Here is a 44310-nt window from a genome sequence, read left to right on the forward strand (position 1 = left end):
CCGACTGTATAGGCGCTCACTCCGACAAGCGGAGCGATTTCATAACGCTTCAGCCCTTTTTCGAACAGCAAAACTGCTTGCTTTCGACGGTCATACAATTCTTTAGAATTGATTTTTCTTGCATCTCGAAGTTCCATACTGATAGTATAGCACGTTTGAAGAGATTCTACAAGTATTTTTGTTTCTTATCTATAATATTTTACGCCTGTCCACCCTCCTCCTGCTGAACCAGAAAGAAGTCTGTCATGTGCAGGAATAAAATAGTTTTGTTTGCAGTAAAAAAACAGTTGACACTTTCTTCAGGTTAATAAATTGATGGTCCATAAGAGTAAGATAGCATGGGAAATTCTGATTGCAAATCAGAGTCTCTGCGTCATAAATCAAACTGATTGGCGCAGGATGTTGGCTTCAGGGATGAGAGAGAGCCACGGTGTCGGAACTGTTCCCGGGAATGAAAAAAACACGGCCAGAAAAGTGATTTCTCGTCGAATCCGGATCGTCAGCAGTTTTCCGGATGGATCATCCCCATACGGCAAAGCAGGCAGGGTCAAGTCGCATTTGTCATCTGTAACCGCTCAGAACAAATGTGTGCGAAATTTCGGATACGACCTTTACATAATTGACTGGCTGTGTTCAAGTCAACCCAGTCAACAGCTTTCCCGGACATGCAGCTTCAGCGGACAGTTGATTTTGCGGAACGGCAGATCCTTTTCCAGCTGCTCGACAAAAAGTTGGAATGCGGTTTTGCCGTTTTCCATATTGTTGATTTCGATCGTGGTGATTGCAGGCAACGCCTGTGATGCGATCGGAGCATCATTCACCCCGATCACCGCAACATCTCCCGGAACATTCACCCCGGCCCGCGTCAGATGACGGATCACTTTCCAGGCAAGGTCGTCGGTGAAACAATCGAGCACATCGCACCGCCGGGCCAGAAGCTCCACCCCATCGAGATGTTCCGGGTAATGGTAGCACTCAAATCGATCTTCAGGCCTGAGTTCAAGTCCGTAAGTCGGGCCGATTTCCAGCAATCTGTCCGATCGATAATCCGCCGTCGGCATATTGAGCACCCGACCAACCCGGATAAGATCCCGCGAGGCCAGATAGTGCGCGGTCATGCGGGCGATCTCATCCTCATTGTGAAACAAACATGAGAACCCATCACGATATGCCTCTTTCACATTGCGTCCGTAATAAAAGATGGGAATCCCCGCTGCTGCGAATGTATCCAGAAGCGGCTCAAGCCGTTGAAACTCACGCATGAAGATGATTCCACCCAGCCTCGGATAAATCAGTCGCAGATCCGGAAGTTGCGCGATGAGTTCCTCCCTGCCGATGATCTCGGGCTGATACGCCAGATTCCCGCTGTTCGCCGCTTCGAGCGCCCCGAGAAAAAATTCCGCAAATTCCGTGCGGATAACCAGACTGCTGTTATCGTCCGCCGGGGGGACCAGCAGAATCGGGCTGCGGTTGCGGCGGGGCGCGACGAAAGTTCCCGCCCCCTGTTTCCGGTAGATGACGCCATCCCGGATGAGCTCATCCAGCGCCCGAAGAACCGTCATCGGGGTGACGCCGAATTCACGCGCAAGCTCGTTCTGGGATGGAAGCAGCGTGTGTTTGGGAAGTTTCCCGGATTCAATCCGGATACGCAGCATTTTGCTGATCTGCCGGTAACGCGGTTCGGCGGGTGATTTCATGGGCAACTGACCTTTTTCCTGCTACTATACACGGCTTTCCCTCTTTTGCAAATCCCGGGCGGGGAAAAAGGAAAACGAGTGTTGAGATTTTACGGTCTGGTGCCGGCTTCCGCCTCAGGAAGTCGCACGTAGGTCGTTTCCAGCATGAACTTCTCCCCCGCTTTCGCCGGGAACTGGACGAAAAATGCCTTGTCGTGCCAGACCGTGACCGGCTCTTTGAGGTGCTCCACTCCGTTGATTTTCACGGACGTGTAGCGGATGTTCACGGGAATTCGTTTTCCTCCGGTCCGGTAATCCGGGCCGAGCAGTTTTACGAGCACTCCCGAATCAGCCGAAACTTCAAACGAGCAGTTCCCCTTTTCCTCCACGCCCTCCGCAGCGGGGAACATCATGAGGTTGCCGTTACCGCCCTTGAGCCACTGCGGCTGCTGCAGAATCGCGACGTTGCCCGGTTCTGTGACGGTCACCTTTCCGGCGTGGGAAAAGAGGTCGATGCGTGCGAATTCGTTCCCTTTGGTCCGGGTCGCGGGGGAGGGGGGCGCCGGGCGGTTCGGCCGCGCCGGCTCCGCTTTGACGACAGGAAACTCCGGATGCAGCGGAGCCTGGACCAGCTCTTTCCCGTCCTGATGAATCGTGATCGTTCCTCCGATCATGCCGTCCCGCCGGAACAGCACCCGGCAGGCGAGACCCTCCCGCGTCGTGAACGAGACACCGTCGAACTCCCCGTCGCGGATGGTTTCGACCGGGACCATCTCCTCCGCGTCGGCGTCCGCAGCCTGAAGAACCGTGAGAAAACGGGTTTTCCGGGCAGGGGCTGACGGTGCGATCTCCAGCCGATACCGGCCGAGCCAGGTCGGCGAACTCTGCACCCACTGCGGCGTGCCGGGCGGATTGGTCGGCCAGTTCCGGCCGTTGCTTTTGAACTCGCTGTCCCGGCCGCCGATGACCTGAATGCTGCCGTTTTCCGGAAGCAGGCTCTTCAGAAAGAGCGCTCCATTTCCGACGCTTCCGCGCCAGATGCCCCGTCGGTACTCCGGCTCATTCTGCAGGTGCAGCAGGAAGAATTTTCCCTGTTCGGGCTGCGCCGAGGTGACCCGGTCGTAAATCACGAAATAGTCGGGACGGATGTAGACGAACTGGCGGACCGCTTCGCTGCATTTCTCCGCTCCATATGCGTTTGTGGCGTCTCCTCCGGTTGCCGCATGCCACGCGCTGCGGGTCATCCCGAAACTTCTGGTCACACACATCCGGGTCTGGCCGCCGTCGTTCCACACCTCTTCCGTGATGCGCGGAGCGTTGGCCGGGTACCAGCTCTGCCCGAGCGGCTCGCGTTCAAGTCCGCGAATCAGCAGTGTGTTATGCGCGATCGTCTGCGGATAGTAAACCAGTTTGTGCGGCATCTGACAGCGGGTTCCGGAGTCGAGCGCCTGAAATCCGCGTTTGTAGATGATGAAACTCAGTTCGTCGTAGTGCTGATGGGTCATGAATTTCGCCCCCGCTTTGATCGAGGCATAGGTGTCGTTCGGCGTGACCCCCGAGCGCATGTTTGTGAGTCCGAAACTGGGGAAATGTTCCGCCAGAACCGGATTCCCGGCCGTTTCCGTCGGCAGCGGCTCCGGTGCCGGCTGCGTGAGCAGATAGGGAATAAACGGATAGCGGGTGATGTTCAATCCGCGCAATGGTTCCGGAAGCCGCCCGATCAGTTGCCGGATCTGTTTCTCCTGTTCCGGATAGAAGTGGAGCGCCTGCGCGAGATGCGTATACATCATCCAGCAGGGCAGGATGTTTTCGCGATGGTCGCCGTCCCCCCACCCGAAATCGCGGAATCCGTCCGGAATGGTCGGATCAGGGATCGCCATCCAGTCGAAGTAGTTCGTGAAGTGGTCCATATGATTCCAGATTCCCGTGGCGTCGATTCCCGCGGCGCTGCGCAGCGAATGCAGAAACAGAAAACTCGCCCATGGATAGAACCCGAAACTGTATGCCGTGCAGATGGAGGTCAGTACGCCGCTGCCCTCGGCGGTCAGATCGCGGTGATCCATCATCTTCGCGTAAAGTTCGTAGCCGAGTTTCGCCATCCGCTCGGCCCGTTCGTCGTCGACGCCTTCGCCCCGTGCCGCCACGCCGACAAACCAGAAGAGACCCGCATTGCAGTAGTTGCCGGTGTCGGCATTGAGCATGAAGTATTTCATCTTTTTGCGTTCGAGCTCCTCGACCGTCCGCAGCATCGTACCGAATACCGCCGCGCGTTCCTCCGCCGGAATCTCGTCATAGAGCCAGTCCACCGTCAACAACGCATTGAGCCGTGTGTTGTTGTACCATTCCGGCAGCATCTGCTGCTGCTCCGAAAAACGCATGAACTCCACTGCCACTCCCAGAAAGCGGCGCGCCTTTTCCAGATATTTCTGTTCCCCCGTCGCCAGATAGACGATTGCACACTCGAGCGCCTCGCTGCCGCCGGCTGAGCGGACCGCGTAGATTGCGCTGTCCTGGTCGGCTTTTTCGCCTTTGAAGAAGAGTTTCCCGTTTTCATCGATTCCCCCTTTGGCGGGATCGATCCCGAATTGAGGAGCCTCGGGATAGGCATCGACTTTCTTCTTCAGCGCCTCGAAATAGGTGCGGGCGGAACCGGCGGCGCGTTCGCGTATCTGAGAACGTGTCTCCGGCGTCAGAAAGAGACGGGGATGGTCGTCACGCAATTTCGCTTTGATCTCATCGTAAGTCGGTGCCGGTGCCGCTGACGCGACAATGCTCAATCCAAGTGCGCACAGCAGCAGAAGTACAGTTCTCATCATAATTTCAATCCCGGGGTTTGGTGTAGTAGTCGAATACGGTTTGCGTGCCGATGATGGCATCCGGCGCAATCATTCCGAAGTTTTCAACGTGCCCGTCGAAAAACGTCACGTTGCAGCGATTTCCGTTCCCGTGTCTCCCCCACGCCACCGCATAGCTTCCGTTGTTGTTCCAGTGACTCTGGCTCTGCAATGTTTCGTAATAACCCTCCTGAAATGCGAACTTGATCGACGGTTTGCTCACGTGGCTCAGTTTCAGAAAACGCTGGATCGGCGTCGCACTGTATCCCTGGCCGGTGAACCACCAGCGGGAATATCCTCCCATCGATCCCTGCACCCAGCCCGGTTCTCCCCAGAGGTGAAACGCGGTATTGGCCTGCGCGATCGGCGTCAGACCGACTTCCGATTCGTTGGCCGGACAGAGCGGAATCGCCGCATAAGTTTTCCCATCCTGACGCGAGACCCGCGAGAAAATCCCCGTCGCGTACACATTCAGCAGCTGCCACCAGCGTGAATTCGAGTCGTAAAGATTGGCCGGCGTGATAAACTCCGCATTGTCATGTGAATACATGAGTTCGCAATTCCCCAGCGTTTTCATGGTATTGACACACGACGTTCCCTGCGCTCTCGTACGAGCCTTGTTCAGCGCCGGCAGAAGCATGCTTGCCAGAATCGCGATGATCGCAATCACCACGAGGAGCTCTATGAGCGTAAATGCCGCCTTTCTCGTTACCAGGTCGTGGGCGGCAGGGGGCGTGTCCGCCGCCCCCCGCACCCCCTGCGTCCGGCAAGGTGCTTCGTCGGTGAGCGTTGCGTGGTCGTGGGCGGCAGGGGGCGTGTCCGCCGCCCCCCGCACCCCCTGCGTCCGGCAAGGTGCCGGTGCCGCGTACGGGTCGGAGCCGGACTCGGCTGCGGTCGGCCGGTGCGGGGAGAAAGAGCCGCAAAAACACGAAGCAATCTTCCCGCTTTTCTGCGGAAAGATTGCTTTGCGTTTTTGCTCCACTTCGCCGCTTGCCGAGCGGAGACTCTGTTGCGCGGCGATGATCGACCGATTGGTTGTTTGATGGTTGGTTGGTACGGGGAGAGACGCGCTCTTGCGAGCCGCTTTCTCTCCCCCGAACCCCTCTCTTGTAATGCCGGGCGCGGAACTCTGTTGCGGGGCGATGCCTGGCCGAGAGTGGAGCTGATGGTTGAGTTCTCCCCCGAACCCCTCTCTTGTGGTGCCGGGCGCTGGAATGCGTTGCGGGGCTTGGAAATGGATTCGGATGGCTGGCACGGCAACGTTCGATCGACACAACGGATCTCTCATGGTTCCCTCCGATTGATTTAGGCGCTCCGCTGAAGTTCGCCACTTATATAGATAAGTTCTGATTCCAATGTAATACGGAATTCGTCTATGTCAAGGAGATCGCCGATTTTTTTTGAGTTTTTTTGTTTGTTACCGTGTTTTACTGAGGCGGAAGTTGCGATGCAACTCTTTGTCTCTGTAAGGGTCCGGCGCATCCGGAATGAGCTCCTCATCGGTGTAGCCGGAAGTTATGGCGATTACCTGAACGGCATCATCGCCGGTCGTTTGAAATTCGATCCTCCACGTACGGAATGCGAGCAGATGATGATCGGGGTCCGGAAGATCGGTGAGCCGCTGGCGTCTGGCATCAGGTCGGCGCGTCCCCAGCTGAACCCGGGCGGTGTTTTCAAGGTCGGGGCCGCCGTGGGCGCGGATCCAGGCCGCGTCTGCTGCCGCCTCCGGCGAGAATGCGACGGGACGGCAGGTCTGATCGTTCTCGTCCCGCCAGCCCGCCCGCGCGTTCGGGAATGCGTCCGCCGCCGGGATATACGGTTTGATGTCGAGAATCGGCGTCCCGTCAAGAAGATCGAAGTTGCGGATGAAAAGTTTTCTCCCCTCGATCCGGTCGAGCTCCACCGCCGATATCCCGAGCGGATTCGGTCGATGCGGCGAACGAGTCGCAAAGACGCCCCGCTTGTGAACGCTGCCGTCCGGCGGCCGGACTTTGGGTTTCCAACCTCCGCCGTTTCGGTCGAAAAGGAAGATCAGCCAGATCCGTTCAAAGCCGCCGAGGTCTTCGAGCGCCTGCTCATATCCGTGCCCGGGCAGAAGTTCGATGACGCCGGAATTCCGGGCAAAAACCGCCTGGCGGGGCGCCTCCTGCGGATAATTGCCACCTCCGGATTTCACAAAGCCGATCGGTTCAAGCTTCTGAAGTGACATCGCTTCACGACTCCTGACGGAGTGTGGACGTAATCGCGAGGATCTGCGGCAGAAGCTGCTTCTTACGCGAGAGAACACCGGGCAGCGAGAAGAGCTCCGGCCCTACCGGTTCATAGGGCAGATTGCGGATGATGTCGTCATTGCCGATGGCGAGCAGTTCGGAGGTCTCACGCACTGCATCGGTCACGAGCAATCCGAAGAAATCGAGTTTTTCCTCTTTGATCCGGCGACGGATCTCCGCCGCAAGTTCGTCGCGCCTCCTGTGAAGCAGTTCGAGATTGGTCTCCTCAACCTGCGAGAGCGCAAATCGGATCTCGCCGTCCGTATAAGTTTTACAGTCTCCGCCTACGACTTCGGCAGCCGGTTTGACCGCAAGCGGAGAGTCGATCTGCATGAGCTCGGTCATAAGCTCCTCCCCGGAAACTCCCGAGAGTTTTTCAAGCCATTCGCACATGCGCCGGTCGAGCGGCGCCGTGGTCGGGGACTTCAGCAGCAGCGTGTCGGAGACGATTCCCCCCAGGAGGATACCGGCCAATTCCGGCGTGAGACTCTCGCCGCTGCTGCGGTACATCATTGCGATCAAGGTACAGCTGCTGCCGACGACATCGGCTGTAAACCGGATCGGTGTGACCGTCGGCATCATCCCGATCCGGTGGTGATCGACGACCTCAATGATCGGAATCTCCTCGATTCCCGGAAGACTCTGCTCCGGTTCGTTGTGATCAACGAGAATCATCCGGTAGGGCGGCGGCTCCGAGAGCTGCTTCTTGAGCACAACCCCCGCAAAACTTCCGGCTGCGTCAAGTACGGGGACGATATCGGCGGCGGAAGCGAGAATGCGGCTTTTCTGATCGCGCAGCCGGGCGTCCGGTGAGAGCGTGAGCTCTCCCTGCGGGAATTTCGTGAATTCGACCGGCGTACTGAACTTCAGCCGCCGGATGACAGTCGCCGAATCGAGCCCGGTTTGCAGAATCGAAACGCGGTGGGTGGGGGCTTCTTTCAGAATCAGCGGGTCAACGGGACGATTGCCGGTCACGATCAACAGTCGCAGTTCGCGATGAAGAGCCCGCAGATGAATTTCCGGACGGTCGCCGACGATGAGCGCAAGATCGCGGTTGTCGGCCGGGATGTGTTCTTCAAATCCCTCAATTCCCATCGCCGCGACATAGACGTCGAAATCCTGTTCCTCCGCGGTGTCGACACCGGTCAGGAGTTCGGCTTCAAGCACGCCGCGGATCAGGTCGATCGAACTGTGGATGCGTCGTCCCGCCAGATCGCTGCCGTCGGAACTGCCGATGTTGAGCAGCTGGGAAAGCAGCGCGAGCGAACTGAGCATCCCGAGAAATTTTCCGTCCGGCCCGACCACCGGCAGCCGCAGCATGCCGGATTCGCGCAGCAGATTGACCGCGTCGAAGAGCGTGGTTCCCGCTTTGATGACGGTACTCGGCTCGAGAATGTCACGGATTTTCAGATGGATGTCATTGCGGCTGACGGGCGGCTTGAGCCCGAATCGGCGGAAGAGGTAAGCCGCCCGGTCCGGCAGGATGCCGGGGCAGAGCGCCGTCACCGGTACGCGGTTCTGGCGGCGGCGCAGTTCCGCAAGCGCAAATGCTCCGGCGATGCTGTCGATGTCCGGATTCCGGTGTCCGGAGACAAAAATGTGTTTCGGTTCTTCGTTGGATTTCATCTTCATTCTCCTGTGGTTCTAATATACGATTCCCCCGATCGGAATGCAAATGAGAAAATTGTAAGTTCACGGCTTGATTTTTATTTCATATGAGTTTACTTTTAAGAAACATCATGAAAAAAAAGGATGATTCCGATGAAACTGAAATTTCTGGGAACGGCGGCGGCGGAGGCGATTCCGGCACTGTGGTGTGAGTGTGAAGTTTGCCGGAAGGCGAAAATCCGCGGCGGAAAAGAGATCCGGCGTCGGTGCAGTTATCTGCTGGATGACGATACGTTGATCGATTTCGGACCGGATGCCTACTGGCAGAGCATCGAATTCGGTATCGATCTGCCGTCGATCGATCGAATCGTGTTCACACATTCGCACGAAGATCATCTGAATCCGGTGGACCTCTTTTGGCGGAACTCCCCCTGTTTTTCGCGGGTGACGAAACCGCTTACCGTGATCGGCAGCCGGCGGATTTTCGGAACGATCATGGTGCACGCGGGGGCGGCGGGCGTCAGTGATTTCGCCACGCTGCATCTCCGGCCGGTTCCGGCACTTCCCGGCGAACGGATGCGGGACGGAGATCTGGAACTTCTGCCGTTGCGGGCGAACCATGATCCGCATTCCGATCCGTTGATCTATGTTTTTACGCGCGGGGGGAAAAGCGTTCTCGTGGCGAACGACACCGGGTGGCTCTCGGAGGAGTCGTGGAAACTTCTGGACGGGGTGAAACTCGATGCCGCCGTGATCGAATGCACCGGTGCGATCCAGGGGGCGCAGTGGCGTGACGGGCACATGGGTGCGGAGACGAGCGTCGCATTCCGGAAACGGCTTGTCGAGAGCGGTTCTCTTGCGCCGGATGCACCGGTGGCGGTGAATCATTTTTCGCACAACGGCGGCGCGAACCACGATGACCTCGTGAAATATTTTGCCCCGCACGGAATTGAGGTTGCCTGGGACGGATTCACTCTTGAGGTTTGAGTTTTTCCCGGAGGAGTTCGATCCCGTCGAAACTGCGCGGTCCGAGGCGGTAGAGCAGATCGGCGTCGATATCGGTGAGTATTCTCTGATTTCGGACGGCCGGGAGTGAGGACCAGCCCGGACTCTGTTCGAGGGTTCGGACCTGGGTTGACGGCAGGCCGGGGGCGAGGATCACCTCCGGCTGCCAGAGTTGAATCTGTTCAAACGAGCAGCGAAAATAATTCCGGTCGACTTCTGCGGCGCAGTTGCGTCCACCGGCGAGTTCGATCATTCGGGTGAGGAAGCTCTGCTTCCCGGCGGTGACGACGGGAGAGACGCCGATGATGACAAGGACGCGCGGTCGTTTGTCCGGGGGAGTGGAGCGATTGGCCTGTTCCCAGCGGATGATACGGGCGCATCCGGCGGTGATTTCGCGGTGGGCTTCCGATTCTTTTCCCAGGAGTTTTCCCAATCGCTCGAGAGTGGAGAAATACTCTTCAAAGGTTCTGGCGGGGAAGAGTTCGCAGTGGATGTTGAGTTCCCGGAGTCGTTCTGCGGCGGCGGGATCGCGCAGAGTTTCGGAGACGACCAGGGTCGGGCGTGCGGCGAGCAGCGGTTCGAGCGAGGGGACACCGAACCGTCCGACGACCGGAATTTGTTTTACGTCCGGGGGATAGTCACAAGACTCCGAGCGTCCGACGAGCTGCTTCTCCGCGCCGAGCCGGACGATGGTTTCCGTGAGATTCGGGCTGAGAGAAGCCACCCTCTCTTCCGCTGCGGAAAAGAGCGCCGCAGCCATAACGACAATCCAGAGCAACCGTTTCATGATCCGCCTCCCTCAGACAATATAACGGTTTTCAGGGAAAAAGTCAACCACGATGAAATGTTGCCACCAAGATGATTGTTTGAAAATTTTTTCAGTTGCAATATAGCCGAATCTGGCTTATATTAAAATATCGAATTGAGTTTTTATGAATGGATTGCTCGGATGAATATACGGAGATTTTACTATAACACAGATCGGTTCGCTGAACGTTGTTGGACCAAAATTGTTTCGTATGCACATGCCAACAGCACATTTCTATTGTTTGCGCTGGGAGTGATTCTTTGCTCGTATTCTTACGAACTGTTCAATCAGACGTTGTCGATTGATGATGAGATTTTGATCTGGTCTGCTGGGCCCGATCAAGAGTGGATTCGGCAGGGGCGCTGGGGGATGTATTTGATCTATTGCATCTTCACCAATCCAGGAATTCCTTTTAGCGGTTTATTTTTAACGTTAATTTTAAACACGCTTGCATTTTTGGTAATCTTCAGTGCGTTGAAACAGAATTCTTCATGCCGTTTTTTGCTGTTTCCGCTTTTTATAACAGCCCCGATCATGTATTTCGTTTACACATTTAATTCCTTGATGCCTGGAGTCGGAATAGGAATTTTCTGTGCGGCCCTTGCTGTAAGGTTAGCTCAGGCAGCAAATTCACGGTGGTATCTGATTTTCCCTGCTATGTGTTTAGGGGCTTTTGCTGTTGGGTGTTATCAGGCCATCTTAAATGTTTTAATGCTCTTAGTCTGCTTTTTTTTAATTGATGACTTAATTTTTAAGCAGATGAGTTTGGGGGAATTTGCAAAGAAAATATTACTCGCTTTTTTGCTCGGTGTCGGGGTTCTTGTTCTTTATTATGGCGGTGATCAACTTGCGATGGCCTTTGTAGAAAATTCAACGCGGCTATATCTCAGCCAATTTTCTGTTTCAAACAATATACCCAGTTTGTTTGAACGATTCTTTTATTTTATATGGGCTGTGTACAAAGGGGCCCCTGGAGTTTACGGGGTTAATCTTTTTTCTCAATGTGTTTTATTCGTTGGATGCATAGGGATTATCGTTTGGCGCATTTTGTTTCTGCAAATCTCGTGGTGGAGAAAAGGGATCGTCTTTGTATTAACGGGATTAGTGATTTTTATCCCGTTCTGTCTATGTCTGATCTTAAATTTCTGGGAGACAAGAGGTTTATTCAGCCTGATTTGGGTGATCCCTTTCCTTTTTCTTCTTGCATGGAATTTCTCCTCATATGTTTTGCGTTTTCTTTTAGCAGGTATTGCAATTGCATGTATATTCCAAAATCTTTTTGTGAATAATAAGTTGGCATATTCAAATGAACTTAATTTTGAACGCGATAAGACATTGGCTGTTCGAGTTTTGTCTCGAATTGATCATTTGCCAGTCAAGTCAAACATCCCTCACGATATTCCGTTGATGATTCTAGGGGAGCCTTCTGTTCAGAGCTTTCCTCAAGCGACTCCCTTTGTGAATGTAGGAATGATTGGAAGATCGTTTTTCAATCACAAGGGGGGAGCTGTTCATCGAATTGAAAAATTGTTTTCTTTCCTCGGTAATAATTGGTTTCGTCCGGCGAGCGTTGCAGAAAAAAATCGGGTCATTAAACAGGCTGTTTCGTTACCATATTTTCCTGCATCCGATTCAATTACCGTAATCGATGGAGTTGTTGTAGTGGCGTTTTCTCCCCCGACTTTAGATCAACTTGTCGGGACGAATTTTACGACGAACATTATTTCTCAAAGGCCAAATACCGTCAAGGAGTATTATGGAACTGTGGAAAACTGTAATTTGATTTATCAGTTAACCACAGAAAATGCTGATTTTTCCCATGCGCATTTATCATTAGAGAAAGGTAATACGGATACAATTCGTTTGCGTATCGCCGGTGATGATCCCCGGTTTGTGTTATCGAAGATTCCGGTTGACGCAGCCAAAGAATATTTGATGGAATTCGTTTTTGACTCTGATCATGATGATGAACTTCACATGTTTTTCAAGGAGTCTGAAAAAGATCCCTATTCCGGAACTCATCTGATTAAGCTGAAAATGAATCAGGGAGAAAATCGATTTGTTTTGCGCGTGCCCGGAAGAATATTGTGTTTCCCGGTCCGGCTTGATCCCGGATATGGAAAAGCAAAACATGTTATTATTAAAAGAATTGCGGTTCTGGAGCAGAAGCACGAGAGATGAAAGGCTCAATAATGTTGGATACAGCAACTGATAAAAAAGACAGAACGCTTTCCGTGATTTTGCTCTCGTATTACAGCAAAGAGCGGATTCGGAAAGCGTATTTGACGCTGAAAGAGCTTTTTGCACGGGAGAAAATTCCGTTTGAATTCATCGTGATGGACGATGGATCGAAAGACGACTCCTACCGGATGGCGCTGGAGCTGGAAAAGGAGTTCCCGAATGTCCGCGCTTACCAGCTGAGCCGGAATTATACGAGCCACTATTCGATCTTCGCCGGATTGTCACAGGCGGCAGGAAGTTGTGCAATCTCTATTGCGGATGATGAACAGTTGCCATATGACAATGTTGTTGCAATGTATCGTATTTGGGAACAAGGCGAGAAGATTGTAATTCCGCATCGAGTCAGCCGTGATGATTCCTGGCGCAGTCGGATCTTCTCGGAATGTTTCTATCGGATCATGAATACTCTTTCGGACGTTCAGTATCCCCCCGGGGGAGCGGACCAGTTCCTGATAGATCGGGAAGTCATTGACATTATAAATTCCCGCATCCATCCGATCAATACAACTTCCATCTCTGAAGTTCTGCGGCTTGGTTTCTCTCCTTATTTCTACGGATATGACCGACCGGTTGGGCTGAACAAGAATAAGTCCCGATGGTCTTTTCGCAAAAAACTGCGATTGGCGAAAGATACCTTTTTCTCCTCTTCCTCTTTCCCGATTCTGCTGATCAACCGTATCGGATTTCTCTCCGCTTCCCTCGCGGGAGTATTGATCGTTTTTTATCTGTACATCGCTCTTTTCGGGAATCACAAGTTCTGGGGAATCGATGTTCCCGGGTGGATTTCGATCATCCTTTTCATCATGCTGTTCGGTGGGATGATCATGCTTTCGCTAGGCGTGATTGCTGAATATATCTGGCGAATTTACGAAGAAGTTAAGGCGCGTCCAGGTTATATCATTCGGAAAAAGGAATGATGTCTGATGAAAATCTTGATTTTGAAATTCATCGGCTTTTGCGGTGTCGGCGGCGCTATGACTTTGTTATCCATGTTGATGATTGCGCTGATGAACGAAGTATTTCATTGGAATCCGCTTTTTTCTTACATTTTTACTTATGTAGCGACTTTGGTTCTCTCCTACTATTTGAATTCCAAATTAGTATTTCACTCTTCACTGTCCTGGAAAAATATGGGAGGTTATTTCGGGACTTATTTAAGTGGCATGATATTGGGAACATTGCTGCTGAGGTGGCTTTGTGTCTGGTTCCCTGCGTGCAATCATACCTTATTGAGTTATGCGATTATTCCTGTGACGACGGTTTGGAATTTTATTTTTGTCCATCTGTTTTTAAGAAACCGCCAGATCAAGAAAGTGCCCATCCCTGAAGAAAGTCCCGATGAACCATATTGAGTTTTCTCATGGAGCAATGTTATATTGAAAGCTCAAATATTTTCGAATCGCGATAATATCCATCTCATCCAGGAGCAGTAAAATGATAGAATTGGAACGGTATACTCCGGCAGCGAAAGCCGATTGGGATCGTGCGGTAATACAAAGTCGGAATGGTGATTTTCTGTTTATGAGAGATTACATGGATTACCATCAGGCGCGCTTCCGGGATTATTCTTTTTTAATTCGCCGCAATGGGCGCATGGAAGGAGTTCTGCCCGGAAATGTCGATGGAAAGGTCTGGTATTCACATCAGGGACTTAGTTTTGGTGGTATCCTGATTTCTCCAAAGGTTCATTCAGCAGATGTACTTGAGCTGTTTGAATGTCTTGAGAAAGCATTATGTGCCGACGGAATTGAAAAAGTTGTTTACAAACCAATTCCCTGGATTTACCCGGGAATGCCGGCACAGGAAGATCTATATGCGCTGTTTCTGCGCTCTTCCCGGTTGAAAGAGCGCAGACTCTCTTCCACCATTGATTACTCTAATAGACTGGCATTCAGTGAATCGCGCAAGGGCGGAGTAAGAAAGGCAAAGAGGTGTGATATTCAGATTGTGGAATCAAATGAATATCTCCCGGCGTTCTGGGAGGTTCTTGAGGAAAATTTGCGGCAGAAATATCAGTCGGTCCCGGTGCATTCCCTGGATGAAATCAGTTTGCTGGCAGAACGTTTCCCGGAAAATATACGGCTTTTTACGGCCCATGAGGGAGAGGAAGTTGTGGGTGGCTGTCTTTTTTATCTTTTCCGGAATGTGGTACACTGCCAGTACATTTCTGCAAGCGTGAAAGGGAAAGCTGATGGAGCGCTGGATCTGCTTTTTCAACAGGCGGTAGAACGCTATCAACGTTTTCGCTTTTTTGATTTCGGGACTTCCACTGAAAACGGTGGACGGGTTTTGAATGAAGCTCTGATTTTCCAAAAGGAGGGATTTGGAGGGCGTGGAATCGCTTACGATGTTTACGAATTTGATATTGCGGTTCCTGAAAAATTGATTTTTTCAGATTTTACGGAAGATTTTCTTGCTCTGTCATCAACATGGTTGAGAGATCCGGAAATCGCCCGATTGACTGCCACTCCGTCGTTTTCTGCGGAAGAACAGCAGACCTGGTTCAAATCTCTGGCTGCTCGGAACGATTACCGAATCTGGGGAATTCATTGCGGGTCACGTAAAATTGGTGCGTGCGGACTCAAGAATATCTCTGGTAAATCTGCGGAATATTGGGGATATATCGGAGAAAAAGAGTATTGGGGCAGAGGATTGGGGAAACGGCTGGTGTCATATTGTATTGAACAAGCCGGAAAGTTGGGGCTGTCGTCTTTGTATCTGAAAGTTATTCCTGAAAATACCAGAGCCCGGAGACTGTATCTCGCTTCAGGATTTCAAGAATCAGGGCAGGAAGCCAATATGTTGATTATGACGCTTTCTTTATAACATCAGGTGAAAAATGATGACTCAGAATATCCGAATCGGGAAGAACTGTCAGATCAGTTCTGATTGTCACATGGAAACGGGGGTTTGCATTGGTGATGAGTGCAAAATTTCTGAACAGGTTTCCATTGGAGCAAACTCAGTGATTGCAGATGGAGTGCAAATCGGAAAAGGCGCTCGGATTCTTCCATGTTCTTACGTTGCGTCCAATGTCCCGCCTTTTGCCATTGTCGGATGTGGGGATGCTCAGATACTTGGTTATGCAGACGCAGAAATGGTCGACTCTGCTCAACAGGTAAAGCCTGGGAGTGGCTGTGGGAAAACCGGGGCTCGGTTTTATGATATTCCCTATTTCAGTGATTTGCGCGGCGCCTTGGGCGTAATCGAATGGGAGCGTCTTCTTCCTTTTGATGTTAAGCGAATTTTTTTTACATTCCATGTTCCGGGTTCCGAGGTGCGCGGCGAACATGCGCACAAGGTTTGCGAGCAGTTTCTGATCGCTCTTCACGGTTCGTTGCATGTGATTGTCGACGATGGGACGAAACGTGAGGAGTACGTCCTTGATACGCCGACGCGCGGTTTGCATCTTCCCGCGGGCTGCTGGGGTATCCAGTACAAGCATTCGCCGGATTGCGTGCTGCTGGTTCTGGCGTCACGCGGATATGAGCCCGAAGATTATATCCGCGATTACAACGAGTTTCTAAAGTACAAGCGGGAGGGAAAATGATTCAGTTTCTCGATATGAAAGCTCCGTATCTGGAGCTGAAAGATGAGTTGGATGAGGCTTATTTCCGGTTCATGAATTCGGGCTGGTATGTGCTCGGGCCGGAAACCGAGGCGTTTGAAAAGGCGTTTGCCGAATATTGCGGTACGAAATTCTGTGTCGGCGTCTCCAACGGACTTGACGCGCTCTGTCTCGGACTCGAGGCCGGCGGCGTGAAGAAAGGTGATGATGTTATCGTTCCGGCCAACACCTACATCGCCACCTGGCTCGCGATTTCTCAGGTCGGGGCGACGCCGGTTCCGGTCGAACCCGCGCCCGGCACTTTCAACATCGATCCCGCCCGGATTGAGGAGGCAATCACACCGCGCACAACTGCGATCGCGGCCGTGCATCTCTTCGGGGTTTCCGCCGACATGGCTCCGATCATGGAAATCGCGAAGAAGCACAATCTGTTCGTGCTCGAGGACAATGCGCAGTCCCAGGGCGCCATTTACCGCGGGAAGCGTACCGGCGCACTCGGTCATGCGGGGGCTTTGAGTTTCTACCCCGGCAAGAATATCGGCGCATTCGGCGAGGCGGGAGCCGTCACCACCGATGACCCGGAGATCGCCGACAAAGTGCGCATGCTCCGCAACTACGGGTCGAAAGTGAAGTATCACAACGAGGTGAAAGGCTACAACCGGCGAATCGACTCCATGCAGGCCGCGTTTCTTGCCGTGAAACTCAAGTATCTTGACGAGTGGAACGAGCGGCGCCGGAAAATCGCGGCCCGTTACCTGGAGAAACTGAGCGGAATTCCGGAACTTGAGCTCCCTCACGCCGCGCTGGAGGCGAGTGTCTGGCATCAGTTCATCGTCCGATGCGATCAGCGGGACGAGCTGCAGAAATTTCTTGCGGATCATGAGATCCAGACGATGATTCACTATCCGATTCCGCCGCATCTCTCGAAAGCCTATGCGGATATGAATTTCAAGCGTGGAGACTTCCCGCTCTCGGAGCGGATGGCGGACACGGTTTTGAGTCTGCCGATCGGGCCGCACCTGAAGCCGGAGGAGGCCGACTGCGTGGCCGCGGCGATCCGCGAGTTTTTTCTCGGGAAAACGCTCCGTTGAGAGGCGTTCCCGATTCGCCCTGCGGTTCAGAGGGCGAGACGCCTGATGGAAGTCTCGTGCAACGGTGAGGGGAGGGGATTGGGGAGTTCGGTCTGCAATCGCTCCGAAAACCATGTGACAAGCCATCGGACGCAGTTCCGAAAAAAACGGCCGGGCGCTGTTTTGTCGCGGCCCGGCCGGAATCGGAAGTGGTTACTTCTTGTGCGGTTTCACTGTGGCGATGCGCGCGTTGATGTTGATGTTGGAACTTTCCAGCCCCGGCGTCTGCCCATTCAGGTCGAATTCGATATCCACCTCCGGCCGGAAGATCAGACAGTGCGTCGATCCTCCGAAATGGAACATGCCGGTCTCCTGGCCTTTCTTAATGTGCTGCCCCTCATAGACGGTGATTTCGCAGGTGGAGACCTCCGCCATCCCGATGGCGACGAAGCACATGAGGCCGATGTCCGGATTGTCCGCCTCAATGTAGATGACCGCGCGCGTGGCGATTTCAGAGATGTACCCCTGCGAATCGTTCGGTGCGAGCGGATCATAACCGACGCTGCGGGTTTCCGAGTAATAGGTGCCGGGAATGACACAGGTTTTGACCACGCGCCCTGAGACCGGCGCATGCCAGCGGTGGTAGGTCAGAGCGCTCAGAAACGCCTGATAAACCGTTCCGCCGACAAACCGCCTGGCCCACGGATCGTCGTTGAGCATGAATCTCAGCGCGTAAGGCTGTGCTTTGATCCAGAAACGGTCGAGAAGCTGGACATTGCGGGCGATGGCGAACGGTGCTGATTCGCACGCATTGACGATCACTGCGTCATCGTCCGGTTCGGCGACGGGGCGGATTCCCTCCCGGAATTCGCGCACGAAGAAATCATCCCACGAACGGAAGCCGTAATGAGGCTTGGAGGGGTCGCAGACAAACTCTTCCGCAAAGTTCGGCAGCATTTTTTGCGCGTCCTCTCCGAACCAGCCGTTTTTCGGGTCGTCGTTCAGAACGTAAGTGCTTTCCGGAGAACGCAGGAAAGTCCCCCAGGCGTCGAGGATTGCCTTGATGTGGACGTTGACCTTATCGTCGATGAATCCGGCCCAGCCGCCGGAAGTCGCCATCGACCAGTTCAGGATCGCATTGAACGGAAAACCCACAAAGCCCGTTTCGTCGAAACTCGGCGCATGCGTCAGAATGACGTTGAAGAGACGCAGCATGTGCTGGTAGTCGCGCACCTGCGGCAGATCCGGCAGCGCCTTGCTCTTGTCCGCCGGAACTTCATCGAACATCTGGTTGAAGAACATGTAGGCTTTGGCATCGTTTTCGATGAAGTTCTTGAGGTTTTCCACGACCGGGAGCAGTGGTCCGGTGTCTTTCTCCGCCTTGGCCATGATTTTCTTCATCCAGGCCACGAGAGTTTCCCGGTCGCGCGGCATCCATTTCCCGGCGGCAAACGTCTTGTTGATGGGTTTGACTGCGCTGCTCATGATACAACTCCTCCCTTGTTTTTCGGGCGGCACAAACCACAGGAACATGCCGAACTGCAGCCGCGCCGTCCAGGTTTCCTTCTGCGAATCCGAGAGTTCGGATTCTTTCCTCTCCTTCTTCTTAAACGGACTATAGCACCGGGAAATGAAAATACAAGATCGGATTGAAAAAAAATGCATCCGGGTGTATATTTATCAACTGATTTGATCGATTGCACAACTGAAACAGAAACATTGGACTTCAGCTGGGATATTGAGCGTTCCCCGGGTGGGACGATGAAACGGAGAAATTTGGAATTTATGAAAAAATATTACCCGTTTCTGGTGGTGTTCTGCCTGGTGCTGCTCTATCTCGCGGCGATCTGGCTGCGTCCGCCGTTTCACCCGGGGGAGACGCGCGAACTTGAGATCGCGCGCGAAATCGCTTCCGGCAATGATTGGATTCCGCGCCTGAACGGATTCCCCTGCCATGAAACGCCGCTTCTCGGAGTTCTGGTCAACGGCTTGTTCATGAAATGGTTCGGCGAGACGCCCGGGGCGGCCCGTCTGCCGGGGGCGCTGGTGACGCTCGCTTCGGCCGGACTGCTCTACTGGCTCTGCCGCCGTTCCGGAGAGGAACGGGGCGGTCGGGTCGCCGCGGTGATTTTTCTGCTCTCCGGGCTGGTGTTCCTGGGGGGAACATGGGGGATGGCCGGTGCGCTGTTCCGTTTTTCCTTTCTGCTGACGATGACGATGTTCTTTTTCGCCTGCCGGGAGAAGTTGCTCCTGAGGCGGTTCGGTCTGCTCACTTTTGCCGGGTTCGGCATGGGGATGGCGATTCTCTCCGGAGGATTTCCCGGGGTTGTTCTTCCTTTGGCGACACTGGTGCTGTTCCTCCTCTGGCAGAACGAGTGGAAACGGATCTTCACACTGCCGTGGATTCCGTTGATTTGGGCTTTCGTGATTGCCGGACCGACCGGGGTTGCGGCTTCTCTCCAGAATTCCGGGGAGCCGCTGGGGTTTCTGCTGATGAATGCCCCCGTTGCAGAGGCGTCATTCTGGCTGGCGCTGCCGATCGTGATCGCCGGTGCGCTGCCGTGGATTCTGTTCCTGCCGGGGGTGATCGCCGGATACCGGGGACATTGCGGGGAGGCGTTCCGCACGCCGCTGCTGCGGTACGCAGTCTGCATGGGGGGAGCGGGGGGCGTTCTGCTTGCTTTCTCCGTGACGGGGTGGAGCTCGGCTCCGGTGCTGCTGCCGTGCTTCCCCGCGTTCGCGATTCTGTTCGCATGGGGGCTGGTGCGCTATGCGCAGAGCGGAAAACTTTTCCGGGAAACCGACCGGGTGCTGCGGCTGATTCTCTTCTGCGGGATTCCTGCACTTGTCGTCTTGTTTGCGATTCAGGTATTCAACCGCTGGCTGCCGGGGCGGGTTCCGGCGGAACTGCTGCTCTACCGTTCGGGGGAGAATTTCTATTTTCCGGTTTTCGCCGCGATGGTGTTCCTGATCTGGGTCGGAATGGCGCTGGGAACGCGGGAGGCGTGGGCGAAGTTCGCCTGTTTCTGCGTTGCGGTCGGGTTTATTTTCCTCGCCCATCCGGCTCTGCTGCCGCCGCATCTGATTGTCGACAGGACGCCGGTGGATTTCATCGTTCGCGAGTCGCGGAGAGCTTTGACGCCGGAGACGCTGGTTCTGGCGGACAGCGGTATGGCTTCCGCCACAGCCTGGGCATTGCGGAGGGCCGACATCGGCATTTACGGGAACCCGGGCGAGTTTGCCGCCGGGATGGAGTCGGCGGGCCCGGGGCGGTTCTATTCGCAGGACCGGCTTGCCGCCATCATCCAAAGCGGTGTACAGCCGGTTCTCATCGTCACGGACTCGGAGAAACTCGTGCGGGAAATGCCCGCCGCACTTGAGAAGTCTTATCGCCGTCGCGGCGGATTGTTCATCGTCCATTACCGGAAACAGGGAGAAGCAAATCTGTGAAATATTATGCTCTGGTCGCGTTGTTTTTTGTTGTCGCCTATCTGATTCCGCTCGGAGGGCGTCCGCTGGTGTCGCCGGATGAATTCCGTTACGCGGAGATCCCGCGTGAAATGATCGATTCCGGGGACTATGTGCTGCCGCATCTGATGAACATGCGCTATTTTGAGAAACCGGTGATGGGGTATTGGCTGACTGCGGCGAGTTTCGAGGTATTCGGGCAGAACGCTTTCGCGTTACGGTTGCCGTCCGCGCTCGGGGCGGGACTGGCGGCGCTGCTCATCGCACTGCTGATCCGGCAGACGTTGCGGGATGACAAGACCGCGGCACTCGGCGCGCTGCTGTTTCTCACTTGCGGACTCGTCTACGGAATCGGCACGTTTGCGGTGCTGGACAGCCAGTTGACCGGGTTGGTGACCGGAGTTTCCTGCGCAGCGTTTCTGGCGGCGATGGAGCCGAAATTCACCCGCCGCAAGGTGGCGCTTCTGGTGATCTGCGGAGCGTTTGCCGCGTTTGCATTCATGACAAAAGGGTTTCTCGCATTTGTCGTGCCGGGGCTGGCGATGTTCGGCTTTCTGCTGTGGGAGAGGCGCTGGAAAGAGTTCCTCATTCTGCCGTGGATCCCGCTTGTGACTGCGCTGATTCTGATCGCGCCGTGGGCGCTCGCCGTGCATCGGGCGGACGGGGATTACTGGAGATATTTCGTTGTGGTGGAACACCTTCAGCGTTTCTTGTCCGACAGCGGCGAGCAGCATCCGGAACCGTTCTGGTTTCTGATTCCGTTTCTGGTCGGGGGAGCGTTTCCGGCGGCGTTTCTGCTTTCCGCCGCGATTCCGGGAATCCGGGCGGAGCGCAAGACTTTTTTCCGGCAGCCGCTCTACCGGTTCGCGCTTTGCGCGGTGGTGCTGCCGTTCGTATTTTTTTCGATTTCCAGCGGAAAACTTGCGACGTACATTCTGCCGTGTTTCCCGTTTCTGGCGGTGCTTGGTGCCGGTGGGGTTGCGGCCTATTTTCGGACAGGCGGTCCCTATCGCGCGTTCCATCTGGTGATGTCGATCTGGGGAGCGCTGCTGGCGATCGCCGGAATCGGTGTCCTGGTGATTGCGGTCGGAAACCTGATTCCGCAGTTTTCATCAGTCCGGATCATCGTCGGACTGCTCGGAATCTGCGGCGCAATTTCCGGCGGACTGCTGCTGTTCAGTTGGAAATATATCTGGCGGACCCGGTTTTATCTGTTTTTTGCGGGGATCGGGCTGGTTCTCATGATCGGCGGCTGGGCGATCACCCCGGAACTGCTCGACAGCAAGACCCCGGAATCCGCGCTCAGGGAGCTGCCCGGAAAGCTCAATTATGATCCGTCACAGGCTGTTCTGCTCACGCATCCGAGCATGATTCATGCGATCGGGTGGGTCTATCACCGGCCCGATGCACGGCTGTACAGCTCCGAAGGGGAGTTCTGGTATGGCATCGACCGCGCGATTGAAGCTGGAGAAACCCCGATCCGGATGGATCGCGAGGAGTTGGTCGAGTTGCTGAATCGATCGGATCGACCGGATGTAGTCATGATCTATCGCGGGGAAAAGGATCGGCAATTCCCCGTCGAGCTGGAGTATCGTTCCGCAGTGGTTAACGATGTTCGTGCATTTGTATTCCCGCCTGCTCCGGCGGAGTGAGAATTGATAGAAGGATCGCAAATGAGCAAGAATGTTTTATTCAGGCGGTTTTTGAGAAATCCGGTGCAGGTGGGGGCGCTGTGTCCCTCTTCGCGGGGACTCTGCCGCATGATGGTGTCGCACGTGGGGATGGAGTCGGCCGGCGTGATTGTCGAACTCGGACCCGGCACCGGCGTCATCACCCGGGAGATCGTCCGGAAAATGCCGGAGAACGCCAGATTGATCGCCATCGAACTCGACGAGGCGTTGTGCGGTCTGCTCCGGCAGCAGTTTCCGGAAATTACCGTCTGCAATGATTCCGCCGCCGGAATCGGCGACATCCTCAAACGCTATTCCCTGCCGAATCCGGAGGTCGTGATCTCCGGGCTGCCGTGGGCGAATTTCACGCCGAAACTCCAGCGCAGCATCCTCTGTTCCGTCGCGGAGCATATCGCTCCGGGGGGGTATTTCGCCACGTTTGCGTATCTGCAGGGCTTGATGTTTCCGACCGGGCAGCGCTTCCGCAAGCTCCTCGGTGAAGTCTTTTCCGAGGTGCAGACCAGTCCCGTCATCTGGAAGAATCTTCCTCCCGCTTTCGTCTACCGTTGCCGGAAGTGAATCATTTGTTGATAAGTCCGGTTTTCCTGTTGATAACTTTCCGGAAAGTTCCGATCCGCAGGGGAGTTATTAACAACCTGTCAACAACATGATAACAGCCCGGCCGCGGAGGATCTCTCCGTCAGCCGGGCTGATTGCCTGAAAATCATTGTTCAGCGATAGCTTTGACCCGTGCCGAGCTGCTTTGATTTTCGATACTCGGTCTGAGCCTCGGCGAGCGCCTCGCGCAGTTGTTCGAGCCGCTTTTCTCCGTCCGGGTGAGTCGAAAGAAACTCGCCGACTACGCCGACCTGATTGAGTTTGCTGAACTTCTCCCAGAATGTCAGCGCCGCCCGGGGATCATATCCCGCCCGCGCCATCAACAGCAACCCGAGATAATCGGCTTCGAGCTCCTGCGTGCGGCTGTACGGGAGCATCGCGAGGAGATTGCTGGTCGTCTGATAGGCCGGCGTCCAATCCTGTCCGAGTGCAAGTTCCACGAGCACCCCGCCGCATGCCTGAAGAACGGACTGGCTGCTGCGTTCCATGCTGTGCCGGGCGAGGGCGTGAGCGACTTCGTGACCGACTACGGTCGCGAGCTCGGCATCGTTGTCGAAGAGCTGGAACAAACTTGAGTAGACCGCAACCTTGCCGCCGGGCAGAGCAAAAGCATTCGCTTCGCTCGACTCAAAAACAACGAACTCCCAATCGTAGGAGGGTTTGTTCGCAGCTGCGGCGATGTTGCGGCCGACCCGCTGCAATGCGGCGTTGCTGGTCGCATTCGTTGAAACTTTCTCCTGGGCCTTGACCTGCTGCCACGCCTCCGCTCCGGCGGTGATGTCGGTATTTTCATCGTAAAACATGAGCTGCGTCCGTCCCGTGTAAGGCGCCGAGACGCAGCCCGCGAGAATGAGCAGAGCTGTCGCGGAGACAAACCCCGCGCAGATCCGCCTTGCGCACGCAGGAAGATTCCGCATGGAAATTCCTCTCTTCAATCGTTGAGCTTGCGATTGTCGATCACTCGTTTCGCCTTGCCGGTGAAACGCTCGAGCGTGTTGGGCTCGACAAGTTCGATGTTGAAGTGAAGTCCCGTGATGGCGGTGACTTCACGCCCGATCCGGTCGCGCAGCTTGTGCATCGCCTCCATCTTGTCGGAGAAATCCTGCTGCCGGATTTCGACTTTGATCGAGGCTTCGTCGAGGTTGCCCGGGCGCGACAGTTCGATCATGAAGTGCGGCGCAGTTCCGTCCACGCGCAGCAGCGCCTCCTCGATCTGGGTCGGGAAGACATTCACGCCGCGGATGATCATCATATCATCCGAACGGCCGCGGATACGGCTCATGCGGCGGGTCGTACGTCCGCAGGCACACGGGCCGCTCTCAATGCGTGCAAGGTCACGGGTCCGGTAGCGGATGATCGGGCACGCCTCTTTGTTGAGGCTCGTGATGACCAGTTCGCCCTGTTCCCCCTCTGCGACCGGTTTGAGCGTCTCGGGATTGAGGCACTCCACGAGGAACTGGTCCTCCTGAATGTGCATGCCGCAGCGCGCCGCGCATTCGCCGGAGACGCCGGGCCCGATGATTTCAGAGAGTCCGTAGTTGTTGAACGCCCGGATCCCGAGTTCCTCCTCGATTCCGGCGCGCATCTCCTCGGTCCACGGTTCGCCGCCGAGGTGGGCGTAACGCAGCGCGAGCTTGTTTTTCTTGCCCATAGCGGTGATTGTTTCGGCGAGATTCAGCGCGTAGGAGGGCGTGCAGATCAGAGTGTTGATCCCCGCGTCTTCGAGCAGCAGAATCTGCCGCTGTGTGTTTCCGCTCGAGGCCGGAAGCACGGCGGCTCCCACCCGTTCGATTCCCGCATGAAGTCCGAAGCCGCCCGTGAAGAGTCCGTAACCGAACGACACCTGTACGAGCTGGTCCGGCGTGAGTCCCCCCGCCACGAGAAAACGCGCGCACAGATCCGCCCAGAGATTCAGGTCATTCCGGGTGTACCCGACGAAAGTCGGTTTGCCGGTGGTTCCGCTCGAGGCGTGAATGCGTGCGAGCTCCGCGCGCGGCACCGCGAAAAATCCGAACGGATACGCATCGCGCAGATCCTGTTTGGTCGTGAACGGCAGGCGGCGCAGGTCAGCCGCCGAACGAATCGATTCCGGCGTGATCTTCAACTCTTCAAACTTCTGGCGGTAAAACGGAATTTTCCCCGCCCGTTCCACGGTGCGGCGAAGTCCGGCGGCCTGCAGCTTCGCGCGTTCACCGCGCTCCATGCACTCCGCCGCCGGATCGAAAATCCGATTGGGTACTACGAACTCTGACATTTTCACTTCTTCTTCCAGATAAAATCGTTATCGGAACAGCTCCGACGCTTTGACCAGTTTGATCGGTTCATCTTTCAACAGCTCGATCGCATGGAGCGGGTCTTCAAAGCGGAAGACGATGACCGCCTTGTCGTCCATGCCGAACGTGAACGCATACATATACTCCACCGAGAGCTGATGGCGGTCGAGAATCGCGAGAATGTCGGCGAGCCCGCCCGGACGATCCGGAACCTCAAGCGCGAGCACATCCGTCACTTTCACGATGAAGCCGGCTTTCTCGAGCGCTTCCCGCGCCTGTTCATGCTCGGCGAGCAGCAGCCGCAGAATCCCGAACTGCTGCGTGTCGGCCAGCGAGAGCGTCCGGATCGAGAGATTGTTCTCTTTCAATACCTTGCAAACCGCGCTGAGGCTGCCCGGACGATTTTCCACGAACAATGACAACTGTTTGATCGGCATGATTTCCTCCTTGCTGGTTTATTTCTGCCGGCCGAGCCGGAACATCTCGATGTTCATCTCATGCAGTTTCTGCGGCAGGAACGCTTTCACCACTTCGATCCACAGCTCTTCCCCGATCGCGGGGAACTTCTCCGAAAGCGCTCCGAGCATCATGATGTTCAATGCCTTGGGACTCTTGAGCTTATCCATGGGAACATCGTCGGTCGTGATGAGCGTTCCGCCCTGTTTGAGTTTATGCAGATTCACCTCGATCTGTGTCGGATCGAGCACCACGAGAAAATCGCTCTCCCCCTCCGGCACCATCGGGCTGGCCACATCATCCCCGAAACGCACTTCGCTCGACACCGAGCCGCCGCGCTGACTCATCCCGTGCACTTCGCTTTTCTTCACGTCGTAACCTGCGCGGAACAGCACTTCCGCGAGGATATCGGTCACTTTAAGCACGCCCTGGCCGCCGAGGCCCGAGACGGTGATGTTCGTTACGTTCGCCATGTCACTTGTTCTCCTCATACGATTTGATCTTGACCGCGGCCAGAATGCAGGGCCGGCGGCAGATGATGACGCTCGTGTCATTCGAGGCGAGACGCTTCTTGAGCAGCTCGCGGAATCCCTCCTGGTCGAGCACCGCGTCGACGACGTCGACATTGTCCACCCCGATCCCCCGGAGCGTCTCTTCGATCGAGACCGGGTGAGGGCAGGGGGTGTGGTCGAGCAGGCGGCCGGTTCCCGGGTGCTCCTGAAGTCCCGTCATAGCCGTCGTGCTGTTGTCGAGAATCAGCACCACATGGCCCGTCGCCGGACGGTTGTAGACCATTTCAACGATGCCGTTGATTCCGGTGTGCAGGAAAGTCGAGTCGCCGATCACGCTGACCACGCGGCGCGCTTCCGCCTCGGGCAGCGCCTTGCGCAGTCCGAGTCCGACCGTGATCGAGGCCCCCATGCAGACGCAGGTGTCGACCGCTTCAAACGGCGGCAGCACGCCGAGCGTGTAGCAGCCGATGTCACCCGAGACGATGCAGTTCAGGTCGCGCAGCACCTCATACGATTTCCGGTGCGGACAGCCGACACAGAGCTGCGGCGGGCGTCCCGCAGGCGGCTGCGCCTCCGGCGTCAGATCATTTGCGAGCAGTTTGCGCACGCGATTCACATTGAGTTCTCCGAATCGGAACATCTCCGCCTTGCCCTCGACCGGAATTCCGGCGGCCTTGATCGCATCTTCGAGCACCGGATCGCCCTCTTCGACGACCACGCACCGTTTGACCGAACCCGCGAACCGGCGGATCGTCTCCAGCGGGAGCGGGTAGGTCATGCCGATCTTCAGAATCGAAGCTTCGGGCGCCGCGTCGCGCACATGCTGGAAACTGATTCCCGAAGTGATGACGCCGAGCTCGTCGGATTTGCGGATCTCTTTGGTGAATTCGCCTTTTTCGTTCAGCGCCTCAAGTTCATGGAGTGACGCGCGCAGTTTGCGGTGCGCGATCCGGGCGTAGGCCGGGATCATGACGTTGCTCTTCGGATCCTTGTCGAACCGGATTTCACGCGGCCGGCTTTTCCCGCGCCGTTCGAGAATGCACTTCGAGTGGCAGACGCGGGTCGTCACCCGGAACAGCACCGGGCGGCGGTACTCCTCGGAAATTTCAAATGCGCGGATCAGAAAATCATAACACTCCTGCGAGTCGGCCGGTTCAAACATCAACGCGCCCGAAGCGATCGCATACCGACGGTTGTCCTGTTCGTTCTGGCTCGAGGCCATGCCCGGGTCGTCCGCGCTCACGAGCACGAGTCCGCCCGGCGTCCCCGAATAGGCGATCGTGAACAGCGGATCCGCCGCCACATTCACACCGACATGTTTCATCGTCACGAGCGCCCGTCCGTTCGCGAATGCCACGCCGATACCGACTTCGAGCGCGCACTTTTCGTTCGGCGCCCACTCGGCGCGACCGCCGAGCGCGCTGAAATTTTCCAGAATTTCCGATGAGGGCGTGCCCGGGTATCCCGTCCCGAGAAGCACGCCGCAGTCGAGTGCGGCCATCGCCATCGCTTCGTTGCCGCTTGCGAGCAATCTTTGATTCATATCGTATTTTCTCCTTGAGATTGTTGCTGTCACTGCTGCTGCACGTCCTTTCCGGCGATGCCGGTCAGTTCGGAGATCAGCGTTTCATGTTCATCGGTCCGCAATTCCACTGTCTCGGCGAGGTGATCGAGCTCTGCCGCGTCGGGCGTGTAGCCCGGATCGTTCAGCATCTTCAGAATCTCGTCGAGCTGCAGGGCGATCGCCGCAAGTTTGTGCATGCTCTCGTGCGGGAGCTGGTCGACTTTTTCCCCGATCGATGCGAGGAAGTCGAAGAACTCGAGCCGGTCGTCGACCAGTTCGAGGATCGACGAACGCACCGGTCCTTTCGGCTCATCGTCGACCCGGTTGTAATTCCCGGTCAATTCCTCAAAGCGGTCCTCCACGTAGTTGTAGAACACCGCCTGCTGCCCCTCGTCGGTGAAGTGCAGCTTTTCCCTGCCGAACGCCCGCGCGAAAAACTCCTCGAAATCGAGCTCCCGCGCATAGCAGCAGTCGAGAATGTAGCTGTCCACCTCGACCGGCGTCAGAGGTGAGCCGACTTCGCGCAGCAGCGCCCCGATCTCCCCGGTCTCTCCGCGGGAAACCGAGACCCCCTCCGGCGGATTGAGCGGATATTCGTCCGGATTCTCCGCCCGCTTCGCGAGCACGGTGTGATCGGTTTCAAAATTGATTTCCACTTCATTCGTGCGCCGCACAAATTCATCCAGAGAGGCGGATCTCACCGCTTCCGGCAACGTATTTCTGCCGATGAAACAGGCGTAGGCGAGCTGTTCCGGGATCTCCGGATACGATTCAAACCGGTCGAAGACCGTTTCCAGCGCCTTTTCGTAGGAGGCGATCCAGTTTTTCAAATCTGACTCTTTGCGGGCATCTCCGGGCAGTGCCCGGAACCGGATCCGTCCGGCAACCCAGTCTTCAACCCGGCAGAGCAGGGCATCTCCCTCCCGGAAGTGGTTTTTACGATAGAACTCTTTCAGGTCGAACACGTTCAATGTGACCATCCCATCAGGATCCGGTCGGCGCGACAAGTGCGCATTGGCCGCGGATTCCGCCGTGAAGAAGTCGAAAATCTGTTCCGACCCCAGCAGCAGATGGTGATGGAACGCCTGCGAGACCGGCAACTGGATCGTCTCGAGTTCAACCGCTTTGCCGTCAGGTCCGGTCAATTTGATTTCCGATGGAAAAATCTCCGGATTTATGAAAGCGGAAAACCGATGTCCCGGAAAGAGAAACCCCTGTTCGATCTCCCAGGCGTCCGGCGTGACGAGAAACTCATAGCCGCGGAAGAAATCCGCCCGCAGCGTGTACTTCCCCTTGCCATCGTCGAAGAAACGATCGTCTCCGGAAAGCGTGCGGTCAATCCGGTCGACCAGTGCCCGCAGTTTCTTCCCCCCCAGCTGCCGGATCAGCTGCGCGGCAGTCAGTTCTTTGCCGGTTCCGGTGGCGATCCACGCATCGATCGCCTCTTCAATCTGCCGGATCGAAAACTCCGGCTCCTTTGCATCAGCCATGATTCACCCCCGCGATTTTCGAGAGTCGTTCAAACAGGAACTTGCGGATATGAATCTCCAGATCCGCCTGTTCAAAACTTTTGAGTTGATCGATTGTGACCGCGTCTGCGATGTTGAACTGTCCGCTGACGGTCCGCCGCAACGCCGCAAGCGTGCCGCCGCAGCCGAGCTTCCTGCCGACATCGGAACAGAGTGTCCGCACATAAGTCCCTTTGGAACAGTGCAGGGTGAATTCGCAGAACGGCAGCTCCAGTTTCGTCACATCGATCGAAAAAATCGTGATCGGTTTCGCCTCCCGCTCCACTTCCACCCCTTTCCGGGCGAGTTCGTAGAGCTTTCTGCCGTCTTTCTTGACCGCCGACACCATCGGCGGAGTCTGCATCTGTTCTCCGACGAATCCCGCCAGAGTTTCGCGCAGCAGTTCCGGCGTCACCGCCGACCAGTCGTGGGTGGCGGTCACTTCTCCGTCAAGATCGCAGGAGTCGGTCTCGAGTCCCAGCTGGAGTTTTGCTTCATAAACCTTGTCCTCTCCGCTGAACTTCGATGAGAGCTGCGTAAATTTGCCGAGAACCAGCACCAGCAGCCCCGTCGCCGCCGGATCGAGCGTCCCGCAATGACCGACTTTCGGTACGTTGAATCGTGCCCGGACGAAGTTCACCACGTCGAAGCTGGTCCACTCCTGCGGCTTGTCAACGAGCAGCACTCCGCTCGTCTGGAATACCGGCAGCCGGTGTCTGGATGGGTTGTATCGCATGAAAATTCAATCCTCTTCCCGTTCTCCCAGCACTGCCGCGACTTTCTCAAGCAGCAGTGCTTCGACCTGTTTCTGATCCATTCCCCGGAGCGTGATTCCGGCAGCCATATCGTGCCCGCCGCCGCCGAGACCCCGCGCGAGCGGACCGACCGGGTAACGCTGATCCTTGCTGCGCAGCGACACCTTGAAACAGTCTCCCTTGCGGTAATAGAGCGCGGCGATTTTCGTACCCGCCACCTCCCGCAGCAGATCAATGACTCCCTCGCCGTCACGCATGTCAAAATCATATTTCGCGAACAGTTCGTCCGGAATATATGCGTAAATGTACCGTCCGTCGAATGCGAGTTTCTCCTGCGTTTCGAGCAGTTCCGCCTCGAATTTCTGCTGGTTGAGCGGTTTCGAGTAGTAGGCTGCGTTCACCACGCATTCGAGATTCGCTCCGCAGTCGAGCAGGTCGGCCGTCACACGCAGCGTATTGCTGAGCGTATTGGAAAAACGAAACGCGCCCGTATCGGTTACGATTCCGAGCAGCCAGAACGTCGCGGCCCGCTCCGGAAGCGGCCGTTTCATCGCCATTGCGATTTCCGCCGCGAGCTGGCTGGCGGCCGCAATCTGCGGCATGACGACATTCCAGCGCGCGTTCACATTGTTTCCCTTATGATGGTCGACGTTCAGCATCGGCGGCCGGGAGAGCTCCGGCAGAGAAACCGGATCCACCGCCGGACCGCAGGCGATCCGCTCGCAGTTGGCGCAGTCGAGCAGAAGAATCAAATCATATTGCGCGACCTCTTCCGGAGTGAGCGTCGTCTTGTATTCGCCGATCAGTTCCTGGTAACGCTCCGGCGGCGGCGCGGGGAGAACCACCTCCGCCTCGCAGCCGCAGCATTGGCGCAGAAATTCCCGCATTCCGAAAGAAGAACCGATGGCATCCCCGTCCGGCCGTTCATGGGTCAGAATCAGAATCCGTTTCTGCTCAAGCAGCAGGGCGGCCGCCTCCGGAATGGACACTGCTTCACTCATTGCGTCTTTTCTCTTCCTCTTCGGCCTGCTGGAGCAGCTCAAGCACGCGATCCCCCTTTTCGGTCCGCGTGTCAAGCCGAAAATCCAGCACCGGCGTGTGTTTGAATGCGAGATTCCGCCCGACCCTGGCCTGGATTCCGGCCCGGTCCGCGGCAAGTTCGTGCATGATTTTTTCGCGGTCGGACGCTTTCCCTCCGAAAATGCTCACGTATACCGTCGCATTGCGGAGGTCGACGCTGACTTTCACTTCCGTCACGGAAACGAGCATACCGGACGGAACGAGCAGATCGCGTTCAAACGCTTCTGCCAGTTCGCGTTTCAACAGTGCATTAACCCGGGTCAACCGGTCCACTTTTTCCGCCATATCAGAGAGTCGCTTTCTTCAGTTCGATTTCATAGATCTCGATTTCGTCGTCGACCTGGAAGTCCATGAAGTTGTCGAGGCGGATGCCGCACTCGAGTCCCGCCTTGACCTCTTTCACATCATCCTTGAAACGGCGCAGACTCGCGACTTCACCGTTGTAGATGAGGTCGCCATTGCGCCGCACCCGCGCTTTCGCTCCGACTTTGACCACGCCGGATTCGACGATACAGCCGCAGATCTTCGGCCCCTTCGAGAGTTCGATGACCTGAAGAATTTTCGCCTTGCCGAGCGGCTTTTCCCGCTTTTCCGGCTCAAGTTTGCCGGCGAGCGCGTCGGTGATATCCTCGAGCAGCTCGTAGATGATGCTGTAAAGCCGGATCTCGACTTTCTGCTTCTTTGCCATATCGTTCACGCCCGGATTGACCCGGACGTGGAAGCCGATGACGATCGAATTTGTCGCCGCCGCCAGCGCAATGTCGTTTTCGCTGATCGGTCCCACGGCGTTGGCGATGACCTCGGCCTTGATCTTCTCATGCGGAAGTTCCGAAAGCGAATGCTCAATCGCCTCGCCGGAACCTTTCACATCCGATTTGATGATGATGTTCAGCGTATTCTGGTGTTCGCTGTTGAGCTTGCTGAAGAGATCTTCCGCCGTCGTGATCGCACTCGTGGCGAGCATGCTGCCGCGTTTGGCGGCGATGCGTTCCTGCGCTTCGTTGCGGGCGGCCTTTTCCGACTCGAAGATCTCAAGCCGGTCTCCCGCCTCCGGCACTCCGGAAAGCCCGACCACTTTCACCGGGACGCTCGGCCCCGCCGATTTCACCCGCTCACCCTTGTCGTTGATCAGCATGCGGATACGTCCGTAATGCTCGCCGCAGAGAATCGTGTCTCCAACGTGCAGCGTTCCGTCCTGCACGAGGACGCTCGCGGTCGGCCCGAGGCCGACTTCCATCTGCGCTTCGAGAACCGCTCCCGAGGCGCGCCGCTTCGGATTGGCTTTGAGTTCCAGAATTTCCGCTTCCAGAAGAATGCGGTCAAGCAGGTCCGTCAATCCTTTTCCGGTCTTGGCCGAGACCCGTACCGTTCCGACGTTGCCGCCCCAGTCCTCGCTGGTCAGCCCGTTTTGCTGCATGTTCAGCAGAACCTTGTCCGGATCCGCGTCCGGCAGGTCCATCTTGTTGATCGCCACAATGATCGGCACTTTCGCCGCTTTCGCATGATTCATCGCTTCGATCGTCTGCGGCTTGAAGCCCTCGGTCGCGCTCACGACCAGAACCACAAGGTCGGTCAGATTCGCTCCACGGGCACGCATGTTCGTGAACGCCGCGTGTCCCGGAGTATCGATGAACGTGATCGGCTTGCCGTTGTGCGTCACGGTCGAGGCACCGATGTGCTGTGTGATCGCGCCAGCCTCCGTGTCGGTCACGTGCGTGTGGCGCACCGCGTCCTGCAGCGAAGTCTTGCCGTGGTCGACGTGACCCATGAACGTCACCACCGGAGGACGCTCTTTCAAATTGGCCGGATTGTCCTCGGGATTCGGCTTCGCGGGAGCCACCGGTTTCGGCGCCGGTTTCGGCGCGGTGCCGATTTCGAGTTCGTAGCCGTAGGAGTTGCAGAGTTTTCTCGCGTTCGCCTCGCTGATCGGCTGATTGATTCCAGCAAGTTCCCCGAGTTTGATCAGGTCCGTGATGAGTTCATTCGGCTTCTTGCCGACCGCTTCCGCCAGCGCTTTGACGATGATCGGGGAGGGGAGAGTCACCTTGCCGCCCCGCGGGCCGGCTGGAGCCGCCCCCGGAGCGCGCTGTTGTCCGCGGCCGTTTTTTCCGTTCCGGCCGCGGTCATTCTCTTCCCGCCGGCCGGCCGGTTTTTTTCCAGATTTTTTCCCGGATTTTTTATCTGCGACCGGTTCGTCCTGCTCGTAGAGATCGGCAAAAAACATCTCGACGAGTTCGACCATGTCATCCGGAATCACGCTGTTTTCCGCATCGGGAGTTTCGATTCCCTGATCGGCAAGTTCTTTCATGACCGATTTGGACGAGACCCCGTACTGTTTGGCGATATCCTTTACTTTCAATATTTTACTCAATTTCTATACCTCCGATATGTCGCGGAATCTCACGCGTCGAGGCGGTCAAAGGCGCGGTTGATTTCGTCTGCGTTGATTCCGTCGAGCTCGAGCAGCGTCTCGCGTCCCGCCTCCTTGACGCCGTCCACCGTCACATACCCGTTGCTGATGAGCAGATCCGCCGTTCCCTCCGAAATTCCGAGTTCGGAGGCGAGCCGGACCGCCGCCTGGTGCAACTGGTCGCGGAAAGACCCTTTCTCGTTCCGGGGCTCCTCATTCTGAATCGTGATGTTCCAGCCGATCAGTTTTGAACAGAGACGGACGTTCTGCGCTTTTTTCCCGAACGCCAGTTTCGACTGCTCCTCCGTGACCCGGACAATGAGCTCGTGCTTCGCCTCGTTGACTTCAACGGACTGCACTTTGGCCGGAAGCAGCGCATTGGTTGCGTATTTCCGGATATCCGCATCCCAGGGGACGATGTCAATGCGCTCCATCCCGAGTTCGGCAGTGATGTTGCGCACCCGGTTGCCGCGGACTCCGACGCAGGAGCCGACCGGGTCGACGCGCGGATCCGTACTCATCACCGCCACTTTCGTGCGGTTGCCCGCTTCGCGCGCGATTCCCTTGATGATCACAACGCCGTCGTGGATCTCACTGACTTCACGCTCAAAGAGCTTCTGCACGAATTCCGGACAGGCGCGAGAAACGATCAGACTCGGTCCCGACGTGTTGATGTCGATCTTCTGCAGATAAGCGTTGATCCGTTCGCCGGGCTGATACTGTTCCCCGTGAACTTTCTCTTTCGACGGCATGATCCCTTCGGCCCGCTGAAAGTCGATGATGATGCTCCCCGCATCGAAGCGGCGCACCGTTCCGTTCAGGATCGTCCCGACCCGGTCGGCAAACTCCTCCTGCACATTCTCCTTTTCCGCCTTGCGAAGCTGCTGAATCATCGCCTGGCGTGCCGTCTGGGCGGCGATGCGGCCGAAGTTGTGCGGCGTGACCTCCCACTCGACGACGTCGCCGAGTTTCACATCAGGGAAACGCTCCCGGGCCCGGGCGATCACAAGCTGATCACAGGTCGGGTTCTCCTCCACGACTTCGAGCATCGCCCACGCCCGGATCGCTCCGGTCGCCGGATCGATCTTCACTTTCAGTTCGTTGGCCGGGTGAATGCTTTTACGGGAACCGATGAGAATTGCGTTTTCCAGCGCGCGAATCAAGCTGTCGCGGCTGATCCCCCGCTCCTGCTCGATGTAATCGAGAATCTGAAGTAATTCGTTGCCCATTTCCACCCTCCATTGCATGATCCCCCTCGCGGGGAGTGTTCTCTCTTCAAGTCGCCGTAAGTCTTGTTCCGCAAAATAAAAAAGCGGGCAGAGCTGCACCCACTTGACACTTACCGGTACCAGACTGTTAATTTACGATGGTAATATAGTTGATTTTATCGGATAATCAAGTATTTTAAACGGTTTCCTCCGCATAAAAAACACAAAATAACCGATTCCGGCACATGGATGCGCGCCGGAATCCCGCTGCCGTCCGTTACCCGTTTCAGGAGGCGATATCGTCGGCGAGTTTTTTCACGAGCTCCTCCGTGAAATACTGCATGACAACCACATGAGAGTACTCCCCGGAGCAGGCCATGCACCAGCGGTGAACGACCTCCTCTTTCGGCCTCGGAAAATAGACCGTATTTGACCATGGATTCACATGCGGCTCGACGCCCCGTTCGCGCAGCGCTTCCACGAGACACTTCGTCATCGCCAGGATATGCTTTGCCTCCGCCCGGAATCCCTCCGGCTTCGTGGTCATGATCCGCCAGAAGAGCTTCAGCACGTCGAATCCGCTGCGCGAACAGCTGATCGTCGGCATGACGATTCCCCCCAGATACGGAACCGTGAGCCGGTTCAGATGGGTGAGAATCTCTTTCCGGCAGACAAATACACCGGCCGGTTCGTTCAGCGCGAAGAACTTGTGCCCGGACACCGCCAGCGAATCGAAGCCCATCACCGCCTGATCGACCTGCTCGCGTGCCGCTGGATCGTCGAGCCACGGCAGATACCCTCCGAACAGCGCCACGTCGAGATGGCGGTAACTGGCCGGAGGATTGACTTCACGCAGCACCCGGTCGATCTCGCGCTGGTCGTCGATCGCACCCTTGAATGTGCCGCCCACTGCGATCGCCACGAGCGCCGGCCGTTCCGGATCGAGCTGGCGGCGCAGGTCCTCAGCATCCATCCGTCCCGACGGGTGAACACCGATGATCCGGGTTTCGATCCGCAGAATATCCCCGAGCTTCTGGACCGAGTAGTGCGCTTCCGAAGAGACGTAGAGGATCGGAGGTCGATCCGACTGCGCCTCGAGCGTCTTTCGCCCGAAGTAGAGGCCGTGCAGATTGCCGTCTGTCCCGCCGTTGGTCACGACCCCCCAGTGGTTGCCGTGAAACCCGAATGTTCCGGCGATGAAGTCGATGACTTCCCGTTCAAACTCATCGACATGCAGCATGTCCCACGCCTCTTTGTAGGGGCTGCCGACGCTGATGAGTGTCGTATTGCACAACCCGGTTTCAAGGAGCCACTCGTAGAAACCGGTGAGATTGGTCTCCTGGTCAAACGGATACCCGGCCTGCAGATCCCGCCGGGCGACCAGCGAGTTCGCCGCGGCCGTCAGGCGCCGGAGGACTGCTTCATCCGGCTTTTTCTGTAAAATCACATCTTTCATTTTTCTGATTCCTTAATTTCCGGAAGAAAATCTACTATACCATGCTTTGCGGGAAAGTCAATCGCGGCATAGCATCCCGCCCGGATAACAAAAAGGGGAGAATGCACTGGGCACTCTCCCGTCCGAATCGCTTTGCGGGTTACTTTTTCTGGAGCTGTCGCCGGATCTGTGAGATGGCCCGCCGGATATTTTCATCGGAACTGGCCAGTGCCGGCACCTTTTTCTCCGCATGAAGCACCGTCGCGTGGTTGCGCCGGAAAGCGGTTCCCACCTCATTCGAGGAGTTCTGCGTAAGCTCCCGCGAAAGATACATCGCGATCATTCGCGGTTCGGCGATACCGCGGCTGCGTCTTTCGCCGAGCAGATCGGATATCTGCAGCCCGAAGTGGCTGGCCACCGTCTGTTGAATCTGTTCTATCGACAGATCCCGGGCGGAGGACTCCTGCGCCAGCTGGCTCTGGAGCAGTTCCTCGGCCTGTTCGATGCTGAGCAGCCCCTTGCCGCTGAACGAGGCGTAGGAGGCGAGCCGGATGAAAGCGCCGCGCAGACGCCGGACGTTGGAAGAGATGTTCTTCGCCAGAAACTCCAGCAGCGTATCATCCATGGTGTTCTGTACGAGTGTTTCGCTGCGCATCTGCTGCAGAATCGAGAGTCGCGCTTCGTACTCCGGCGGGCAGATCTCCGCAATCATACCCTGCTCAAACCGCGACTCGAGCTGTTTGTCGAGCTTCTCGATTTCGCAGGGCTGCCGGTCCGAAGTGAGCACGATCTGCTTGTCCCGGTTGTAAAACAGATTGAAAACATTGAAAAATTCGGTCTGCATCTGCTTTTTCCCGGAGAGCATCTGGACATCGTCCACCAGCAGCACGTCGACTTTGCGCAGACGGTTGCGGAAAGAGTTCAAGTTCTTCTTCTCAAGAAGATTGTAATAGAACTCATTGAGCATCTCGTCGCACGTCATGAGACAAACTTCCGTCCGGCTCGACTTCTGACGCAATTCCGAGGCGATCGCGTGCAGCAGATGGGTCTTGCCGACACCGCTGACTCCGTACAGATACAGCGGGTTGTAACGTTTCCCGGGGGCGTCGGCCACCGCGCGCGCCGCCGAGTAGCCGCACCCGTTTTCCGTATCCACGATAAAGGTCTCGAACGTATGTTCGGAAAGGGTGTTCTGCTGATTTATGATTTTACGGATGGCGTTGTTCTTTTTCTGCGCAGTTTCCGCGGTTGCGCCTGCGGTTGCCGGAGCCGGTTCTTCCAGTACCGGTTCATGGCCGGGCTCGAGCCGGTAACCGTAGTTCTTTCCGTCGATATCCGACAGCGCTTCTGTCAGCAGGTCGGCATATTGATCTTCGATGATGCTGGCAAAAAAATCGTCCGAAACTCCGAGTGTGAGAGTTTCTCCCTCCAGCTTCAGTGGAGTGATTTTCTGAAACCACTGACGGAACAAATGCTCATTTTGTTCCTGCAGACGGTTTGCGGCTACCACCCAGATGTTTGCCGCACAACACTCTTGCGAATCCATAAGTCCTTATACCTGTGTTTGTTACTTTAAGCCCATTTCAAAAACATCCGCTTCGGCATCCCGGATGGCGACTGCCTTTCAGATGGACTCAAAACGTTTCCCGGCCGATCGGCCTGCTTTCGACGGAACGCGGCGGGCGGAGGGTGGTCCGTTTGGAGAAACCCCGCTCTTCCGCGCCGGAAAGATCCCCTCCCGACCGGATGACAATCATTGACAACTCATCAACAAGTTATTAACAACCCCCCCCGTTTCACCCGGGGGACTACAGAGGACAATGTAGCCGTGATATCCGGATAATTCAAATGATTTTTGCGATCTTTTCCATAAAAAAAGTTGAAAAAATGACTTGACAAAACCGGGAAGTGGAGCTCCCGACAGAGACGCAAAAAAGGCCGGAAAACGGCAGTTTCCGACCCATGAACGAGTTATGGAAAAGTTCATCAAAAACCGACTGAATCGATAATCATTCTTATTTTTGTCACCTCTTCCGGCCAGTCGCTGACGTTCTCGAAACGAGCCGGCGTGAAACGTTCGCCGAGTTGTGCATAAAAGGCGTTCCTCTTAAGGCGGCCCGGCAGCTCCCGCTGCGCCCAGTCGCTGAGATAGCCGCGTCCGAGTTTTGAAAAGAGCGTGTGACCGGCGAGAATCCGGGCGCCATGAGCGAAGGTCGCGGCATGTTTGCGGAGCGGTTCGGCGTTGATGTCGTCGACGAGTTTCTGTCCGGGGGCATTCATCTCCGTGCCGATGATGACCGGCAGATCGCGCTCTTCGCAGGCGGCGATGACGCGGTCGAGTTCCGCAATGCAGCGGGCGCTGCCGAGATTGCGGTCCGGAATGATGTTCAGCATGGCGGCGCCTTTCTCCTGATGCAGGTCGAGCAGGCGGTCCACGTCGGCTTCGCCGGCCGAGAGTCCATGCAGCCAGGCGATCGCCGGAATCGCGCCGCACGAGATGACGAACTCATTGAATGCCTCGAGCGTCGGAAACGAGTCCGGTGTCGGCATGATGTAGCCGGCTCCGCCGAGTTTCATCGTCACGGAACGGATCTTCGCTTCGAGCCTCACCGGATCGTCGATCAGTTTTTCGGCATCTTCGGTCGGGAGTTTGAGTTTTCCGCTCCAGAACTCCGCGCGGGCCGCCCGGGTCGGGAACATCTGCCCGGCCTTTTCGCGATAAGCCTGGCAGAGGTGACGTTCGGTCGCATTTCCTGCCGGAGTCAGGGGGAGAACGTCCGTTTCAAAGTCGAGCCGAAGCGGATCGAGTTCGGTGTTGACCAGAGCGCAAACCAATTCGACGCGCGCGCGTGCGGTCGCGCGAAGCGTGTGCGCAAACTCTTTCGCACAGGGGGGGAGGGTTCCGGACGTGAAGCCGAGTCCGAGATGATAGGCAACGCCCGGTTCCCCGGGGGAGTTGATCGCCATGTCCGCAAGTTCTTTCACGAATACGCGCGTCTCGATTCCGCAGGAGTAGTTGATGTCGAGCTGTTCGGCGCACGAGCGGAACTCATCGACTGCGTCGAGCACGTCGAAGTCGATGATCCCCGCAGCCAGCCATCCCGACTTGCGAGCGAGATAGGCGATTTCCGCCGGAGTGAAACCGTACCCGTTGTAGCTGTAACAGGTGTGGCAGTGCATATTGTGCAGCAATCCCGGCGGGTCCGACGGGAGCTGTCGATTCCGGCAGAGGGAAGCGATCTCCGCCATAGCGTTCCGGCGCACCGTGCGGTCGCGGGAGTTGAGTTCCTGTTCCAGCGGCTTGAGCTCCTCTTTGCTGATCATCGGCATCTCCTTGAATCTGTCGGATTGTGATTGAAAAACATCTCTTAATGGTAATATAATGAATCTCGCAGGGGTTTCAAATCGCAATTTCGGGTATTTTGGCAAAATATTACTTGCATCCGTCCGCGGGAGCTGTATATTATAACTTAAGGAATGATTATCAAAAATTTGTTCAGGAGGAAGATGAACAGAACGGCACAGAGAGAGGCGATTCTCAAAGAGCTGCGCTCGGTTACGACTCATCCGACCGCGGATGAGTTGTATACGATGCTGCGGGTGAAGATGCCTGCCATCAGTCTCGGGACGGTTTACCGGAATCTCGAGCAGATGTCGCAGGCGGGAATCGTCAGAAAACTGGAAACCGCCGGAAAGCAGAAGCGGTTTGACGGGGATCTGTCGGATCATCACCATGTTCGCTGTCCGATTTGCGGAGCGGTCCGGGATGTTTCTCCGGAGGCGTTTGACGGAATCAACCGTCAGATCCGTTCGGTCATGCGTGATCTGGGATGTGATTCGTTTTATCTGGAACTCAGCGGCAAGTGCCGCAAATGCAGCAGAATCAAAGAGTCAGGAGGAGAAGATGCAGAAGCGTGAAATGTACAAGTGTGCGAAGTGTGGCATGGTCATTGAGGTGCTCGATACGGGTTGTGGTATCGCTCCGCAGTGCTGTGGCGAGGAGATGAAGCTTCTGGTCGCCGGCAGTGTTGACGGCGCCCGCGAGAAGCATGTTCCCGTGATCGAGGAGCAGGGGGACGGCATCCTCGTGAAAGTCGGCGAGATTCCGCATCCGATGGAGGAGAAGCACTACATCGAGTGGATCGAGGTTGACAATGGGAACTATGTGAACCGCTATTTTCTGAAGCCGGGCGACAAGCCGCAGGCCGCGTTCTATGTGCCGAATCAGCCCGGTCTCGTTGCGCGTGAATACTGCAATCTGCACGGTCTCTGGAAGAAATAATCGGAAAAAAACGGGATCTGACGCCGGAAAGGGCTGGAAACGGCTGTTTCCGGCGTTATATTTCTATAAGCATACGATCAGAGAAGAATTATCACGCAAGCTGCGGAGAGAGTCGGAAAGATGGAAGAGTATTTCAAAGCGGTAAAGATCACCGAAAAAGTTTACTGGGTCGGAGCGATCGACTGGTCGGTCCGGAATTTTCACGGATACGAGACGGGGCGCGGTTCGACTTACAACGCATTTCTCGTGCTCGATGAGAAGATCACGCTGATCGACACGGTCAAGGCGCCGTTCGTTCCGGAGATGCTTGCGCGGATCCGTTCCGTAATCGGAGATGTGACGAAAGTCGATTATGTGGTTTCCAACCATGCAGAACCGGACCACTCCGGCGGTCTTCCGGCGACAGTGGCGGCGGTCAAGCCTGAAAAGGTGTTCGCCTCGGCGATCGGCCACAAGACGCTCATGGCTTACTATGGCGATCTCGGCGTGATTCCGGTGAAGAACGGGGAGGCAATCAACCTCGGCAGGAGCAATCTCGCTTTTGTGGAAACGAAGATGCTGCACTGGCCGGACAGCATGGTCTCGTATCTGGATACCGAAAAAGTGCTTTTCTCGCAGGATGCGTTCGGCATGCACCTTGCCGGCAGCGGGCGGTTCGGAGAGGATTATCCGCAGTTCGTGCTCGATTATGAGGCGCGGAAGTATTTTGCGAACATTCTGAATCATCTTTCGCCGAAAGTTCTCGATCTGCTCGATGCGCTTCCGGGTTTGAATCTCGATATTCAGATCGTGGCGCCGGATCATGGTCCGGTGTGGCGTCGTCCTGAGGATATCGCGTGGATCATCAATCTTTACCGCGAGTGCGCGTTGCAGGCGCCCAGGGCGCATGCGGTTGTGGCGTTCGCTTCGATGTGGCACTCGACCGAGCGCCTTGCCGAGGCGTTGTCGGACGGAATCCGTGCCGCGGGCGTCGAGGTCAAGCTCATGGATCTGCAGGTGAACGACCGCAGCGCGGTTATGACCGAAGTTGCGAACAGCGGACTTATGGCGTTCGGTGCGCCGACCATGAACAATCAGATGTTTCCGGCGATGGCGGACACGCTCTGCTATGTGAAAGGGTTGCGTCCGAAGAACAAGCTCGGCTTCGCGTTCGGCTCCTATGGCTGGAGCGGGGAGGGCGGCAAACAGATCAAGGCGGTGCTCGATGAGATCGGCGCAGAGCAGCCGCAGGAGTTGTTCCAGGTCAAGTATATGCCGACTTCGGAGGATCTGAAGAAGATCCATGAAATCGGAGAAAGCCTCGGCCGGTCTTTGCTGGACCGGGTGAAATAAGAGACTCAAGGTAGGAGAAATGCAAATGAAGAAGTATGTGTGTGATGTCTGCGGCTATGTGTATGACCCGGCAGTCGGCGATCCGGATAACGGAATCGCGGCGGGAACCGCGTTCGAGGCGCTGCCCGAGGATTGGGTCTGCCCGGAGTGCGGGGCCGGCAAGAGCGAATTCTCGCCGATGGAGTGAGCCGCTTGCGGCAGAGGGGGACAGGCATGGGTGATTTCCGCAGGATAGTTCTGTTGTTTGCCGCGGCGTTCCTGATCGGGACGGCGGTTTCCGGCTGTTCTTCGATGCCGTGGAACGAGGCGGCGCGGAATATCGAAAATTCAAAACGTCTCCGGATCGGCATGACCAAGGCTGAAGTGCTTGAGGTGATGGGGAATCCGGTTTCAGATGAGACTTTTTCGACTCCGGATGTCTGGTACTATTTTGTCCAGTCGGTCTGGATGGACGGCCTCACGACTCAGGATGAGTGCATGCCGCTCGTTTTTGAGGACGGCAGACTTGTCGGCTGGGGTAATCCGTTTTACACAAAATACCGGATCGAAAAGAAGATGGGCGGAAAGAAACTGGAGTTGTAACTCTCCCCTGTCCAGTGAAAACAGAGGCGGCTGGTGACGGCCGCCTTTTTTTATCGGCGTCGACTGGCGAGGCGGCAGGAAGCAACTCCGGCGCCGCCGGCTGCGATCAGCAGCGCTGTCGGCGCTGGAATCATCTCCGGAATGCCTTGCAGTGCGGCTGCGGTCAGAGCGAGAAGTGCGAATAAGCCGGATATACCGCTCCAGGTGAACATGAGGATAAGTTGTGCCCGTATTGACGTATGGTTCAGCAGCAGGTAGATTCCCGCGCACATGGCGGCGACCGCCCAGGAAATTCCCCAGACGATCAATGCGGGCGGGGAGAACGGCCGCCCGGACCGCCCAGAAAACAGAAAATTCCCCAGACCAAGGCCGCGCTTCCGGCCAGAAACGGGATTCCCGAGAGAATCCGGAGCGTGATTGAAATCGTTCGCGTCATCGGAATATCCTCCCTTTTCCCTTACTATACCACCCGGTTCGGAGTTTGTCAACACAAATCGGCATGTTGCTTAACTTGAGCCAATTTCAAAAAGATGATAACGTCCGGAAAAGTGACCAAACTCTAACCAACGAAAGGAAAACAGGCCATGGAAAATGTAGCGCAGGAAAACGAAATGTACTTCCCGTATGAGTACTGGAGCCGGTTGCGGACAAATAACGGTCTCGAACGCATCATGAAAGAGATTCACCGCCGTACCCGGATTGTCGGCAGCTTTCCGGATGGGAACTCGGCTATGATGCTGGTCGGAACCGGACTCAGACAAATTTCCACGACAAAATGGGGCTCTCGGCAGTACATGAATACTTGCAAACTTTACGAAAACGGTATAAGGTAAAAAACGGGAGGCTCCGCCTGCGCAACCGACCTGCTCCTCCGGAGCTCTCTGGTCGGTCGGTTGCTTCGGCTGCGCCAACTCACGTTTGTCATCTGTAATCGCTCAGAAACAAATGTGCGCAAAATTTCGGACACAACCAACTAAAGGGCTGATGCACCCCCTGTCAAATATCGTATCACATCACAAAATTTGGGACATTATCCAAGATTTAGAAAATATGAGGATATATATCCTTATAAGTATATATGTTATCTAGGCCGAGTTTCACACTCTCTCTTATATTCTCTCCATCAATTTTTTTTATTTGCACAATTACATCATAAAAACATTTTAAAATTTCAGGAGATTCACCGAATGTTTTTATTCCTCTGACGGGATCTTCATAAACGCCATAAGAAAAAATAGAGTCCCACCACATTATATCTGCTCCGCCACTTATTTTATATTTCGAAAATAAATACAAAAAAAGGTTATAAAAAGAATCTATACATTCTTTTCTTATTTTCCAGGGAATATCTTCATCGAGTAGATATAATATGTAACCATATGCACTTGGAATAAACCATAGTCCTTGATTAATTTGTTCAAAGAAATAGTCTTCAACAAGTAACTCCGGCGCATTAAAAAGTTTTGTAGAATATTCAATCATTTTACTATGATTGCCTTGATATTCCCAATCCTCTGAAAAATACCATTCTGGAGTTGTAAGAGGATGGGCAAAAGTAAATTTTAACCAATCACTAAAATTATATTGCGATATATCCAACATTGCGCACCTCCTATTTGATGATTCATTAGAAAACAGGAGCTAAAACGATTCCATTTCCAGCACCTGCAGCCGTTGTTATGGCTCCACCAGTTACATAAACGGCAACTCCAACAATAACAGCAGCTCCTGAATACACAAGAACTTTTCCTGTTCCTGAAATGATATTGCATCAATGTGGTTTCTCCAGAGAAACAACCGCCTCTTTGTATTCATATCCGTGCGATTTTTGACTGCTAATACACCGCGACAACAAGATAACCAACCAGCTCCTTCGGAGCTTTCGGTCAGTTGCTTCGGCTGCGCCAAATCACGTTTGTCATCTGTAATCGCTCAGAAACAAATGTGCGCAAAATTTCGGACACTACCATAACTTTCCGAGTTTTTTACTCTCTGGTTATTTTTGTGCCTGCTCATTCTTGCTACCCGTAAACGGGTCTATATACTCCTTGAACGTTAATTGTTCCATCGCCTGATC

The 44310-nt window shown here is 55.6% G+C and carries 39 protein-coding genes and 1 pseudogene; 16 read left to right on the forward strand and 24 right to left on the reverse strand.

Translation table 11 applies throughout. From position 1 onward, the window contains the following. Positions 1–647: 647 nt before the first annotated feature. The 5 genes from Q0J85_RS09440 to Q0J85_RS09460 all read right to left on the reverse strand — a co-directional run bounded on the left by Q0J85_RS09440 (position 648) and on the right by Q0J85_RS09460 (position 8406). Complete coding sequence (locus Q0J85_RS09440; RefSeq protein WP_294480773.1) at positions 648–1697, reverse strand: substrate-binding domain-containing protein; 1050 nt, start codon at positions 1695–1697, stop codon at positions 648–650. Between the two features lie 89 nt (positions 1698–1786). Then, entirely contained in the window at positions 1787–4492 is a 2706-nt protein-coding gene (locus Q0J85_RS09445) for a heparinase II/III family protein (protein WP_294480775.1), read from the reverse strand. A 4-nt stretch (positions 4493–4496) separates the two neighbouring features. Beyond that, on the reverse strand, positions 4497–5798 hold the full coding sequence (locus Q0J85_RS09450; protein ID WP_294480779.1) for a prepilin-type N-terminal cleavage/methylation domain-containing protein: 1302 nt from the start codon (positions 5796–5798) through the stop codon (positions 4497–4499). Positions 5799–5927: 129 nt separating this feature from the next. Next, positions 5928–6719, reverse strand: coding sequence for a tRNA (N6-threonylcarbamoyladenosine(37)-N6)-methyltransferase TrmO (gene tsaA, locus Q0J85_RS09455; RefSeq protein WP_294480780.1), 792 nt, complete (start codon positions 6717–6719; stop codon positions 5928–5930). Between the two features lie 4 nt (positions 6720–6723). Further along, positions 6724–8406 (reverse strand): putative manganese-dependent inorganic diphosphatase, encoded by a 1683-nt coding sequence (locus Q0J85_RS09460; RefSeq protein ID WP_294480782.1) that lies wholly within the window; start codon positions 8404–8406, stop codon positions 6724–6726. A gap of 135 nt (positions 8407–8541) precedes the next feature. Between Q0J85_RS09460 and Q0J85_RS09465 the strand changes: the two genes are divergently transcribed. Then, entirely contained in the window at positions 8542–9375 is an 834-nt protein-coding gene (locus tag Q0J85_RS09465) for an MBL fold metallo-hydrolase (RefSeq protein ID WP_294480784.1), read from the forward strand. On the opposite strand, the gene Q0J85_RS09470 is transcribed toward Q0J85_RS09465, so the two are convergent. Further along, on the reverse strand, positions 9359–10180 hold the full coding sequence (locus tag Q0J85_RS09470) for an ABC transporter substrate-binding protein (RefSeq protein WP_294480786.1): 822 nt from the start codon (positions 10178–10180) through the stop codon (positions 9359–9361). The two genes, Q0J85_RS09465 and Q0J85_RS09470, sit on opposite strands and share 17 nt — an antisense overlap. 162 nt (positions 10181–10342) lie before the next feature. Here Q0J85_RS09470 and Q0J85_RS09475 point away from each other — a divergent pair, with 162 nt between their 5' ends. The 6 genes from Q0J85_RS09475 to Q0J85_RS09500 all read left to right on the forward strand — a co-directional run bounded on the left by Q0J85_RS09475 (position 10343) and on the right by Q0J85_RS09500 (position 17101). Continuing rightward, complete coding sequence (locus Q0J85_RS09475; protein WP_294480788.1) at positions 10343–12382, forward strand: glucosyltransferase domain-containing protein; 2040 nt, start codon at positions 10343–10345, stop codon at positions 12380–12382. Beyond that, on the forward strand, positions 12379–13359 hold the full coding sequence (locus Q0J85_RS09480) for a glycosyltransferase (RefSeq protein WP_294480790.1): 981 nt from the start codon (positions 12379–12381) through the stop codon (positions 13357–13359). The genes Q0J85_RS09475 and Q0J85_RS09480 overlap by 4 nt, the downstream gene beginning before the upstream one ends. A 6-nt stretch (positions 13360–13365) precedes the next feature. Further along, positions 13366–13794: a GtrA family protein gene (locus Q0J85_RS09485; protein WP_294480791.1), complete on the forward strand. Its 429-nt coding sequence runs from the start codon at positions 13366–13368 to the stop codon at positions 13792–13794. 82 nt (positions 13795–13876) lie between these two features. Further along, positions 13877–15268, forward strand: a complete 1392-nt coding sequence (locus Q0J85_RS09490; RefSeq protein WP_294480793.1) for a GNAT family N-acetyltransferase — start codon at positions 13877–13879, stop codon at positions 15266–15268. 13 nt (positions 15269–15281) lie between these two features. Continuing rightward, complete coding sequence (locus Q0J85_RS09495) at positions 15282–15992, forward strand: WxcM-like domain-containing protein (protein WP_294480795.1); 711 nt, start codon at positions 15282–15284, stop codon at positions 15990–15992. After that, entirely contained in the window at positions 15989–17101 is a 1113-nt protein-coding gene (locus Q0J85_RS09500) for a DegT/DnrJ/EryC1/StrS aminotransferase family protein (RefSeq protein ID WP_294480799.1), read from the forward strand. The genes Q0J85_RS09495 and Q0J85_RS09500 overlap by 4 nt, the downstream gene beginning before the upstream one ends. 192 nt (positions 17102–17293) lie before the next feature. Here Q0J85_RS09500 and Q0J85_RS09505 read toward each other — a convergent pair whose 3' ends face one another. Further along, positions 17294–18565: a phosphatidylserine decarboxylase family protein gene (locus Q0J85_RS09505; protein WP_294480803.1), complete on the reverse strand. Its 1272-nt coding sequence runs from the start codon at positions 18563–18565 to the stop codon at positions 17294–17296. Between the two features lie 300 nt (positions 18566–18865). Here Q0J85_RS09505 and Q0J85_RS09510 point away from each other — a divergent pair, with 300 nt between their 5' ends. Genes Q0J85_RS09510 through Q0J85_RS09520 form a run of 3 tightly spaced genes read left to right on the forward strand, consistent with a single transcriptional unit; the run spans position 18866 to position 22797 of the window. After that, positions 18866–20530 (forward strand): glycosyltransferase family 39 protein, encoded by a 1665-nt coding sequence (locus Q0J85_RS09510; RefSeq protein WP_294480805.1) that lies wholly within the window; start codon positions 18866–18868, stop codon positions 20528–20530. Further along, the gene (locus Q0J85_RS09515; protein ID WP_294480808.1) at positions 20527–22200 is read left to right on the forward strand and encodes a phospholipid carrier-dependent glycosyltransferase; all 1674 of its coding nucleotides are present in this window, start codon (positions 20527–20529) and stop codon (positions 22198–22200) included. The genes Q0J85_RS09510 and Q0J85_RS09515 overlap by 4 nt, the downstream gene beginning before the upstream one ends. Positions 22201–22251: 51 nt before the next feature. Next, positions 22252–22797, forward strand: a complete 546-nt coding sequence (locus Q0J85_RS09520) for a class I SAM-dependent methyltransferase (RefSeq protein ID WP_294480811.1) — start codon at positions 22252–22254, stop codon at positions 22795–22797. 152 nt (positions 22798–22949) lie between these two features. Here Q0J85_RS09520 and Q0J85_RS09525 read toward each other — a convergent pair whose 3' ends face one another. The 14 genes from Q0J85_RS09525 to Q0J85_RS09590 all read right to left on the reverse strand — a co-directional run bounded on the left by Q0J85_RS09525 (position 22950) and on the right by Q0J85_RS09590 (position 39361). After that, the gene (locus Q0J85_RS09525; protein ID WP_294480814.1) at positions 22950–23753 is read right to left on the reverse strand and encodes a M48 family metallopeptidase; all 804 of its coding nucleotides are present in this window, start codon (positions 23751–23753) and stop codon (positions 22950–22952) included. Positions 23754–23767: 14 nt separating this feature from the next. Then, positions 23768–25090: a phenylacetate--CoA ligase family protein gene (locus Q0J85_RS09530; protein WP_294480816.1), complete on the reverse strand. Its 1323-nt coding sequence runs from the start codon at positions 25088–25090 to the stop codon at positions 23768–23770. 27 nt (positions 25091–25117) lie between these two features. Beyond that, on the reverse strand, positions 25118–25546 hold the full coding sequence (locus tag Q0J85_RS09535; protein WP_294480821.1) for an ACT domain-containing protein: 429 nt from the start codon (positions 25544–25546) through the stop codon (positions 25118–25120). An 18-nt stretch (positions 25547–25564) separates the two neighbouring features. After that, entirely contained in the window at positions 25565–26038 is a 474-nt protein-coding gene (locus Q0J85_RS09540) for an indolepyruvate oxidoreductase subunit beta (protein WP_294480822.1), read from the reverse strand. A gap of 1 nt (position 26039) precedes the next feature. Continuing rightward, positions 26040–27620, reverse strand: coding sequence for a thiamine pyrophosphate-dependent enzyme (locus Q0J85_RS09545; protein WP_294480825.1), 1581 nt, complete (start codon positions 27618–27620; stop codon positions 26040–26042). Between the two features lie 29 nt (positions 27621–27649). After that, positions 27650–29131: a hypothetical protein gene (locus tag Q0J85_RS09550; protein WP_294480827.1), complete on the reverse strand. Its 1482-nt coding sequence runs from the start codon at positions 29129–29131 to the stop codon at positions 27650–27652. After that, complete coding sequence (gene truB, locus Q0J85_RS09555) at positions 29124–29885, reverse strand: tRNA pseudouridine(55) synthase TruB (RefSeq protein ID WP_294480829.1); 762 nt, start codon at positions 29883–29885, stop codon at positions 29124–29126. The genes Q0J85_RS09550 and truB overlap by 8 nt, the downstream gene beginning before the upstream one ends. Before the next feature lie 6 nt (positions 29886–29891). Beyond that, positions 29892–30905, reverse strand: coding sequence for a bifunctional oligoribonuclease/PAP phosphatase NrnA (locus Q0J85_RS09560; RefSeq protein WP_294480832.1), 1014 nt, complete (start codon positions 30903–30905; stop codon positions 29892–29894). Further along, on the reverse strand, positions 30898–31269 hold the full coding sequence (gene rbfA / locus Q0J85_RS09565) for a 30S ribosome-binding factor RbfA (protein WP_294480834.1): 372 nt from the start codon (positions 31267–31269) through the stop codon (positions 30898–30900). Before rbfA ends, Q0J85_RS09560 begins: the two co-directional genes overlap by 8 nt. 1 nt (position 31270) lies before the next feature. Next, entirely contained in the window at positions 31271–33355 is a 2085-nt protein-coding gene (gene infB / locus Q0J85_RS09570) for a translation initiation factor IF-2 (RefSeq protein WP_294480837.1), read from the reverse strand. A 29-nt stretch (positions 33356–33384) separates the two neighbouring features. Continuing rightward, positions 33385–34623, reverse strand: a complete 1239-nt coding sequence (gene nusA, locus Q0J85_RS09575; protein WP_294480842.1) for a transcription termination factor NusA — start codon at positions 34621–34623, stop codon at positions 33385–33387. Between the two features lie 265 nt (positions 34624–34888). Then, complete coding sequence (locus tag Q0J85_RS09580) at positions 34889–36058, reverse strand: aminotransferase class V-fold PLP-dependent enzyme (RefSeq protein WP_294480845.1); 1170 nt, start codon at positions 36056–36058, stop codon at positions 34889–34891. A gap of 139 nt (positions 36059–36197) precedes the next feature. After that, complete coding sequence (gene dnaA / locus Q0J85_RS09585; protein ID WP_294480847.1) at positions 36198–37583, reverse strand: chromosomal replication initiator protein DnaA; 1386 nt, start codon at positions 37581–37583, stop codon at positions 36198–36200. Between the two features lie 440 nt (positions 37584–38023). Next, a complete protein-coding gene (locus Q0J85_RS09590) occupies positions 38024–39361 on the reverse strand; it encodes a hypothetical protein (RefSeq protein WP_294480849.1) in 1338 nt (445 codons plus the stop codon). Positions 39362–39544: 183 nt separating this feature from the next. Between Q0J85_RS09590 and Q0J85_RS09595 the strand changes: the two genes are divergently transcribed. From Q0J85_RS09595 to Q0J85_RS09615, 5 genes are all read left to right on the forward strand, one after another. Further along, a complete protein-coding gene (locus tag Q0J85_RS09595) occupies positions 39545–39955 on the forward strand; it encodes a transcriptional repressor (RefSeq protein WP_294480852.1) in 411 nt (136 codons plus the stop codon). Further along, positions 39942–40319, forward strand: coding sequence for a desulfoferrodoxin (locus tag Q0J85_RS09600; protein ID WP_294480854.1), 378 nt, complete (start codon positions 39942–39944; stop codon positions 40317–40319). The genes Q0J85_RS09595 and Q0J85_RS09600 overlap by 14 nt, the downstream gene beginning before the upstream one ends. Positions 40320–40439: 120 nt before the next feature. Beyond that, positions 40440–41651 (forward strand): FprA family A-type flavoprotein, encoded by a 1212-nt coding sequence (locus tag Q0J85_RS09605; protein ID WP_294480855.1) that lies wholly within the window; start codon positions 40440–40442, stop codon positions 41649–41651. Between the two features lie 25 nt (positions 41652–41676). Further along, the gene (rd, locus tag Q0J85_RS09610) at positions 41677–41838 is read left to right on the forward strand and encodes a rubredoxin (protein WP_294480857.1); all 162 of its coding nucleotides are present in this window, start codon (positions 41677–41679) and stop codon (positions 41836–41838) included. A 26-nt stretch (positions 41839–41864) separates the two neighbouring features. After that, positions 41865–42233 (forward strand): DUF3192 domain-containing protein, encoded by a 369-nt coding sequence (locus Q0J85_RS09615; RefSeq protein WP_294480859.1) that lies wholly within the window; start codon positions 41865–41867, stop codon positions 42231–42233. Positions 42234–42283: 50 nt separating this feature from the next. Here Q0J85_RS09615 and Q0J85_RS09620 read toward each other — a convergent pair whose 3' ends face one another. Continuing rightward, positions 42284–42505, reverse strand: a complete 222-nt coding sequence (locus tag Q0J85_RS09620; RefSeq protein WP_294480861.1) for a hypothetical protein — start codon at positions 42503–42505, stop codon at positions 42284–42286. A 32-nt stretch (positions 42506–42537) separates the two neighbouring features. Then, positions 42538–42669, reverse strand: coding sequence for a hypothetical protein (locus Q0J85_RS09625; protein ID WP_294480863.1), 132 nt, complete (start codon positions 42667–42669; stop codon positions 42538–42540). Positions 42670–42850: 181 nt separating this feature from the next. Here Q0J85_RS09625 and Q0J85_RS09630 point away from each other — a divergent pair. Continuing rightward, a pseudogene (locus Q0J85_RS09630) lies at positions 42851–43066 on the forward strand (transposase); the annotation flags it as partial. 208 nt (positions 43067–43274) lie between these two features. On the opposite strand, the gene Q0J85_RS09635 reads toward Q0J85_RS09630, so the two are convergent. Then, positions 43275–43835: a hypothetical protein gene (locus tag Q0J85_RS09635; protein WP_294480864.1), complete on the reverse strand. Its 561-nt coding sequence runs from the start codon at positions 43833–43835 to the stop codon at positions 43275–43277. Positions 43836–44310: the final 475 nt, after the last annotated feature.

Origin of the sequence: uncultured Victivallis sp. (assembly GCA_944389935.1) — a bacterium.
Taxonomy (GTDB): Bacteria; Verrucomicrobiota; Lentisphaeria; order Victivallales; family Victivallaceae; genus Victivallis.

What these genes read in the sequence shown, in the direction of transcription:
- Q0J85_RS09460 (WP_294480782.1), bottom strand. Translation starts at nt 8,406, where the DNA reads ATGAAATCCAACGAAGAACCGAAACACATTTTTGTCTCCGGACACCGG.
- Q0J85_RS09535 (WP_294480821.1), bottom strand. Translation starts at nt 25,546, where the DNA reads ATGCCGATCAAACAGTTGTCATTGTTCGTGGAAAATCGTCCGGGCAGC.
- Q0J85_RS09490 (WP_294480793.1), top strand. Translation starts at nt 13,877, where the DNA reads ATGATAGAATTGGAACGGTATACTCCGGCAGCGAAAGCCGATTGGGAT.
- Q0J85_RS09605 (WP_294480855.1), top strand. Translation starts at nt 40,440, where the DNA reads ATGGAAGAGTATTTCAAAGCGGTAAAGATCACCGAAAAAGTTTACTGG.
- Q0J85_RS09635 (WP_294480864.1), bottom strand. Translation starts at nt 43,835, where the DNA reads ATGTTGGATATATCGCAATATAATTTTAGTGATTGGTTAAAATTTACT.
- Q0J85_RS09615 (WP_294480859.1), top strand. Translation starts at nt 41,865, where the DNA reads ATGGGTGATTTCCGCAGGATAGTTCTGTTGTTTGCCGCGGCGTTCCTG.
- Q0J85_RS09440 (WP_294480773.1), bottom strand. Translation starts at nt 1,697, where the DNA reads ATGAAATCACCCGCCGAACCGCGTTACCGGCAGATCAGCAAAATGCTG.
- Q0J85_RS09480 (WP_294480790.1), top strand. Translation starts at nt 12,379, where the DNA reads ATGAAAGGCTCAATAATGTTGGATACAGCAACTGATAAAAAAGACAGA.
- Q0J85_RS09475 (WP_294480788.1), top strand. Translation starts at nt 10,343, where the DNA reads ATGAATATACGGAGATTTTACTATAACACAGATCGGTTCGCTGAACGT.
- tsaA (WP_294480780.1), bottom strand. Translation starts at nt 6,719, where the DNA reads ATGTCACTTCAGAAGCTTGAACCGATCGGCTTTGTGAAATCCGGAGGT.
- Q0J85_RS09470 (WP_294480786.1), bottom strand. Translation starts at nt 10,180, where the DNA reads ATGAAACGGTTGCTCTGGATTGTCGTTATGGCTGCGGCGCTCTTTTCC.
- nusA (WP_294480842.1), bottom strand. Translation starts at nt 34,623, where the DNA reads ATGGGCAACGAATTACTTCAGATTCTCGATTACATCGAGCAGGAGCGG.
- Q0J85_RS09510 (WP_294480805.1), top strand. Translation starts at nt 18,866, where the DNA reads ATGAAAAAATATTACCCGTTTCTGGTGGTGTTCTGCCTGGTGCTGCTC.
- Q0J85_RS09625 (WP_294480863.1), bottom strand. Translation starts at nt 42,669, where the DNA reads ATGACGCGAACGATTTCAATCACGCTCCGGATTCTCTCGGGAATCCCG.
- Q0J85_RS09550 (WP_294480827.1), bottom strand. Translation starts at nt 29,131, where the DNA reads ATGGCTGATGCAAAGGAGCCGGAGTTTTCGATCCGGCAGATTGAAGAG.
- Q0J85_RS09590 (WP_294480849.1), bottom strand. Translation starts at nt 39,361, where the DNA reads ATGATCAGCAAAGAGGAGCTCAAGCCGCTGGAACAGGAACTCAACTCC.
- Q0J85_RS09540 (WP_294480822.1), bottom strand. Translation starts at nt 26,038, where the DNA reads ATGGCGAACGTAACGAACATCACCGTCTCGGGCCTCGGCGGCCAGGGC.
- dnaA (WP_294480847.1), bottom strand. Translation starts at nt 37,583, where the DNA reads ATGGATTCGCAAGAGTGTTGTGCGGCAAACATCTGGGTGGTAGCCGCA.
- truB (WP_294480829.1), bottom strand. Translation starts at nt 29,885, where the DNA reads ATGCGATACAACCCATCCAGACACCGGCTGCCGGTATTCCAGACGAGC.
- Q0J85_RS09500 (WP_294480799.1), top strand. Translation starts at nt 15,989, where the DNA reads ATGATTCAGTTTCTCGATATGAAAGCTCCGTATCTGGAGCTGAAAGAT.
- Q0J85_RS09530 (WP_294480816.1), bottom strand. Translation starts at nt 25,090, where the DNA reads ATGTCAGAGTTCGTAGTACCCAATCGGATTTTCGATCCGGCGGCGGAG.
- Q0J85_RS09580 (WP_294480845.1), bottom strand. Translation starts at nt 36,058, where the DNA reads ATGAAAGATGTGATTTTACAGAAAAAGCCGGATGAAGCAGTCCTCCGG.
- rbfA (WP_294480834.1), bottom strand. Translation starts at nt 31,269, where the DNA reads ATGGCGGAAAAAGTGGACCGGTTGACCCGGGTTAATGCACTGTTGAAA.
- Q0J85_RS09600 (WP_294480854.1), top strand. Translation starts at nt 39,942, where the DNA reads ATGCAGAAGCGTGAAATGTACAAGTGTGCGAAGTGTGGCATGGTCATT.
- Q0J85_RS09545 (WP_294480825.1), bottom strand. Translation starts at nt 27,620, where the DNA reads ATGAATCAAAGATTGCTCGCAAGCGGCAACGAAGCGATGGCGATGGCC.
- Q0J85_RS09465 (WP_294480784.1), top strand. Translation starts at nt 8,542, where the DNA reads ATGAAACTGAAATTTCTGGGAACGGCGGCGGCGGAGGCGATTCCGGCA.
- Q0J85_RS09560 (WP_294480832.1), bottom strand. Translation starts at nt 30,905, where the DNA reads ATGAGTGAAGCAGTGTCCATTCCGGAGGCGGCCGCCCTGCTGCTTGAG.
- Q0J85_RS09485 (WP_294480791.1), top strand. Translation starts at nt 13,366, where the DNA reads ATGAAAATCTTGATTTTGAAATTCATCGGCTTTTGCGGTGTCGGCGGC.
- Q0J85_RS09525 (WP_294480814.1), bottom strand. Translation starts at nt 23,753, where the DNA reads ATGCGGAATCTTCCTGCGTGCGCAAGGCGGATCTGCGCGGGGTTTGTC.
- Q0J85_RS09450 (WP_294480779.1), bottom strand. Translation starts at nt 5,798, where the DNA reads ATGAGAGATCCGTTGTGTCGATCGAACGTTGCCGTGCCAGCCATCCGA.
- Q0J85_RS09495 (WP_294480795.1), top strand. Translation starts at nt 15,282, where the DNA reads ATGATGACTCAGAATATCCGAATCGGGAAGAACTGTCAGATCAGTTCT.
- rd (WP_294480857.1), top strand. Translation starts at nt 41,677, where the DNA reads ATGAAGAAGTATGTGTGTGATGTCTGCGGCTATGTGTATGACCCGGCA.
- Q0J85_RS09445 (WP_294480775.1), bottom strand. Translation starts at nt 4,492, where the DNA reads ATGATGAGAACTGTACTTCTGCTGCTGTGCGCACTTGGATTGAGCATT.
- Q0J85_RS09620 (WP_294480861.1), bottom strand. Translation starts at nt 42,505, where the DNA reads ATGTGCGCGGGAATCTACCTGCTGCTGAACCATACGTCAATACGGGCA.
- Q0J85_RS09505 (WP_294480803.1), bottom strand. Translation starts at nt 18,565, where the DNA reads ATGAGCAGCGCAGTCAAACCCATCAACAAGACGTTTGCCGCCGGGAAA.
- Q0J85_RS09595 (WP_294480852.1), top strand. Translation starts at nt 39,545, where the DNA reads ATGAACAGAACGGCACAGAGAGAGGCGATTCTCAAAGAGCTGCGCTCG.